Raw genomic sequence first — 46,247 nt, forward strand, 5'->3', positions numbered from 1 at the left:
CGGCCGTCACCGCCAGCGCCGGCGCCGGCGGCTGACCCCGCCCCGGGGTGCCCGCGGGGCCGGTTCCCGCGGGCACCCCACGAGGCCCCACGGCCCCAACCACACCCCACAAAGACCTCCACGTCGATCTCTGTGAGCGCCCCTGCCAAAGGCCAATGGCAGGGGCGCTCACCTGTTTTGCCTCTGAATGGAGATCCCGATGAGCGCATCGTCCCAACCCGTTCGGGCACCCGGCCCGGCCCGCCCACGGCCCACCACGCCGACCGGCGCGCTCGCGCAGGCCCATCGGATCGCCGAGGCCGTCGACCAGGCATGGCACACCGCCGCGGCCAGCGACCGGACCGAGATCCCGCTGTCGGTCGTCGCGGCCCTCGCACTGCGCACCCCCGACAATGCCGACGAACGAGCCTGGGTCGCAGCCCAGCTGACCAACACGGACGACAACGGGCTGCTCGGGTTTCTACGCGCGACCTGGCAGCTATTTGCCCGCGTCCGCCCCGATCTGTTCCCCCGGATCGCGCTGCTGGCCGCGCCGTGGTTCACCGAACCCGCTCCCGACCGCGACCTACTGCGCGCCGTACGCCGCGTCGTGCACGCCGCGCTGCGGGCTGGGCTGCACGAGCTGCTGGACGCGGCCCGCTACGACGTCGACCTGTTCGGCCCGCTGCTGATGGTTCTGCGGACCCGCGGCGCCCGCGCGGCACGCGGCCAGTACTACACCCCGCCCGACCTGGCGGACCTGCTGGCCCGGCTCGGCGGCACGGTGCCGCAGGCCGGCGAGCTGGTGGTCGAGCCCACCGCCGGAACCGGCGGGCTGCTGCGCGCCGCCGCGCGGGCGATCCGCGACGCCGGCGGCGATCCGCGCACCATCCGCTGGGTTGCGGTCGACCGCGACGAGCTCGCGCTCGCCGCCCTCGCCACCAATGTGATCATCTGGGATCTCGGGTCGCAGGTTCTGATCGCGCACGGCGACGTCCTGGCCGACGACTGGCAGGCCCGCTCCCTCGGTGAACGCGCCGAAGTCCTCGCGCTCGCCCGTGACGTCCACCAGACCTCACGCGCGCTTGCCCTCCTCCGCCATCTTGACCGAGGAGACAGCGACCCGCTCTGACCACACCCCAGAGCCGTCGCGCCAACCCGCCCGGCGGGGCCCTTGATCCGTACCGCCCTGGCCCTGGCCCGCTCTCCACCGCCGGTACGTAATGCGCTCAAGGCCGCGCGGCCATGACGTACAAGGAAACCGGCCTGCGGCCGGTGCTCATCCCGCACTCGACGGCCACGCTAACGCGGGCCGTCGAGCCAGCGGCCACGGTCCCGCACTCGCGCCGGCAGCGGGGAGGCCGCTGTATTCCGGGCTTCGCAGCCTCGCACGCGCGGAGGCCGGCCGCAACCGTGCGGCTATTCCGGGTGGCCAACATCTTTTGGCTCGCGAAAAAGAGCCGCGATCCAAAACATGTTCGCCACCCGGGCCGCCCAGTTGCACCCGACCCCCACGCGCGCGTGTCTCCCAGCACCGAAACACACCAACCACCCCGCCTCAGGGCCGACCGCTGGGAGACACCATGACCGCCAACCTCACCGCCCTCGTCCGGCTCGGGGCCACCGAGCTGCCCGCGGAGATTCTCTCCCTCACCGAGTGCGGAAACTGTGATGCCCCCTGCACGGGGCCCTTCTGCTCCGGCTTCTGCCGGGCCGCCGTGCTCGGCGAGCTCGACGCTGCCTTCGACGCGGCGCTGTTGGACAGCGCAGCCGGTCGTTACGAACTCCACGAACTTGAGATCGACGCCTAGCGGCGCCGATCTGCGGTGGGGCCACAACGGCCCCACCGCAGATCCGCGGTAACCGCCTCCGCTGACCGGTTCGTAATAACAAAGGACGAAAACATGACCTTCGCTGAGAGTTCCAGACCTCTCACTGAGACCGCCCGAGCCATAGCGGCGGCATTGGGAATCACGTGGACTTCGGCACGTCCCGCGAGCGGGCTGACATCAGAGGTATCTCTCTACAGTGAAACCGGCGAGGCGATCCTCATAAAGCGTCGACGAGGGGGTCGACGGATCGAGATATCCGCACTTACGGGTCACCCTGACGAAGGTCTATCAAACTACTGGACCCACCATCGAAACTTCCCAAACGTGATCACTGTAGATGCTCGGCGGGCGCCGATCGACATTGCCCGCGACATCGAGCGGCGTCTGCTACCTTCCTATCGGATTGCTTTGGCCCGAGCTCGTGACGCCAAGCGTGCGGCCAGTGCTACAGAGAGAGAAAGGCGGCGGATTATTCAAAGCCTCGCTCTAATTCTTCCCAGTGCGCGCATCGCCGTGGAAGCCAGCGAACACGACCTAGAAATAGGTGGCGTCGAAGGTAGTCTCCTGCTCGGCAGAATCAAGGTTCCACCGAGTGACTGGCCGGTGGAAATGAGCATCGATATTCCTAAGGCTCTTGTTCTCGAATTTGCGCGCCGTCTTGCTGTACTCGAGTCTGAGATCTCCCACACGCCGCGGGAGACGCGATGAGCCAGTCCGCATGGCCCATCGCCCGGCTCGCCGCCGGCACGGTCAGAGACCAGGGACCGCGTCGTGTTCAGGCCGACGCTGCCGCCACATGGCGTGACACCAACGGCGTCGCCGCCTGGGCAATCGCAGACGGCATCGGAGACGACTACAGCGTCGCGCAGATGGCCGCTGACGCCGCCCGAACCGCAGCGAGGACCGCGACCCGTGCCGGAGCGTGGGCCGGGATCAATGCGGCCCGCCACGAAGCCGCCATGTTCTTTGCCGGCGCACCCGCAGGCCAGGTCGACGACGCGGTTCTCGTGGTGGCCGTGCCGATTCCAAGCCGCATCGGAGGCGGCGTCGACATCGCGTGGGTGGGAGATTCGCGCGCCTACGTCCTGCGTGAGGGCATGGCCGTGCAGGTGACCACCGATCGAACCCGCGGACAGGAGTACCGCGACGTCAACCAGCCGGAATGGGCACGTCGCATCGCCTCACGCTATGACAACGTCGTCACTACCTCTGTGCACCACGGCGACATCGACACGATCCGCGTCGTCGGACCGATCACGCGAATCATGCTGTGCTCGGACGGTGTCCACGGGGTCGTGGACACAGAGGCCATTGCCGCCGCCCTGGCGACCGACGCCGCCCCCCGCGCCGCTGCCCACCGCGTGATGGCAGCTGCCCGAGCGGCGGGCCTCCGCGACAACGCCACCGTCACCGTCATCGGACCGCCGCCAGGCGGACGCTGGCCATGATCTGACGCCTTCTGGCCGGTCGGCTTCGCGCTCGGATCCGACCGGCCAGCGAATCGCCCAGCAGAGCGACCCCGATGCAGGAGACGATGACGGCGAACCCTGAGGATCAGAAGCAACAGCATACCGTTCACACTCAGCTTCCCCTACCCCACATGCCGGCCGGGCCAGCCCCGGCGGTGTCAGCCCCACCCAGCCCGGCCGAAAGAGCGCGGGCCCGCGTTGCCGCCCGCATCCGACGCCGCCTACGAGCCGCCGGCGCGGACCCGTACACGGGCACCCTCCTCTACCGCAGCGACGACCTCCGCTGGTGGTTGCATCGCGCACAGCCCACCCGCTGGCGCGCCGGATACGTCGATGTCCATGATCGGAAAAATGGCTCGTCCGACGCCTATCCCCCACCTCGGTTGCCAACCCTGACCGCTGCCTGCTGCCACATCGCCGATGTACTCGCCAGCGAACCGCGTCCACGCTTCGGTCCACAGCGAGGCCGCTTCGTTCTTGTCGAGCGGCAGGCCGGCCAAGTGGAGCTGGCCCGGATCACCAGCGTCCGCGCTGGCGCAGTTCGCGAAGTCGCTCTCGTGAGCGATCCGGCCCAACGGTTCGCCGTTGGCGGCCTCACTCTGTGGCGGCACCTGCCGATACCCGGCCGCTTCACCCTCCGCGAGGCGCGCACTGCGCTGGCGCACCACCCTGACCCCTTCGCGTCCTTCGCCGACGCCCGCCAGTTCCTCACCGGCTACACGCGCCACGACCGGCCGGCGAAGGCGAGATGACACCCGATCATGCCGGCAACACGAAGGAGCCGCCCCAATGGATCACACCATGAACTGCGGATCGATCGACATGCAGACCATCCTGCCCCCGCATCCGGCTGCAAGCTGGGAGCCGGGAAACCTGGGGGCCTATCCCCTGCGCATCACCGCACTACTCGGTGAAAGAGGCGAAATCATCCTCCACATCGACACCGCGCTCACTCTCGGAGGCGGAGAGGAACCGCCGATGTCCATCTACGCAGACGATCAAGAAATCTACACCAGTCCCACCGCGGCAGGCGGGGACTGCGCCGATCCCGACCACGGTCACCCCGTCCCCTGGCGCACACCCAGCCGCTGACTGTCGGGCGAGCCGACCGGGAACGACGGGCACACCGCGATGTGAGCCCAGATCACCACAGCAGATACTGCCCCGGCCGCGGATTCCCGTCCGCGTTCACGCGCTCGAGTGTCGCGGCGAGCGTAGCCTCCCAGACATCGAGGTCGATCTCGGGAGTGCGGGAAAGAAGCTCCAACAGCGCCCCTCGCAGCGCCCGCGATCGGGCTGCCGCTCCCCGGATGTCGGCGCGCCCGAGCCGATGCGCGTTCCGGGCCCGATCTCGGGCGACAGTCACGGCCACGTTGTCCGCCTGCGTGGACTCTCGTAGATGCTCACGGCGCACGCACAGCGGTTCGTCACACTCGTGCTCCACCACTCGGCCTGCGCCGATCGGTCTCCCCGTCGTCCACTCGAATGCCCACCGGTGCGCTCGCAACGTGACCCATTCCTGCCCGCGCCACGCGGTGAACCGGCCATACCCGTCGTCGGCAAGAGCACCCAGCCAGTACGCGCAACCTGAGGTCACCAGTACCTTCCGGGCGAAGCGGAGATGCTCCGCCACGAGCAGCCGACCGACCATGGTCACCCTTCCTGACAGGTCGCTAGCCCCACTCTCCCAGCTTCACCGGCCCCGCCGGACCGACCGCTGTCTCCTGCAGCGTCGCCCCCGGCGGCACCTCGCCCCCGCGAGGGACCACCGTCTGATCCTCCGTCTGAACCCCGGGCGGATCCTCCTCCGACACATTCTCGTCGACGCTGCCAGGCGTCACCGCAGAACCATCATCATCCTCGGCCGCCTGCTGCGGCGGGTGGGCGCTGCGCGCCTTGCGAACCTCCGCAGGCTGCAGTCCCGTAACTGTCGCGGTGGTCGAGACCCCGAGCTCGCGCGCCATCTCGGCGAGACGACGATCTCGCTCCGTCGCGGCGGCGGCGACTGCGGCCTCGGCGTCGAAGTACGCCCTGGTCACTTCCTGCTCGACCCGGTGACGGTCTCGCAACCTAGCCAGTGCCTCCGCGCCCCGCTGACTCCGTGTCCGTGCCATGACGGCAGGCTAACCCTCCGTCCTGACAAATGCGCAGATTCCTCATTATCTGACGGTCCCCAACCCACCTCGAACGAACCCCCCGACGAACCCGCCTCTCAGTCCCCCGTCCTGCTCATGATCTTTTCTTTCGATCTTCGCAAGCGAAGATCGAAAGAAAAGATCATGGTATGACACACCTCTTGCACTAATAGTGATCTAGGTGTGTAGTTATCCCGTGATGACCGTCCATCGCGTCGGCGCGGGCGATGGATACACCTACCTGACACGTCAGGTCGCCACTGGCGACAACCTCCACGGCTGGGAGACGCTGGCCAGCTACTACGCGGCCAGTGGCAACCCGCCCGGCGTCTGGTATGGCCGAGGAGCGCAACACGCCGGCATCACTGGCCAAGTCGATGAAGCCCAGATGGCCAACCTCTATGGCCAAGGGCTGCACCCAGACACCGACGAGCCCTTGGGCCGCAGGTTCCCCGCCTTCCAGCCCCTTGAGGAACGGCTAGCCGCTCGCCTCGCCCGCCGCCAGACCGAGCTCGGCGCACCGGTCCCCCCGGACGAGGCCGAGCGGATCCGGATCGAGGAGCTCGGTCGAGAACGCCAGGCAGTCAGCGCCTGGGACCTGGTCTTCACACCGGTCAAAAGCATCAACGTCCTGCTGGCACTGGCCGACGAAGAGATCCAGGCAGAGATCAAGGCCGCGCACCAGGTGGCGTGGCAGTCAGTTCTGGACTACGCCGACATCGAGATCGCGCTCACCCGCCGCGGCGCAGGCGGCATCGCACAGGTCGAGACCCACGGCCTGATCGCCGCCGCGTTCGACCACTTCGACTCCCGTGCCGGTGACCCAAACCTGCACACCCACGTGGTCATCAGCGCGAAAGTCCAAGGCCTCGACGGAAAGTGGAGGGCGTTGGATGCCACAGCCCTCCACAGAGCCGCAGTTGCGCTGTCCGAGCGCTACACCAGCCGCATCGAGCAGGAGCTCACTGCTCGGCTCGGTGTCGTGTTCGCGAACCGGACCGAACCCGGGGTCCGCGGTGGTAAGCGACCCGTGCGGGAGATAGTCGGAGTGCCCGACGTTCTCCTACTGGAGTTCTCCTCGCGGCGCCAGGCGATCGAGACCCACCTTGCTCGCCTCGTCGCCGACTACCGCACCACCCACGGCCAGGCCCCCGATGCATCCACCATGTACCGGTTGGCCGAGCAGGCGACGCTGGCCACCCGCGCACGTAAGCAGCACACGTCCCTGCTTGACCAGCAGGCTGAATGGCGGGCCCGTGCGGAGGCACTCATCGGCCGCGACGGCGTCGACCAGCTCATGGATGCGGTCCGCCAGACTGGGCAGGACACCTCGCGAGCACCGGCGGTACCCATCACCGCCGTTGCCGTCGCCCAGCTGGCTGCTGCCACCGTTGAGGCCGTGCAGGAGCAACGCTCCACCTGGGGACGCTGGCATGTCGAAGCCGAAGCACACCGGCAGGTCCGCGAGCAGCCACACGTCCTCGACCGGGCTGCACTCGTCGCGCAGGTCACCGCCGCCGTTCTCTCCCCCGTCCACAGCGTTCAGCTGACCGTGCCGCGTGCTGAACCTCCCGCGCCTGACGTGCTACGTCGAAGCGTCGACGGCGGCGTCGTCTTCGATCGCAAGGACGCCACCCTCTACACCTCGATGGCGATCCTCGCGGCCGAGGACCGACTCCTCGCTGCCACAGCGCGCCCGGCCGGTGTCGCCGTCGACCCGCTGTTGGCTGCCGCGTTTGCCGAACGCGGCGGGCTGTCTGACGAACAGTCCCACGCGGTTCGTCAGCTGGTCAGCCGTGACACCCTGCTCGGCGTCCTGATCGGCCCCGCTGGCGCGGGCAAGACCACCACTATGCGAGCGGTCGTGCAGGCCTGGCAGGCCGCCGGCCGTGAGGTGCTCGCGCTCGCGCCCTCCCAGGTCGCCGCGGCCGTCCTGGCCGAGTCGATCGGCGGCGGTGTGCGGGCGGAGAACACCGCCAAGTGGCTCTACGAGACCACCACTCCCGGCCGGGGTGGACCTGCCTGGGAGCTACGTCCGGGAACGCTCGTGCTCGTCGACGAAGCGTCCCTCGCCGGGACGCTCGCCCTCGATCGCATCGTCGCCCAGGCCGCGGCCGTGGGAGCCGCCGTCCGCTTCATCGGCGACCATCGTCAACTTGATGCCGTCCAAGCCGGCGGCGCGTTGCGGCTGCTTGCTACCGACACGTCTGTCGCCGAACTCGCCGAGGTACGGCGCTTCACCGCCGAGTGGGAAGGGCCGGCATCACTGCGTCTACGTGCCGGGGACACCGCGGTGATCGGAACCTATATCGACCACGGGCGGGTAGTGGATGGCGACAGAGAGACTCTGCTGACCACCATGCTCACCCGATGGGCGACCGATACCGCCGCAGGCAAGCGCAGCCTCCTCATCGCTGCCGACCGCGACACCGTCACCGAGCTCAACGCTCGAGCTCGGGCCTATCGACTCAGCCGCGGGGAGGTCTCCGCCAGCGGCGTCACCCTTCCCGACGGGACAACCGCCGGTCTCGGGGACGTCATCGTGACACGGCGCAACGACCGCACACTCGTCGCCCGTGGCGGGCGGGACTTCGTGAAGAACCGCGACGTCTGGATCGTCACCCAGGTGCACGCCGACGGTGCTCTCACCGTCACCCACACCGACCACGAGGGCACTCTCACCCTGCCTGCCAGCTATGTCGCCACTGCGGTCGAGTTGGGCTACGCATCGACCGCCCACGGCGCCCAGGGCATAACCGTCGACACCTCCCGTGTCCTCGTCACCGAAGCCGATTCCGCCAGCTACCTCTATGTCAGTCTCACCCGCGGACGCGCGACGAACGAGGCCTATGTGGTTGTCCATCCCCTGGTCGATATCGACGCCGATCACGCTGCACCGCTCCCCCGCGACGTGCGGGCCGTACTCGGCACGGTGCTGAGCCGCGACTCCGGCCAACGCAGCGCGACCGAAACGCTGCGCGAGGCCTTCGCTGTCGCCGACGGAGACCTCGCTGGCTTCACCGCCCGCTACCACTATGCGGCCGATCTCAGCCGCATTCCCGCTCTCGTCGCGTTGCTCGAGCAAGTGCTGCCCGCGGAGGTGGCCGCGGCCGCGGCGTCTGATCCCGCTCTCGGCGCCCTCGCCCACACCCTCGACGTGGCCACTCCGATCGGCGGCGACCAAGCGGAGACTCTCGCCGCAGCCATCGCCTTCCAGGACCGGCCCATCGACGACGCCCGTTCGGTTCCACAGCTGCTCACCTGGCGACTTCAACGACTCATCGATGCGCATCCGGACCGCTTCGGGCCCGAAGCCTCCCCATCCCTCCCCGATGCAGTGCCGGACGCGGCCACTGTGCTGCTCGGGCCCTCCCCCGCGGAGGAAGGCCTCCTGCGGGACTATCTGGACCACCTGCGTAGCCAGGTGACCGAGCGCGCCGAGGCCTTGGGTGAGGCGGCAGTCAACGTGCCGCCTACCTGGGCGCTCGACGCCCTGAACGCTGTCCCGGAAGACCCGACGATCCGTGCCCTGTGGCAACACACTGTCGGCGTGGTGGCCGCCTACCGCGAGGCATCCGCCATCAGCGGCGACGCCCAACCGCTTGGCGCTCCCCCTGACCAGTCGATGCCCGCTCACCAGCGTGCCGCCTATCTCCAGGCGAGCCGCCTCCTGGAACACAGCCGCGCCCGGATAGCCACCACCGCCCGCATGGCTCGCCTCGCTGACCTCCGCACTCGGTTGGCTCAAACCAGCCCGACATCGACCGGCGGCCAGCCCCGCCAGCCACAGGATCGGGCACAGAACCCCTCACAGTTCTACAACCGCTCGAATCCGGGGTACGAGCAGGAGCAGCCTCCGCTGCAGAACCCGACTGATCCCTACGACCCGCCCGAATACACCGGCCCAGACCGCGACCGATAATCTCATATCCCCGAAACGGGCCGGTTCTGAATCACGATGGGGAAAGGCTCGTGTCAGACTCGTTCCGGACCTTCGTCCCCGTACTCAGGGCCGTCGATCTCGGGGTGCTCGGCACGTTCGTGCTCCTGCCTCCGGACCGGATCAGGTGGCGTGGCATTCAGGCGAGCGCGCAGATCCTGCGCAGTGACCCGAGCCTCCCTCCTCCTGACAATTTCCTCCATCATCTTGTCGATCTTGCGTACGTCCTCCGGAGATAGCTCGGGATCATTGGCGCCCTGCGCCGAGAGCCGCTCCGCCGCTTTTCCTGCGGCCCCTCGCAACATTTGTTGCATTTCGGGATGTGCCTCTGGGGGAAGGCCCGGCCGGTCGAGGCGCAATGCGGCCGTCCGGGTCACTCCTCGCACGGTATCGCCTAGAGTCCGAGCCGGATCGTCGTCATCCCTCAGCTGCTCCTGAATGTCCTCCGGAACTACGAATCCAGCAGCGGCGACACGAGCAACGAGTTCCGAGCTCTCCAGAACGTCGAAAGGTTCTCCGCCAACAATCTCTTCTGGATGATCTTCCGGGTCATAGGTCTGCGGCGTGTAGCCCTGGTCAGCCAGATGTGCTGGCATTGTGGGATGGTAGATCTGAGCCCAGAACGTCCCGGTCGGTCCGTCCCAACCAAGAAAGACCTCCTCACCGCCAGGTCCATAGAAGCTGTATCGACGGCCCATTACACCTCGGTAGCTATGGTCGTGGCCGCCTGCAGGTCAACAAACGCGGTGAAGTCACCCTCGCCATGGACCAGCGGGGAACCATGCTCCTTGTGCGCGTTTATCTGGCAGCGAGGAGAACGGCGGGCGAAGCGAGCTCGGGCGCGGGCGAGCCAGTCCAGCCAGCGGACCGGATCCTCCGAGCGGGCACCCGCATGGTAGGCACCTAGCCAGGCCAGCCACAAGCCCGTGAGTTCCTCGACGAGGTCGCCGTGCAGGTACCAACACGGCGGAATGTCGTCGATCCGGAAACGTTCGCACAACCAGCGCACCCACGCACCGAGCTCGTGCCAGGTCTCACGCAGCTCCTCGGCCTCGAGTTCCTCCCAGCAGAATGGCGGTCGGGCGTCCGCGGTGTCCTGCTCGGGTCGCTGGTCGCGCTGTTCGATGGCCAGTACCCGGTCAACGAGTTCGGAGACGACCCCGAGCAGCTCATCGAGCTCACCTCGTGCTGAGGGCGGCACGGGCCTGGTCATGGCGCTGAGACTCCGTGGGGGTAGTAGGCATCGTGATCGGCACGCAGCCGCGCACCGTCTCGACGCCGGTCGACCTGCTGCAGACGGATCCAGGTCGGGGGCGCGGAACGAGGCAGCAGCAGGGCGTTGCCGAGAGGGGCGTTGCGGATCTCATCAGGTTCCAGCACCCGGCGACGACGAGGGCTGACGCTGATCTGATCCGGCCCCGCGGAGGCCCCACCGAGCAGGCCTCCGCGGGTATAGACCGAGGCGGTCGGTTCGTCGAACTCGCCGGCGGTCTTGGACAGGTCTTCCAGGTCGGCGACGTCGGACACACCAGGCAGGATCAGCTTGTAGGTGGCCGCATCCCACATCGCCTTCGCGGCGTGTTCGCCCCAGGCACGCCTCGCCTGGTTCAACGACTGCAGGACCGCCATGAGGAAGACTCCAGAGCCGCCGCCGTAGCTAAACAGGTCGGGCAACCGTGGCAGGGCGGCGATGTTCGAGGCCTCGTCGAGCATGAGACCCAGCGGCGGCGCGAGCCGCCCGCCCGGGGACGTCGCCGCCCGTTGCAGCCCGGCCTCGACAATCTCATCTACGAGCAACGCCGTCAGCGGTCCGATCGTCTGCTGTGAAGCGGGGGTGCCCTGGATGTGGACCGTGCCGCCGGCGAGCAGGTCGACGATCTCGAAGCCGGTACCAGGCGGCGGGCAGGCAGCATCGAGGACGACCGGATCCCACAACGACGCGAGCGCGAGGCGGACCCCGAAGAAGATGTTGGCCTGCATCCGCGGGTCCTCGGTGGAGTAGCGGGCCAGAGACTCAGCCCAGGCCTGGGTGGCCAGGCCGGCACGGCGGATGGCGGTGACAGGGGTGGGATCCGCCGGATCGGAGGACCATGCCAGAACGTCGCGCATGCTCGCCCCGGACAGCGCCGCCGCGTGTAGGTAAGCGGCGAGGACGATGGCGGAGACCTGCTGCCAGTCGGAGCCGTTCTCCGTGCCGGCGCCGATCTGGGCCGCGGAGGCGAGAACTTGACCCCGGCGCAGGGCGGTCGAGGGGTCGTCAGCCCCGCCGGTGGGGTCCCAGCGCAGCGGCTGACCGACCGGGGGCATAGGTTGCCAGGGATTCCACACCCAGACGGGGCCATGCTCACGTGCGCGGGCCGCGGCGGTCCACGCGGCCAGGTCCGGGCGGATGGACGTGGCCACGACCGGTCCGGGCCAGTCGACCACTGCACCGGCCAGCAGCCCGCGGGTCTTTCCGGAACGGGCGGGGCCGACGATGAGGCAGCCGTCCTCGACAGTTGCGTGGACGGCGCTGGCGCCGGCGAAACCTAGGCGGATCGCGGCATCGATGGCCGTTGCGGCTTCCCCGAGATCAGGACGTAGGTGGGCGGCGCGTGCGGTGACCGCCCGGGCGGAGGCATCGCGGCGAACCCGAGCGGACCCGTCGCCCCGCAGGCGCCGCAGAGCAAGAACCGCCAAGGCGAACAGCCCGGTCGCGCCGAGTAGCAGAATCGCGAACAGCACATAGCCGCCCGGTCCGCCGAGCCTGGCGCAGACTCGCCAGAGGTAGTAGACAGCGCCGGCTCCGATGATGGACAGCGGCAACAGCAGCCCCTGCTTGGTCCCGCCGGGCGACGATCCGGGGCCCTGCATCAGGCAGCCATGCGTTCGTCGGTGTGGTAGAGGCGGGCTTCGGTGTCGGTGAGGACGAGCTGCACCGGGTAGCCCCCCAGCCCCGCGATCTTCCACAATGCCCGCCCGCGGTCGCCGCCGCCCCACGAAGCGACGAGAAGCCGCTCGGCATCAGTGAGCCCAACCGTGTCGGCCAGATCGGCCAGCGGGCGGGTGTCCTGGGCGAGCAGGATCCGCACGTCGCAGGACGACACCAGCTCACGAGCGATCGCGACGGCTTCGGAGCCGGCAGCGCCGACCGCCTCGAAGTCGGCCAGACGGTGGGTGGCGAGCACCTGAATGGTGCCTTCGGCACGGCTCAGCCGCAGGTCAGAGTCGATCTTGCGGACGAAGTCGACGCCGGCCCGCAGTTGGCGCCACACCTCATCGCGGATCACCATGCGCAGCCGGCCGGGTTCATCGATCGCGGCCTGCCCCCAGCTCGACAAGCAGGTCAGCCCGACCACCACAGCGTCCTCACCCCGCTGGGAAAGGCGGGAGATGTCGACCGACTGCATGGGCCCATCGAAGTCCAGCTGCACGGTGGTCGGCGCGTCGAAGATCCCAGCGAGGTTCCGGACCATGCTGCCCAGCGCGTCAGTGACCCGGCGGAACAGGCTGACGAACTCGACCCGGGACGTGCAGCGGACCGCGGCGACCAGGCTGTCCGGGGCATCGAGCAGCACCCGATGCACGTCGGGGATCGTCGGATCCGCCAGCGTCGTATAGGCCAGCTGCTCACCCGTAGTGATCCGCAACGCTTCGGCGAGAACCGTCTCATCCTCGGGGCCGACGGGAGTACGGGCACCGACCAGGGTCACCAACAACCGCAGCCGCCGTCGTCCGATCTCAGCGAGCCGCTCGGTCAGCAGGATCGGATCGGCCGGCAGCCGGGCCCCCAGCGGTCCTGCGTCGAGAGGATTCAACCGGCCAGGCAACCCCGGGCCAAGCTCGCTCACAGTGCCACCGACCGCCTGAACCAGCGCACCGTACTCACCTTTGAGATCACCAAGGACCAGCGTGGATACCCCGAACTGGGACAGCCGCAATGCCAGGGCCTTCAGCGTCGCGGACTTGCCGGCGCCGGGACTGCCGGAAACAAGCATGTTGGGGTTGCGGACCAGGCCACGGCGCAGCCATTCCACCGGATGGCACGCAAACGCAGCGCCAGTGATCACGTCATAGCCGATGTAAGCGCCTACTGGGGGAACCCCGGCCCGTGTCAGAAGCGGATAGAGGCCCTGCACCGAAGCCGTGGACCCTCGCCACACCGCAGCCTGCGCGCTGTTCGCGGCGCGGCCACCGAAAGCACCGCGCCGTCCGCGGCGTGGAATCCACGTCCGCGGCGGGCCCACCTTCTCGGTCGGGCCGGAGGGTCGCGGTGCCGCTGGGCGGGTTGCGGGAAGCAGATCCCCCAGCGCCCAGGCCGGCAAGGAGGTCAGATCATCCCGGCTATGCCGGGGGTGTGACCGAGCTGCGTGTCGGCTCATCCCCACAGCCCCGCGCTGGGCAGGCCGAGCCCCAGGGGCAGGGTGGCGGCGAAGGCCGCATCCTGGGCCATCCACAGCCGACGCAGGACCAGCCGGCAACCCTGCCCAGCCGCGTCCGCCTCCAACTCCGCGCAGGCTTCCTCCAACCGCTCGGGATCAGTGACCGTCACCGTGAGGTAGCCGGCGAACCGCACCAGGCCGTGACCGAGGGCGTTCTCAGCTTCCTGACGTTGGGCGTCAGCCAGGGCCTGGCGTTCGGTCGTGCGCACAATGCCACCGGTGCGCTGACGCATGGATACTGAGAACGACGAGCGAGTGATGTCGCCCAGCACGGCCCGTTCCGCCTGCGACGGTGGAAGCGGCTCGTAGAGCATCGCCACCGCGCGGCGCGCGGTCGCGGTCGACCGCAGCACCGGAACCAGCCCACCGGCCGCCACCGGCGAGCGCGGCCATTCGTACACCTGATAGGTCACCGACCATCCGCCGTCGTGATGGTAGGAGCCCAGCAGCGCCTCCGCTGCAGCCGGGCCCGCGAGCGCCAAGTCCACCCCCGCCGGAAGGCCCGCCCAGGTCGGGTCCGCGGCCGCGGCCCGGTGCGCCGTATGCGGTGCCGCCGAATGCGGGTCGAACGCCGTGCGGATCACCTCCGCCAGATCGCGTACTGCAAGCCAACGCCGAACCTCGATGCCCGCCGAACGCATGCGGTCCAGCGCCGCTCCGACCTCCCGGATCAGGACCGCCGCCGCTCCGGTGTCCCCCCCTCCCGCAGCCTTGATCGCTGAGCGGGCCCGCTGCTGGGACAACGAAATCGTCAGGTAGGCCTCGTGCCGAGACTGCCAGACTTGCTGCCCCCCCAGCAGCGCCGCCGAGGTCCGGGCCGCCAGGTATGGGGCGTCGGCGCTGGTGTGTGCGGCGGTCCACTGCACCAGCTCGGCACCGTCCTCAGGCAGATACCGCTGGTACAGCCCCACCCGGGACACTGGTTTCCCCTCCTCACACCAGCCGGCGAGCAACCCACCCCAGGTGCCCACCCGGCGGGCAGCGGCCGCGGCGTCAGCCAGCGCCAGCCCGGGAAACTCGATGTGCAGAACCAGCGTGTAGAGCTGCTCATACGGGTGATGCACGACCGCCACCGGCATGCCGGCACCCCATTCCTCCTCGAGGAACCGGAGCGGGGCCAACACCCCCGGTAGATCCATCCTCGGAAGTCCGGTCGGATCCGACGGATCCGCCGCCGGCTGCCACGCCGCCCCCGCGTACCACGTCTCGCGCCGAGTCCTTGCACGTCGAAACCGCACCATTCGCAGCACCCACTCCCCTACCGCGAGCCCCTGCACCCGCAGCCATGCAGTGACCAGCAGGACACCAGAAAGCGGAAGCACCACGGGTACCGCCGACCAAGCCCCGTAAGCGACTGTGGACCCCGTCATCACCACCGCAGCAACCACCAACAGCGCCCGCGGCACGCTCAGCCCCAACGCCCAGCTACCGGCCCGGTCCCGTTTCCAACCGTGGTAGGTCTCCACCGAGCTCACTGACGCCTACTTCCCATGTCTGCCTGCTGGGCCCGATCCGGACCTCTGACCGATGGGGAGAGGGACAACCGGCCTCACTGGCGGCCGGCCGTCGGGTACCTGCTCGGGCTCGACAGGCGGGACCACCGGTCCCGAGGGCTCAGGCCGGGTGGACGGCGGCCTCGCGATCGGCAGACCGTCGCCAGGCCGAGAGATCATCGGCCCGTCCGGCACCAGCGGTCCCTCGATCACGCCGGGATCCGCCGCAGCGGCCAACCCACCGCCGCCGGCCCCATCGGGTGCCGACGGCGGTGGCACCGGCGCGGGCGAAAGCGCGGGCGAAGGCGCGGGCGAAGGCATGTCGCCCCCGCCACCAGGACGTGACGGCGCTGCGGGCCGCGAACGCCCTCCCCCACGTCCGCCCCGAAGCCACGGAGTGTCCGGCGACTCGCCAATACCCCCCAGACCCGCGTGCGCCGCCGTACGGCCCATGCCACGCTGGAACCCACCCACCGCAGCCATCGCCGCAGTCGCCGCGATCGGCAGAAACCCCGCGCCGGCCGCTGAGAGCCCGCCACCGCTGGAGGCCTGACCGGCCCCACCTGCTCGCTGCAGGGCGACCGGGTCCAGCGGGTTACCCGCACTCTGATTTCCCATTCCGGAGAACCGCGAGCCCAGATTCGAGGCGGCGCCGAGGAGTAGCCCGAGACCTCCAGATACCTGCCCATCCACATCGATGGCAAAGAACCGGGCCAGCGCCGGCCAGCACAGCACAGCGGCAGCCAACGTCATCAACGCCACAATATTCGAGGTCAGACCCTCCGCAGTCTCGGCTTCCTTAAAACCGAGCGCGAAACATAGAGTGATAGATGGTGGCACGAGAAGTAGCCGGAACGTCGCCATCGCCTGCCGCTGCCACCACACCGACGTGGCCTCAGACAGCAATCCCGAGGCTCCGATCGGCGACGTCGCGACCAGCGCCGCGATCGCCAACTTCACCAGAAGAATCTCCGCCCACAGCACCAGGAGAGTCACGATCGAAACAAGCGCAAATACCAGTGTCAGTGCAGTATTGGGCTGCTGTACCGTCACCTGCCTTGCACGATCAAGGAAATTTTGCGCATCACCGTGGGTTTCCGTTACGATCCAGTCGCAGATGCCCCCGGACAAGCTTGCCCCCGTCTGTGTGACCGTCACGGTGACAGCGATCGCCAATGCCGCTTTCGCTAGGCCAACAAGAGCGGCTGTCACATACCGTCCGTCAGCGGCCAGCTGCGTCCGCACCACCGCGATCAGGAGCACCAGCACCGCCACCAGCGCACCCAGCACCGTACACAGATCGTAGATGCCCTCAATACCCTCACCGTCGAAACCGACACGCGAGATATCCGGCCATGCCGATATGAAACTTTCTATAAGGCCAAAGGCGGCATCTGAGAACTGTCTTACAATCGCACCCCAAGCGCTGCTTGCAACGGCGTCGCTAACACCTCCGAAGACGTCTCCAGCTAGATCTCCGGCGGCGTTTAGGTTCCTACCTGCAAAATCCTTCAGGCCATCAGTGAACGTGCCCGCCAAGCAGTCCGGGCCTAGCTTTTTGTAACCGCTACAGTCAGCCAAGCCGGAACTCCTCCCAGCCGGCCGCCCGGATCTGGGCGGGATCGTTTGAAGTAGGAGTGCGAAGCTCTATTGGAGCATCCTCGATCGTATCCAGACGCCAGTCGTCCTCGAACCATACAAGAAGATGGGAAGCCGTCCGGAAAACTGTCTTGACCGGGCCTCGGGCATCGCCAACCTCCATGGAATCCAGCAGCGCTACCACGACCTGGTCGTCACTAGCCGATACGATCTTTACGCCAAGGGTGATAATGGTCGCCCACAGGTCGGGGGACATTGTCTGCCCCCTGAATTCCTCCTGAATCTCTGGAATCGCTGATGCGATGAGGTGCTGCGAACCGATGGTCCGCAGAACATCGACCTCTCTGGATTCATTGACGGGAACGATTAGAGAGTTCCAGCGGACGATGGCAGAGGCGGCGCCATCGGTCGTGTGGGGAAAGCCGACCGGTACACCGTTGGCCGCAGTCCTGGCGGGACGCGGCAGGATTAGCGGCTCGGAAGACATGCCCGTCGTGGGTGACACGACCGGTTGCGGTGAGGGGATTCCGAACCGGGTGGGCGCTGGGGGGGTTGGGGCCTCGTCGTCATCGCCTCCCGTGACGACAAGGGTCAGGATGACCGTGATGGCGACCAGGGCCACGGCTGCGAAGGAGACAAGAAGGCCGGAGGGGCGTCGGGACGGTCTACCGTTCGGTGACATCTGCTGGGTCAGACTCATTTATCGGGCTCTCCTGTTTCCCGTCCCGTCGACAACTCAGATCGCCAGGTTGTAGAAGCTGTTCACGAGCGGGATCGCGATGCCGACCAGGAACCCGCAGCCGACCGCCCAGACGAAGGCAGTCAACCCGCGGTCGAAGTGCTGCGGGCGAGCCGTCATGCGCGCCCACCCAGTGAAGCCTGCAGAAACCAACGCCGCGATCCCACAGGCGGTCACCGCTCCGTACATCGCCCAGCCGAGAATCCTCTGCAGCGCCTCCGCGCCCTGCGGGGGAAGATCGGTCAGACTCGGGTTCACGGGGCCGAGCGGGTCGCGCTGCGTCGGAGCGCCACCTCCCCCGGTGCCGGGGCTCTGAGTGGCAGGAACCTGGGTATCCGCCAGCAGAAGGGTGCCTCGGGCCATGAGCTCCTGGATCATGCGGCTTCCTCCAGCGCGAGTCGTCGTACCAGAGCATCGGCAGCGTGTTGGGCTGCTCGGCCGCCGTGACCAGCCTCCAGCCGCCCCGCGGCGCGCACGGAGGGCATATGGGGTACGCGCACGAGCGCGCCGACTTCGCCTTCCAACATCACCATCCGGGCAAGTGTCGGCCTGGGGATTCGGCCGTCGCTGATGTCGACGACCGCAGCCACCAAGTCCTCAGGTGCTACTCCGGCCTCACGCAAGGCCCGGGCGGCACCGATCGCCTGTTGCAGGGGGCCGGTAGCGGATGCCGACACGAGCACGACACGCACTCCTGGCTCGGTCATCAGCCGGTACCAGGAGTCGGCGTACAACAGCTGCAGGACGGAGTCGTAGGAGTCGACGACCAGGGTTGTCCAGGCAGGGTCAGCAGTCTCCACGATGTCGATCGTCTCGATTCGCGTCATGGGGGCCTCCGGCGCGAGGACCTGGTAGTTGCCGCGGTAGCCCGGCATCGCGACCAGACCGTTGCGACCCCGCGGCAAGTTCCTCCTGGAGCTGAACAGCCCCGGAGCATCGTCGATGAGCACGAGTGGTCCGGCGGCACACAGCCTGCGTGCGAGAAGATCCGCGGTCGTTGATCGGCCCATCCCTCCACTAGCCGCCACCACCAGCACAAGATCGCTCATCGCTGGCGCATCAGGAGCCGCAGGCAGGGCCGCGGACGTGCCAGGTCCGTCCATCTCCTCCTCCTCGCTCTGCGGAACCCAGCCCCGTGACGTTGCGGACATCCCGGCGCACCCCCGGTAGCGGCTGTAGCTGGATATGACATAGAGCGAGATGACTTGCGCGTATTGCGGTGGATGGACTCGTCACGGTAGCGTCATCCTCACAGCAAATCAAATCTAATGATCGTAAACGAGATCATGTACACGTGAAGGCAACATAACGATCACAAACGCATCGTTCCGAGGGTTGTGATGGCCGCGGAGTCCACGTCCGGGTCCACCTCACCCACGTCGCCGATCGTGATCGCCGTGCTCGCTGTACTCGTCTTCGGCGTCGCTGGCACCGGAATCCTCGGCGGTCTCGCCGGCGCTGGGGTGTTCTCGTCAGGCGCCGACGACACCAGCGCATCGGCGGTGACCGGCCCGGTCGCCGGCATCCCCGCGGAGTACGTCGGGCCAATCATCAACGCCGGTCGGTCCTGTCCTGCCCTCAGCCCGGGGCTACTGGCCGCACAGCTCCAGCAGGAGTCCGGTTTCAACCCGCTCGCGCGATCGTCTGTTGGAGCAGAGGGCATCGCCCAGTTCATGCCCGGCACGTGGGCAACCCGCGGCCTCGACGGTGACAACGACCACCGTGCGGACCCCTTCAACCCAGCCGACGCAATCCCGGCCGCAGCCCGCTACGACTGCGCATTGGCCGCATCCGTCGCGCACCTCGGCGACCCTGTCCGTCTTATGCTCGCCGCTTACAACGCTGGCCCTGGGGCTGTTCTCTCCGCCGGTGGTGTGCCGCCCTATCCCGAGACACAGACCTATGTCGCGAAGATCATCGCCGCCGAGCCTGCGATGACCGCCGCGCTCGCCGCAGCCTCCACGCCGAGCGGCACAGTTGCCCCAGCCGCCCGAACTGCCATCGCCTACGCCCGCCAGCAGCTCGGCGAGCACTACCTATGGGGCGGCACGGGCCCCGATCTCTGGGACTGCTCGGGACTTGTCCAAGCTGCCTACAAGGCAGCCGGCGTCTCTCTACCCCGTCGAACCTTCGAACAGGCCGGCGAGTCTGGGCCGAGCATCCCCGTCAACGATGTCTCAAGGTGGCAGCCCGGTGACCTCTTGTTCGCGGCCGGATCCGATGGAACCCCAGACAACCCCGGCCACGTAGGCATCTATCTCGGAGATCGTCAGGTACTGCACGCCCCGAAGAAGGGAGACGTTGTCAGGATCGTCGACTTGGACCACTACCTGACGGTGACCGGTGTCACCAGACCAGCATCACTTGCGGGGTACTGAGCCGAGAGTCTCCGAAGTCCGCCGTCCTGGCGTCCTCGTCTCCTCGCCGCACCACACCCCCGACGGAGTGGCTGACGATCCGGGATGCGATCCCCACAGGACCCTCGAGGTGAGGCATGCCCCCTGGCCATGGCCGGCCAGGACGCCGCCCACGAAGCTAGCTCATCCTTCGTGAGTTGACCATGGTCGTACCCGACGCTGCCGCCATCTGCTCGCGTCATCGCCGGCGTCGGCGCAGGCTTCTCGGCCTGCTCGATGAACGGGCACCGTCCTCACCAAGGACGTCAACACCGCCTCCGCCTGGAATGATGCGTACTCGCCGAGGGCTCGCTGCCAGATGTTTGATCCAGCAGCCGCCATCAAACCCTGCGTGCCAGCCTCGATGCTGACCTCTCACCCCTCCATGCCCACAGTGAAACTCTCTCCTCTGCCTCCGGACTAGCCCGGTCGCCTCGCACATTCGGCAGCTCCATCTGCAGCGAGGTCCGCTCCCAGCGCGTCAACCACGCCCGAACCCGGCCCTGTGCTTGTCAGCCTTCGTCAGCCTCAGCGATGCTGCCAGCCCAACACCTAGCTCGACCGTGACAGCGCTGGAGGAGCTCGCGGGCGACGCGGTCCTCATCTGCCTCTGCCCCCGGCCTCGGCCTCCTCTACGTCGTCACGCGCGTCCGGAAATCACCTACGCCGCTTGGCGTCCACGGCCAGGAAACCCTGGAGATAGGCCCTCTGACCTCTGGAATCTTGCGCTTCTGCGTAGCGATGCAAGACGACGACCCCTCGTGCGAGAGTCGGAGTACACGCATGGCATCCCAGCCGATCAACACCAGGTTGATCAACCTTGCTTGATCATCTATACACTCAGGCTGGTGCGTGGAGGCATGCCTCTATGTCGCCAATAGTGCTCGCACGTTTGTTCCCAATAGTTCCCGCACGAATGAGGCCAATAATGAGTGATAGGTGTGCGGCATGATATGGAGCAACAATGCATCTCCACTATTAGGCGAGGTGACTCGCCACCGTTTGACGAACCTGTCGGGCCAACCTAGTGGGCAGGGTTGGAGGTATATAACGGGCGCTGGTGCGATCCCCTTCGCGAGCCCCAAGCGAGGGTCACGCACTTCCCGGCATCCGACCACGTGGTCATCCGGGGACTTCGCCACGTAGGTGTACGGCTGTCGATGCCACCACAGGCCCATCAGGACGGGTAGCTGAAGTTGAGGGGCAACACGCTGACGTCCACCCACGTGCGCCCGTCACCACTTGCGGCACGGCGGTGGTTACGGTCCAGCAGTGTTGATGTCTCCTCCGGCCTGCGCAGCCGGATGCACCTCACGATGCCCTGCCTTGCGAAGGCGCGTGGACCAGTGCGCGACGCACTACGTGAGGACACGGGGCTGTGGGGTGCCTGGAGAGGTTGGGTGACACGTACGTGGGCTATTACGTCGCCATGTTCTCTGCCCCTACACTCAAGCCCTGCGGCCTCTATCCCTCTTGAGCGGGGGAGTAGGGGGGTGGTCCTCGACCAAAGAGGTGGGCAGCGTGACGACAGACCCGTGGACACGACCCGACGAGCCCAGGTTTCCTCACGAGAACCTGGAACACGTCATCGCCGTTGGGAACGGCAAGGGGGGCGTCGGGAAGACCACCCTGACCACCAACATCGCTGCCCTCGTCGCCGCAGGCGGCGCGAAGGTCCTCATCATCGACGTGAACGCCCAGGGCAACTGTGGCGAGGACCTCGGCTACACCGGACAGCCGGAGATCGACGACGACGGCAAGGGCCTCGTCGACGCCATCCGCTACGGCACCCCTCTCGTCCCGGTCCGTGCCGTGGGGGGGCGACCCGGGCTCGACGTGGTGCCCGGGGGAGCGGAGGTCCGTCAGCTTCCGACGTACATGTATGAGCGGTTCGCCGACTCCGGGGAGTTCGCCACCCTCGCCTTGGCGCGCTCCCTGCTGCCGATCGCCAGCCAGTACGACTTGATCTTGATCGACTCCCCGCCGGAGAACCGTCCGCTACAGCAGCTCGTCCTCGGTGCCGCACACTGGTTGATCATCCCCATCAAGTCCGACGACTCGTCGCGCAAGGGCATGCAGCAGATCGCCTACGAGTTCGCGCGAATGCGTCGGGTCAACCCCAACCTCGAGCTTCTCGGCGTAGCCCTGTTCGCGGCCGGCACCAGTGCTCGCCGCATTCGGGAAGAGGTGCGTCGCGACGTCGCCTCTGACTTGGGTGGGCGCGATCTCATGTTCGAAGCAGTCATCCGCCACGCCGAAGCCCCGGCCCGGGATGCCCGCCGCCGTGGACAGCCGTTCCACGAGCTGGAGGTTGCCGCAGCGAACGGACCGACGGGCCTCGACGTCTTGCGCGGCCTGGCGGATCGGTCACAGTTGATCGCTGGATCGTCCGGCGCAGTCGCCGCTGACCTGGCGACACTGACCCGCGAAGTCCTCACCCGGCGCGCAGCACTGCTCGAGGAGACGGAAAGCGTGGTCACGGCATGATCGACACCTCAGGCGGCGAGCTCGGTGCGCCGCGTCGCATGCCCCAGCAGGACCTTGGTCAGCTGTTCGCACGTCCGGACCGGACGGCAGACTTGGGGGACCTTGTCCGGCGGCGGCCAGCCGAGCCCCCGGCGGAGCCTCCGGCTGACTCTCCGGCACCGCGGCCCGCACTCGTTCCGGTCTCCCCGCCGAGTAGCGCGCCCTCCGACGGCGCTGAGGCGGTGGCCGCGTCGGCAATGGACACGGCCGCGTTCGCTCCCCGGCACATGCACCCCGGCCAGCACGACGAGATCTCTCCGACCTCGACCGTGCGCGTCACCGCGATCCTGGTGAGTCCAACCGTCTTCAAGCGTCTGGAGGAATTCCGTCGGGCCGTACGGGGGCGCACCAACACCTCAATCCTGCTGCAGGCCTTGGACGAGTGCCACGGCCGGATTCCCGACCTCATCAACGCTGCCCGCGCGGCGGCACAGCCACGCGGATCACTGTTCCCCGCCCGCGACGATCGCCTGCGCCTACCTGGTCACGGAGGAATGCAGGTACAGGTCCGACCGACCCTGGCTCAGCTAGAGATCATCGACAAGCTCGCCCATGGCCACGGGCTCGACAGCCGCTCGCAGCTTGCCGCCGCTGCTCTCAACGAGTTTCTTCCCGGACGCAAGGACCGCTGACACTACGGGGCGGCGGCGAGGCGAGTCTCGCCGCCGCGTTGGATGCCAAGGGTCGACGCCTACATCGTTATGCCGACCCGCGGCCGCCCCCAACGGTCCGCGCCGGCGGCAACGCCTGGCCGCCGTGCGCCGAACCACCGAGGCGCCGCTCTCCAGCCCCCGCGGCCATGGGGGAGAAAACATCGCCTGGCCGCCCCTTCGTCGCGCCCTGCGGCCTCTCGCGATCTCGCCATCCATGGACCCGGCGGCGCGTGCATGGGACTGCCGCAGAGTAGGGACATGGCCATGACGGCTGGCAACGCACACACCCCACCCGCAGAGGCTCGTGTGCTGCTCAACCGAGCCGCCGAGTGCTCCCGCCAGGCAGCAGAGATCGATCTGTAGCTGCCCAACGCCGCCCGTGCCGTCGAGATCCTGACCGCGACCGCCGAGCAATGCCGCCAGGTGGCCACCGCCTTCGACATCGACCCGACACTCGCCGATGAACGCCGGACCTCCACCGGCCGGCTGCGCCTCGTCGACCTTGTCGCGGAACTCAGTCGCCAGATCCCGCCGCTCGTACGCCATGCGCTGTCCACCCGCAATCTCGACCGCTGGCCTACCGGCGACCGCTGGGCCGAACTCGAAATACTCGCCACCCGCGGCGCCGAGCTCGCAGCCCGGGCCTTCGCCGAAGTGCCACGACGCGACCACGCCACCGTCACCGGCTCCCAAGCGATCTCTCTCCTCCGCCTCGCTGCCAACCGTGACCGGCTGCAGGCCGCTGCGGCTGCGATCCGGGATGCCGTGGCCCCAGCGGTACTCCGTCTACCTCACCCCGCCGACGAGGTCGGCGAACTCCTCCGTATCGCCACGCTGGACTCCGCAATCAGCCGGGAGACCTAACCACCCGGCCTCCTTTCGCACGGCCGAGCGGACTCAGCATTTACTTGGCAAACGCCGTTGTCAACAGTGATGACTATCCTGGACGGGTAAGTTTGATCATGACGGATGGCGCTCGACGACTCTCACACCGCTCCCACCTCGTCGAAGATCCAGAGTCGACCTTGGCGTCAAGTAATCGCAATCGATGCAGGTAGTGAGACACATGCATGCACAACGTTGGGCGACACGCCAGGCGATGTCCTAGTCATGCATGAGCAAGCCGGACATCATCTGTCCTATGTCGCAGCTGAAGGGACGTCGCCGCCGTCTGCACGTCGGTCCGACCAAGACGCTCCAGACGAGGGTCGCACTTGAGGATCACAGCGGCTTTCACGAGGTCGCGGCCAGCACCGGGCTTGGCATCAGCGAACTCTTGGAGGAGCTCGTCAAGACGCACCCAGTCCTGCTCGCTGCAGCTAGCAACGCGGCCGCACTCGGTATGTCGCTCGGGGAGTTCCTTACTGCGCTGATCGTGCAGTGCGAGGTCGACGACAGCGGCCAGCCCGTGTGGGCTGGGGGAGCGGCGCGCACGGGCGGTACACCAGAGCTGCCAGGCATTCGGGAGGGGCTGCACGCCTCAGCAGCATGACCGCGCTCGGATAGGCGAGCCCATCCCCTACCTGATCAAAGACGAAGGAGAGAACTAGGCACAACGAAAAAACGACGGTCCGGGAGATCTTGCTTGGCGGCTGACTCCCGTGACCGTCGTCTCTAACGACCGGAGGTAACGATAGCACCCGCGCCTTCGGCGGGTGAAGTGCTGCCTGAAACCGGTGTGTCCGGCTCATCGTGCGCTGGGCGTACGCATTCGGCATCGCAACCCGTCGACGCATCCATCCAACTGAAGATAGTTGATCTTGAAGGGGTGTCGGCGACCGTCAGAAATGGCGGTAGTCAGCCCGACGAGCTTTGGCGTGCCTTCGCACCGGCGATCGCAGGACAGCCGCGAGTGAGGATCAGCCGTGGCGGCCGCTACTTCGCCCGCTACGAACAGGCACTGACGCCACGGAGACCCTCCGCCGCAGCCGCCGTCCGTACCTATGACGACGACGGCTACGCGAAGACGCTCGTCCTCGACCTCGACATGGCCAGCGGCGGCCGCCGCCAGGTCCTCGCTGACAGCGCGGCCGCCGCAGCACTCGCCGCGGCGATCGGCGCACGCGCCTTCGCGGACGAGTCACCAAGCGGTGGACGCCACATCTACATTCCGCTGGCCACCCCACGCCACCTGCAGGAGATTCGCCCAGTCGTCCGAGCTCTGCGCCTCTTGCTGCCCAGCCTGGACATCAGCCCGATGTGCAACCTGGCCGCCGGATGCATCCGCCCTCCCGGCGCCGCGCATCCTCGCCTAGGTGGCTACCAGGTTCTGTGCTCACCCCTGGCCGCAGCTCTCGATGCAGTCCAGCGGCCGAACCCCGACGCGGTCTGGGACCGGCTACGCGCCCGTCTCGCACCTCAGATCGCACACGACGAACTCCCCGCCGTCGTCCCCGACTCCGCCGCGCCCCAGACCCAAGCAACTACCCGTCGGCCGCTGTCCGACCGCTACGAACAGATAGCCCGAACGGCGGAGTACGACACCACCCGCTACGCAACGCCCAGCGAGGCACGCCAAGCGGTCATCACATCCGCCGTGGCACGAGGCTGGACATCGCCCGACATCCAGGCCCAGCTGTCCGACGGAGGGTGGCCCGGGCTGGCCACCCTCTACGCCCGCTACCGCAGCCACTGGAGCACCGCGCTGCAGCGAGACGTGGAGAACGCTCGCGTCTGGATCACCCAGCGAAACGCAGCATCGCGAGAGCTTGTCTCTCATCACCCCACAAGTGAGCACACCCCACAGGGGGGGCACCCTCGAGCGTTACAGAAAGTTACAGGTGGAGCCGGCTCTCTCACACGCGGATCGGCCGAGGAGTACCGGTACCTCCGGCAGTGGTGGTCCGCTGTCCAGCTCTCCGCAGCCCAGCGATACCCAGGGGAACGAGGCCTCACCCTCCGAGCCGTCCTGGCAGCGATGGGAGCGGCGGCCCAGCAGCTCGGCAGCCGATACGTCGCACATGGGACACGCTCACTGTCGCTCGGAGCGGGGGTTGACCCGACGACCGTCGCCGGAGCCCTGCGGATCCTGCGCGCCGAACCCGACCCCTTCATCGAGCTTCTCGAAGACGACCGTGGCCCGGGAGGAGACCTCTACCAGCTGAGAATCCCCACAGCACTCGTCGAGGCGGTCACAGTCAGACCATGGCCGAGAGGTCGTATCCCTGCCGTCGACCCGGTCTTCTCGGCCGACGGTCTCGGTCTCCCCGCCCACTTCGTCTACCAGGCTCTACCTGCTGAAGGCTCGGTCATGGCTCGTGGCCTCCAAACGGCCGCAGGAGTGTCGCGTGCGGCCTTGTACCGCGCGCTCAACCATCTCGCTGACCACGGTCTCGCGCGCCGAGTAGTCGGCGGATGGCGCCGAGGCCGTCGAGCACTCCTGGCCGTCCGTGACGATCTTGATCTCGGCTCGCGACTCGCGGCACGGCATGAACGATTCGCGGCCGAACGACGGAAATGGTGGGCCTACCTCGGCTACGTGCCAGCAACGACCAGCTCTGGTCAGCTCCCCGCACCAGACCTACCTGGCGAAGCCAGCGACGACCACAGTTCCGTCGAGCCCATCACGGCGATTGACCTGCTGATGGACCGGCTCGGCGCTGTGCTTGTCCCACCTGATGATCTCGACTCGTTACCGCACCCGGTCGAGCTCCCCCACACCTACCTCCCACCGTGACCGCCCTATTTCTGACGGTCGCCCAGGACGCCGGATCGAGGTTCGTGGCGGTCTACGTTGATCGTTCAGGCCGGCGGCTTTCCGCCTCAATTTCGCCACGATCGGGGGAACCGCTCCATGACTGAGACCGCTCCGGGTAACCGCCGGACGACCGCGCACGATCACGCGCAGCTCGCCGAGGCTCTCGGCTGGACCGTCATTCAGGTCGGGAAGGCAGTCGCGCTCGGTCTGCTGCCCCCGTATGACCTGAAGTCGCCACGCTGGAGAGCCGCCACCGTGGACGCCTTGGTCGAGAGCCGGGATGCGCTGGCGAGCACGTTGGACGAGGAGGCACTGCTCACTGGGGACGAGCTGATCGCGCTGCTCCGGCTGGAGTACGCCGACTGGCGACGCGGCCGCGAGCATGCGGTGATCCCCGACCCCGACTGCGGCGAGTACTGGAGCAGGGCACTCGCCGACGACCTGGCCTCCCGCGGTGAATGGCTGCGCGAACAGATCCCCCCGCAGCCACTGGGAGCGCGACGATGCGCCGAGCTGCTGGCTGAACTCACCGGGCTGGAGGTGACCGACGACGACCTACGTCTGCTAATCGAGCAGGGGCAAGTCGCTGAGGTCGCCTTCTACAAGAAGTGGCCGCTCTACGACACCGCCGCCGTCCGCCGGCTTGGGACCACCGCCGAAGGGATCGCCCTCGTCACGAGCACCGTCGCCGATCGGCAGGCATGGCTGGCTGGCTCGATGACCAGTGAGGACACCGCCGCATGGCTGGGCTGCCACCCGCGGGATCTACCTCGCGTTGCGGCTGACCATGGCATCAGCCCGGGGCGATTCGGCCGGTGGGCCCGCATCGACATCGCGCGCCTCACCGACGACGAGGACGCCCTCGAGCAGGTTCGCCGCGGGCAGGTGCTCGGTCCCGAGCAGGCCGCACTGCACATGGAGATCCGCCGCCGGGACTTCGACTATGTGGTCGCAGCCGGCTGGGTGGCACCGGTTCGACATGTCACCCGAGAGGTTGGAGTCCGCAAGACGGTCGATATCCCGCTGTACGCAATCGGTGGCCTAGAAGACGCCCTGCGCACTCAAGGGGTGGACTGGGAGGCCGTGCGTGCGGTGCGCGCCGGGGAGGCCTCACCGCTGAGGGAGTACACCCGGCTGCCCGCGGCCCGCGCCGACACCGTCCGAGCGTTCTGTGCCCAGCTCGCCGTGGCCTGGAGCGTCGAGGTGTGGCCCCACTTCGACAACCCCACCGACAGGTGGGAGATCGACTGGGAGCAGCGTCACGATGGCCACCCCACCAGGGCCGAGGTCGTCGACGCGCTCGCCGCCCACCGCGGTGCTTCGAAACACGCCGAGCACATCGTCTTGTCGACAGCGGTTGGCGACGTCATCCGCCGCGCCCGCGCTGACCTGTCCCCCGGGGCCGCTGTCGTGATCGATACCGAGACGACCGATCTCGACGGAATCGTCGTCGAGATCGCGGTTCTTGACGCAGCGACCGGAGCGGTCCTCGTGGACACTCTGGTCCATCCAGATGGCGTTCCGGTGGCAGCCGGCGCCCGCGCCGTCCACGGCATCACTGACGAAGCGCTGGCGGACGCGCCTCGGTGGGCTGACATCGCTGACGAGGTCCTCAGCACGCTCGCGGGCCGACGCATTCTCGCTTACAACGCTTCCTTCGACCGCGCACGGATCGCCGCGACCCACGCCCACGCTGGTCTCGACGCCGGTCGGCTGCCCTCGGCCGAGCAATGGGACTGCCTGATGGAAGCGCAGTCGACCTGGCTACGGATCGGCCGCTGGCTTCCCCTCGGCGCCAACCACCGCGCCCGCGGAGACGCCGCGGCCGCTCGCCGAATCCTGCAACAGCTCGCTGCTCCCCCCGACGCCTACCGGCCATAAAATCGGATTTCTGTTTCCGGAAATCCAGTTTTAGGGTATGGTGATCGTGTGACCGAACTTCCTCTCACTGCTGCCGAGCCCGGTGACTCCTCCGCTCCTTCATCGCCCGAAGAAGCTGCTGTTCCGACGTTGCCTTGCCAGTGGTGCAACCGCGACGTGCCCCAGAGGCTGTCCGGCGCCGGTCGCAGACGCCGGTACTGCGATCCGGTCTCGACGGGTCGGACCTGCCAAGAGGAGGCAAAACGCGCTCGTGCCGCCCGCCGGGCCGGCGGCGGAATCGGCGCAGACGTCGTCGCGGCCGAGGAGATCGCCGAGAAGCTTCAGGTGTACGTCGATCGCATCGCCGACGGGTTGGCCGCCGAACTCACCCCCACCGGCGTACAGACCGCGATATCCCGGGCCGAAGCTGCGGCGGCAGCCCGGGTAGCAGCCGCAGCGGCCGAGGTGGAGGAGGTGCGTCGCACCGCGGCTGAGCAGGTCGCGCAAGCGTTCGCCGACCGGGACCGCTCCGTGTCTGCCGCACACGCCGAGCGGGACACCGCCCTAGCTGACTCTCAAGCCGCACGGGCATCCGCCGAGGCGGCGGACCAGGCGGCCTCGGCCGCGCGGGCCGCGGCCGCCGACGCCGATCAGCGAGCCCAGACCGCAGAGACCGCTGCCTCCCGAGCGGAGGACAACGCCCAGACTGCTCAGGACGCGCGAGATGCTGCCCTCGCGGACGCCCGCAACGCCATGACTGCCCGCGACGCCGCGCTGGCCGAACGGGATCGCGCATTCGTGGAACGAGATGGTGCCCTCTCGGAAGCGTCGACAGCACAGACTCTCGCCGAACAGGCAGCAGAGGACCGGGCCACAGCGCGAGCTGAGGCAGCCCGGGCCGCGGCCGTCGCAGAGGCTGCCCAAGCGGCGCAGACTGCTGCCGAGGAACGGGCCTCGGCAGCGGAGAAGTCCTGGCGAGCCGAGACAGCAACCGCTGCCCGTGCCGTCGCCGAGCGCGACGCGGCCCGCACCCAAGCCAGCCAAGCGCAACAGCAGGCCGAAGCCGACCGGGCCCTCGCCGCGACAGCGATGGAACGTGCGGACACAGAAGTCGAGGCCCGCCGGCAGGCCGAGGACACCCTCCGCGGCCTACGTTCCGAGTTGACTGCCACTACCACTGACCGTGACCGGCTCACCGCCGACCTGGACCGTCTGCGCGCTCAAATCGACGATGAGCGAGCGGCAGCGACCACCCGCCTGGAAACAGCGCAGGAAGCCGCCACCCGTGCCACTGCGGCTGCCGAAAGCCATCAGGCCCAACAGATCGCCGCGCAGGCAGAACTCACGGAGCTCCGCAGGCAGCTTCAGGATGCGCGCGACCGGGCAGTCCGGGCGGAGACCGAACGGGACGCGGCCCGCGCGCAGACCGAACAGGCAACCGCCAGTCGACGTACACCTAAGAAGACCCCCCAGCCACCAGCCGACAGCTGACGTGCGGCCGTTCCGGTCCGGGTATAGCAACGATAATGGCGGACGAAGCCTACACGTCCTGATCCCGCGATCATTAACCGCTCGCGAAGGATGAGGTCGAAGAATGCGGCCTTGCTGCCCTCGAAGGTTCGATTGGGACCCCTGAGTCCGACTGCCGGAAGAGCCGAAAAAAATACTCTGCCGCGCCTGCAACGCTCTACGTGAAGCCTCGCTCCGGACCGCTGAGGCTTCACGCCACCTCAGGCGAGGCTTCATACGAAGCCCTCCGGCTCGCAGAGCAAGCGAGCGACCCTCTCCAGTGTCGGAAACCTGCAGGCAGGAGCCGCCCGGGCGACCGCAAGCCGGCCGCCTGTAATTGATCATCAGGTGGACATGACGTCTACAGGTGTGTAGAAGTTGATAGTCTGGAGCGGGCTTGCCGGCCTTAGTAGATGATAAGTTTTTGTTTCTGTGTTCTACGTCTCATCGACCTCGATAGAGCTCGTGTGCATGCGTTACCGTCCCTTTGCTGATCAACAAATTGGCAGGGGTGGGCGATGTGAGAATCTCCGAGCTCGGATTCGAGGAGCTAGACGAGTTCTCTGATGAGCTGTGGCGAACGGTAGCGCGTCACCCCTACTGTGACACGGACATGCTGGCGGAGTGGCTTGGTCGTCCTGAACCGATTGTCGAGGTGGAAATCCAACGGCTTGTGAGTCGAGGCCTCCTTCGGCAGATCGGCCGCCGATGGGAGCCGCAGGATCCGGTAAAGATTCTACAAGCGCACCATGCGGAAAAAGAGGCAGCGCTCAGCGCCGAGCGAGCGAAGATGGACGAGGAGAGAGCACGCCTCTACCGCTCTGGGCTGTTCGGGGATTATATCGCTGGGCGGCGGCGCGCTGATACCAGCTCCGGTGTTCAGGTTCTCGCGCGAGATGAAATCTTCCATCGGATGTCAGAACTCACCGAACAGGCGACGGAGTCCGTTCGATTCCTTCAGAGCGGTCCTCCTCCGCCCGGCCTCGGCGGCAACGTTCCCGATCTTCTGAAGGTCGCCGTAGCGCGAGGGGTGCGCATCAGCAGCGTGTGGACGTCGATCGCACTGGCGTCAGCGCATCGGCGGCAGGCCCAGCGGCGCCTGCCGCCCATCGGAAGCATCGGAATCGCGCCGGCGGTGCCCATGCGCACCATCGTGTGGGATGCGACCGCCGCCCTGGTTCCCGTCCGTGACGACGATCTCGACGAAGGCGGCCTCGTCGTAGTAGCACCTACCCTGGTGCGCGCTGTCACGGACATGGTCACACGGACCGAACAGGCTGTCACCACCCGACAGCCACGGCCGGCTCCCGACGAACCCGCGACAGCCCGGCGACAACGAGCACTGCTGCTCCTGCTCGACCGCGGATTCGACGACGTCCGCGCCGCGCGGGAGCTGCGGGTCTCCGACCGCACGGTGAAGCGTGACGTTGCTGAGCTGTGCAACCGGTTCGGCGTGGTCACCCGCTTTCAGCTCGGTGCCGCGGCGGCGAGAGCCGGCTACCTCCCCACCAGTCAGATCTCGGTGGATCTTTCCGATCAGTCCCGCGACCTGGCCGCACGGGGGCGATCTCTCACCCGGCCTATCCTTGCGCAGGCCAGCCCGGCCCATCGGCCGGGCGTGCACACCCCCGACGGCACGGAACGGATGGGGCCCGCCGACCGCGCCCATCCCAATTGATCTTTCCGGGCTTCAGGAGCACAGCTACCGGATGACCAGATCAAGCGGAAACTGACGTCACCCGACCCGACACCCAGATGCTGGCATAAACATGCCAGGGCGTCCTTATCGGGACAAGGTGGTTCATTACTCTTCGTCCACGGCTGTTTGCTCGCTAGCGTCATGGCTGCTGACGGGATCGAGGCAGTGACCCCTGTGCCATGGCGGCGGCACGGTGGCGAGGCGAGCGGCCGCTCCGTGCATGGAGTGGCTGGCAGGAAGATGACGCCGATCTTCGTAGCTTCAGCTCTTCGATCCTGTCAGCACCACCAGGGTTCTCCGGGGAGATCCGGATCGCAGGTCGGGCCCACTGGCCATCGGCCGGTGCGCGTCCGCGACACCCTGTTCTGACCACCTGAGACTGTCGTGCAGCGGGCTGACTTTCAGGGCCCCGAGCGCCCCCGACATCACTGGCCTGTTCCCCCGGTCGGCTTCGCCGGATGGCCCGCGTCAGGCGAGCTGGGTGAGGAAAGCGATGATCGCCTCCAGCCCGGGGCGGTAGCCATCGCGGGTGTCGACCGTGAGGCAGGGGAGGTCCAGGCGGATGTCGGCGAAGGCGTCCAGGGCGTAGACGGCCCGCGGCGATGTCGTCGAGGAGGACCTGGTCGCCGTGGGCGGCGCGATGGGGGTCGAGCCCGGCGCGGGTGGCGATCTGCTGGTACGCCACGGCCGGATCGACGGTAGCGCGGATGATCCGCACGTCGGCGTGGGCGGTGAGCGGTTCCAGGCGGGGCTCGAGAGCCGGTCCTGGAACGCAGCCTCGGCCACGACCATCACACCCGCCTTCGCCAGGGTCTCCAGGACACCGAAGAAGACGTGGAGCGCGGGGACGTTGAGCGGGTCATCGCCGCCAGCCTGGTAGCCGGGGCTGGCCAGGACCATCCCCTACTTGATCTCGTCGCGGATCACCACCGGGCAACCGACGGCCGTGGCGAGCGCGCGGGCGAGGGTGGTCTTGCCCGTTCCTGGAGGGCCGCTGACGACGGCCAGCACCGGCCTCCCCGTGGTCATACGTCACTCCTCGCCGCCGAACCGGCGCTGCTCACCCACATCCGGATCGGCTACGCCTTGGGTGTCGACCGGCTGAATGGCGAGCTGCCGGTGCCGGCACTGGCGGATGACGTGCTGGAAGCCTCCGGCGCGAGAGCCGGCTCTAGCGGTAGGAGGGCAATGTCTCCGGCCATGCTCTGAACGAGCTGCCGAGGGCCCCAGACCCTCTGGGTCGACTCCTCCAGCACGAACACTGCCTCCACACAAGATCGTGATCATCGGGGAAGCTACAGCTCCCTACGGCCGCTCGAACTCGCCGTCCTTTGCGCCGCCGATAAACGCGTCCCATTCACTCGGAGTGAATATCAAAACGGGTCCGTTCTGATTCTTGGAGTCGCGCACAGCGACATTTCCAGCGTCCAGGAAGGCGACCTCAACGCACTGGCCGTTGCCGCCACTGTGGCTGCTCTTGCGCCACGCTGCCAGGGAGACATCTACCTGCTGCACGGTCTGCACCCTCTCACTCCTTGCCCTTCGTTGCCAGGCTGGCGATCAGGCTCGTCGAGTCGTCGGGGCTGAGTGCCACGGCAGCGAGATTGTCAAAGGAGAAATTCTATACCGCCGCATGTCGGCCTGGGCATGGAAACCTACACTTCTCTAGGGAGATCGAACTCGCCATCGACGGCGCCGCGCAGGAACGCGTCCCATCCCTGGGAGGTGAACGTGAGGATCGGCCCGGAAGGATCTTTCGAGTCACGAACCGAGACCGTCACGCCGAGGCGGACCTCGACGCAGTTGCCTCCGGAGGAGTTCGAGTGGCTGCTCTTGATCCAGACTGGCCCTGGTTCAGCCGAGGTCATCAGCTACCTTCCTGATCATTTCGAGGGACTGCTGCGGTCGTAGGGCAATGGCTCGGATGAGGTCCATGCGGGCGACATATCGGCGGACGTCTGCGGGTCGTTCGACGTAGATCGCGCTGTCGAGTGCCTCGATGTACACCACGTCTTCGTCGCCGGCACCGGCGTCGAACCGCAGGATCGTGAATCCGGTTCCCAGCGCCGGGTGCGCGCCGGCGTCGAACGGCAGGACCTGCAGGGTGAGGGCCGGCAGCTGGGCCTGATCGGCGAGGTGCAGGAGCTGCGCGCGCAGCACATCGGTGCCGCCGATGGGCCGACGGAGCACGGCTTCGTCGAGGACGGCCCACACGTTGGGGGGCGTGTCCCGGGTGAGTAGCCGCTGTCGCTGCGTGCGCAGCTGCACCTGGCGGGCGACGTCGCTCTCCGAACGCCGGGGAATCCCTGCGGCGAGGACCGCCGCGGCGTAGCCCGGGGTCTGTAGCAGGCCGGGGACGAGCTGGGTCTCGTAGGCGCTGATGGCACTGGCCTCGGTCTCCAGACCGATGTATCCACCGAACCAGTCGGGGAGGAGATCTCCCCAGGACTGCCACCAGCCGCGTTCGTTGGACTGCCGCGCCAGGGCGGTGAGCGCGGTGACCGTGCCCGGGTCGGTGACCTGGTAGAGCTCGAGCAGGTCGGTGACGTCCCGGGGCGTGGTGGGGCTACGCCCCAACTCGATCCGGGAGATCTTCGATGGGGAGCACCCAAGGCGGGTGCGTGCCTCATCGGGAGTGATGCCCGCGGCCTCTCGGAGCCGGCGTAGCTCGGCGCCGAGTCGGCGCCGGCGCACGGTGGGGCTGGCGTCCTCTGACTGTGTCCGATCCACGTTGGGCAGTCTGCCATCGCCGTCACCGCGGGTCTGCCGGGTCGCGCATGTGCAGCAGGTAGGCGAGGGTGTTCCTCCTGCCAGGCCATCCCATCAGAAGATCTTCATAGAATTTCATCATGGTATTGCATGATCTTGTGGTGACGGGGATCCTGTGAACATCGATGCGGATCCGAGCGCAGGATCTGCCCCGCGACCCCGGGAGTGCAGACGCAATGGACTGGCGACACCGAAGCCTTTGCCGTGACGAGGACCCAGAGCTCTTCTTTCCGATCGGAACGACCGGTCCGGCCGAGCGGCAAGTCGAGGAAGCGAAGGCCGTCTGCAGGCGGTGCTCCGTCACCAGTGACTGTCTGAACTGGGCCCTGGATACAGGTCAGGACTCCGGTGTGTGGGGAGGGCTGAGCGAAGACGAACGCCGAGCCTTGAAGCGGCAGGTCCGCCTACGGGTACGCACCGCGTGACCAGCCGTGCCGGAAACGGATCCCCTGGAACAGCAGCTGGAGGCGGGCACGGGGGATCCGTTCTGCCGCGCAGGCAGCCCGATCTCGCCGGACCTTTCCGAGCGGGGGACCGCCGGCGTCAGCCGCCCCTTATCTGGCCGAGCGATCTTCCCGTCGACTGGTCCACCGATCCTGACGTAGTCACACGGCTCCGATCAGGGCTGGCCCGGCTCTGACCGACCTTGTCCTGTCCGTCTCCCATCCGTGAAGTGGTCCGAGCCGTCGGCGTGCCGCAGCCACCAACCGGGCACGCACCTGTGCCTGCAGATCAAGAGGATCAGCGTTGGAATGGCGCTGAAGAGCAGGAGTCCCGCCCCGAGCGTGAGCTCCAGCTCGACGCGGCTGCGTAGGTCCGGCGCGCCGACAATCGTCATGCGGCTGGCGGCGATGAGGAGCACGACCGTGACGACGGCAAGCGGCCAAAGCGGGAGCATGGCCGAGGTCGGGTTGACCAGCCTCCGCTGGACGCGGAGACGTTGTGCCTCCAGCTCGTCGCTGTCCCGCTGGATGCGGGCCATCAGGGTGGCGTGCAACTGCCCGGCCTGAATCAGTTCGCGTTCCCGCTGGCATCGCCTGGTGACGGGATCCGTGTTGTCGACCGGGAGAAGTCGCAGCGCGGCGTCGATGGTCGACAGTGCGGCCTCGAAATCGCCGCACATACGTTGCCCGGTCGCCAGACGACGGCGGATATCGGGATCGTCGGGGAAGGTGGCCGAGGCCTCGGCCGCATGGGCCCGCAGCAGCTCACGCTGACCGGGAAACGGCGGGGCGACTGACAGTGCGTCCAGACAGACGTCCGTGACTAGCCGGGACGGGGCGATCCACGCCTGGCGGAGAAGACCGGTGGCGTATTCGGTCGTCAGTCGTCGGCTACCGAACGCGCCGTACGCGCGAAGGGCTAGGACCAGGGGGCCGCTGTCGTGGTCGTGAGTCGCGAAAGGCGACTGGAGGAACTGGTGCAGCTCGTCGAACCAGAGGTTCGCTCGTAGCTTGCTCGCGTGGAAGAGCGTCGCGAAGAGATGCGCGTGCGGGTCGTCGACGTCCTTCATGATCTGTTGGGTGGCGACGGCCAGGTCTTGGGGCGAGTCGACCGTGTCCCGGGTACGGGTGCCGAATTCGAGCGCCCACGCCTGGGTGATCTCGTGACGATGGTCGGGCTGCTCGATGTGGCTGCCCAGCCAGGCCCCGCAAGCAGCTGCGATGGTGATGCTGGGGTTGGCACGCAGGCGCAGCGCCCAGTACTGCCGGGCGAAGATTAGCCACCGGTCGGTGCTGTCCACCGAGGTCACCGTGAACGGGGGCTGCGCCCCCGCCGCGACGAGGGCCGCTGCCGCATCCTCACCCACGCGGGCGATCTCCCGCGGGTCGTCCACCTTGATCTGGCCGATCCGAGCCACGATTCCGGCGACGTCGTTCTCACTCGTCACCCCCGCACCTTAAACCGGATAGATCCTCCTTGATCCGTGAACAAGGGGGGTCGTTGTGATTCGCCGATCACGAAGACCTGGGGGGAGCGCAACTCCCTCGCTTCTCGGGTGGCGCCGTGGCCCTGGGGGCCGCCGTTACTGCTGGAGCTGCCGTGGAGCGCCGGCCCGAGGGAGGGGTCGGGTGGTCGATGGGGACCACGGTGTAGCCGGACAATTGCAGAGAGCGTGCGTGTCGGTCGGCCTCCTGCTGGCACCCGAACTCGGCGATGATCTGCGTGGGCCGGTCGGCCGAGTCCAGTGCGACGACCGCCCAGTCGCTCTCGCCGGTCCACTCTGTGGGCAGCACCCTGGCGTCGATTCCGGGTTGGGTGCGCGCCCATTCGTCGGCGAGCTGGGGGGCCGCGAAGCCGACGACCGCACGGACCGCACGGTCACGGCTGTCAAGTGTCACGACTCCCCACCCCGCCATGGTGGTGAGGCCGGAGGTGGAGGTGCTCATGCCGCGCCTTCCTGGTTGTCGGCATCGAGGGGGACGGGGGATCAATCCCAGGCGATCATGAACTGGTTGTACGGTGCGGTGATCTGCCGTCCCGGCAGCGGACTGCCGCAGGCGGTGGAGGGCGGGTAGACCCTGATCGTCGGGTCGGGGCCCTCGCGGCGGTGCGCGTCCCACATCTGGATGTCGTAGCCGAGCAGGTCCGCGACCTCGTGTCGATCCGGGCCGTAGGCGGCAACCCGGACCTCTACGGCGCTGTCTTCGATGGGCTCGATGTCGAGGAAGGCGAGGGTGCCGCGCTTCCACACCGCTGACACGCCGTCAGGGCAGGGCCGGGTCATCGGAGTCTGCTGGTCGCTGACCGGCTCGACGTACAACCGGCCATAGAGTGGCCGGACGACGGCCAGCGTCAGATCCAGATGGGGGAGCAAGCTGGCGGGCAGTGTCACACCGGTGCGTACCAGGTGTCGCTGCCCGATGATGGCGTCCCGCAGCGCGCCGGCGTCTACGTCCTGGCCCGCGGCGTCCAGCCGCACCCCGGCGGACAGAAACGTCGCAGTGCGCCGAGGGCTCTGAGACCGTCCAGGGAACGGACGTATCGAGTCCGAGACGAGCAGACCGCCGTCGCGCACGAAGGCCACCGCCCTGTCCAAGCCACGCAGCCGCAGAGGGAGGACGAGTCGTCCTCCCTCTGCGACTTCGCTAACCAGCTCCGGGTGGATGTCCGTCGGAGCGTGGAGAAGCACTCGGTCGTAGGGCATGCGTAGCCGCCCCGCGATGTCCCCACCTACCAGCTCGACGTTGAGGAAGCGGGGATCGTTGAGTCCTGCGGCATTCCTGCTGATTTTCAGGGCGTCGACATCTGTCGTCACGACCTTGCCGGTCCTACCGGCCAGCACGGACAGCAACGCCGTGCTGTATCCGTCAGGAGAGCCGATCTCCAGAACGCGGGAACCGGGCTCGACCGCGAGCTGGTCGAGCATCACCGCGACCGCGGCTGGTACGGATGCCCACCGCCCGACGCCGTAGCCGCCGAAGGCGCCGTCGCCATACACCTCCTCGAAGGCGACGCCGGACACGAACCGCTCGCGCGGAACCGCGCGCATCGCCGCCTCGACCGTCGTGGACACCGCCGCAACAGCGAGAACGCGGTCGACCATCACCGCGCGCAGTGCTGCAGCCGAGACGACCGACCCGTTGGAGGTCATGACGCCGAGGGGAGCATGTCGTCGTACTCCCCGCGCTTCGCCGCGCTCACGAAGTCGCTGAATGCACCAGGTGAGTTCCGTACCGCCTGGCCCAGACTCGACCGGATCAGAACGCGGGGCCCATCAAGGGCGACCTCGATGATGTCGGGCACTGCGGGGTTGACCTGGGACGGTCGTCGCCATTCCAGCGCGGGAAGGACGGGCGCGGCGGTGGGGGGTAGGGACACGGTTTCCTTCGCAGGTTGTGGATGGAACCGCCGAACCCGAGCCGTTCTTTGACGGCGCGGGCCCGGCGGGCTCGTGGGAAGGTTCTGTCGTAACTACGGAGAAAGCACCCGGCGTACGGCGGTCAAGTGCATCACCCGCTCGGTGATGCGCACACCGCTCTGTTCCGCGCCGAGGAACAGCGCATGCTCGTATCTGCTGATCAGACTTTGATCTCTGATCACTTTTCTCATCATCGCCTCTGTGGACAGGCCACCAGGCGTGACCGGTCTCAGTAAGTAGGCCTTTACGGAATCGGCGTCTCTGAGATCCGTTGTCACCGAGTCGAATCGGGGAAGACCCGCATCCAGGCCTACGAGCTGACCGGAGAGAACGATCCCGCGTTCGCTGAAGAGGTGCGCAGCGCGCAGCGCGGGGATCGAGTTCGCGACAGCAGCGTGGACGAAGTGAACCTCGGAACGGCTGATGCCCTGCCAGCCAATGTCCATATGTCGTTCCGCGTGGAGCGGCTCGCAGATGGAAAGGCGCCCGCCCACCTGGAGGACCCGCGCGGCCTCGGTCATGAGGCCACGCAACGGCGACCAGTATGCGAACACCCCACTGCCTACAACCACCTGCGCCGACGCAGAGGGAATGTCCAAGATGGACGGATCCGTACCGATCCATCGGGCCGTACCTCCGTCAGGTATCGGCCGCGCCTGCCGGATCGGGGGCACCACCGGCGTGACCGTCGACACGCTGCCGGACGAGCCGACCCGACGTAGCGCCTCAAGCGTGAGCAGCGCGGTCTCGTCGCCGAGATTGACGACATGGTCACCGGGCCTGATACCGGCGTCGTCGAGAATCCGGGCGCATTCAACCTGCGCGCGCCTCTGATCTACCGGTGACGTTCCGGCGGCCCAACCGGGCGCGGGTCGCGACTCCACCGCTTCAGACCTGAGCATCGCGGCCCGCCACATGAGATTGTCCGAGTCCATCACTGCCAGCGGCGGACCACGGCGCGGTGAACTGCGCGTGCCCGTCGAGCATGCCCGCGATATGCGCGGCATGCGGACCCGCCTTTCTCGGGTCCGGCCGGTTGGCGGCGGCGTCGATGATCACATCTACTCCATGAATAGCGGAAAGATCCTTGGCGAATGTTTGGCGTCGCCGACGCCGGAATTTCCGGTTCCCTGGCAACCAGATTCCTGGGGCTGCGGGTGGGAAGGCGCTACTCGGCGGAGAGACAGCTTCCTTCCCACCCGGCCATCCCGTCCCGTTCACCACCGGACCGCAGCAGGGCGGCAACCGCCGGTCGCGGTGGGGCGGGTGGCCCCAGCGGGAACCTCCAGCGAGCCGGACCCGGCCGGCGCATCTGTGGGGCACGCGCGCTCCTCTGCAGGTCCGGGCGGGTGGCCAGTGGTGTCCCGCTGTGCACGACTCATGACACAGGGCGTGACGTGACTGTGGAAGGGTGGGAACTTCCTTTTCGTGGGTGGGAAATTTTTTCCCACCCACGGCGCGCCGAGGACGAGAGGGAGACTGGTGGACGCTGACGGGGTCGAAGTGCTGAAGGAGGCCCTGGCCACACGCTTCATCGAGCTTCAGGAGGCACACGGCCTGTCGGGCATCCAGCTGGAGCTCCGCACCATGCACGACAAGAACAACGTCTATGCCATCCGCAACCGGGGGCGGTTGCCCACCCGCGAGGTTCTACAGTCCTACGACCGCGAGTTCGGGACTGGCACGGAGCTCACCGATCTTGGTGAACGGGTCCGCGCGGCGCAGAAGGCCCGAAGAGCCGCCAACGCGGCCAACGCGGCCAACGCGGCCATCTCCCGGACGCGGCCCGCACCGGTGGACGAGGAGGTGAGCGGAACGAACAGGAGGACGTTTTTCGAGTTCGGCGCGACGAGTGTCCTGGCAGTTGAGGCCTACCGGCGGCATGCGGGGAACAGCCTTGACCCGCTGACGCTCGAGGAGCTCGACGACGAGCTCGCCGACTACGCTGAGCGGTTCACCACGACCCCGCATGACCAGCTCGCGCCCGAGATCGCGAAGACCTGGCGACACGCCGAGACGCTCCTGGAAGCCGGCCCCCGACCACGAGCGCAGGCCCAGCTCACCAGAGTCGCCGCGTTCTCCGCCTACTACCTGGGCCGGCTAGCGTTCAACACCGGGAACCGCACCGCGTCACGAAGGTTCATCCACCTCGCGGCGGAGCACGCCCAAGAGATCGACGACCCGGTGCTCACCGGCTCGGTCTTCGAGATGCTCTCCACGCTCGCCTTCTACGGCCACCAGTACAAGAAGGCGGCGAACTTCGCCCGCCGCGGCTTCACGGCGTCCGGCGCGGACCCCTACGTCGCCGGACGTCTCGCCTCTTACGAGGTACGGGCCCACGTCGCGCTCGGTGACGAGTCTGCAGCGCGAGCCGCGCTCACGCTGATGACCAAGCACGTCAGCGTCAGCCCGCCAATCCCTGGAGCGTCCCCGTTCGGACCCACGCACGCAGACCAGACCACCGCACGGACACTCGCTCTCCTCGGAGATGGTCACGCGGCCGAGCCCCTGGCCCGCGCCTCTGTCGAGGCCTACGAACGGACGGGCGGCGGGTTCGAGGATCGGGGAAACGCTGCGCTCAACCTCTCCTGGGCGCTGCTGCTTCGGCCCCACCCCGAGCCCGAGGCCGCTGCCGTCCTCGCGCAGCAGGTCCTGAGCGCGGTCGACATGACCCCAACCTTCTCCGTCCTGAACAAGATCGTCGATGTCGACCGGCGCCTGGACCGGTACGCGCAGCTGCCCGCCGTCCGCAGCCTCCGGGCGCAGCTCGCCGAACGTCCGCGGCCGGCGATCACACAGTGACCACCCCGCAGATCCCGACGGTCGTCACCGATCGGCTCATCCTCCGCGGATGGCGCGACCAGGACATCGAACCGTACGCGGCGATGAACGCCGACCCAGAGACGATGCTCTACCTCGACGGCATCTGCGGACTCGATGACACGATCCGGCTGGTCCAACGCGCGCGGGCACTGTGGGCCCGCCGCGGTCATGGCATGTGGGCGGTCGAGGACCGGGCAACAGGCGAGTTCCTCGGCAGAGCCGGAACCTTCTACGGCGAAGGTTGGCCTGGCGTCGAGGTCGCCGTCTCGCTGCGCCGGGACCGGTGGCGGCAAGGCCTCGGTACGGAGGCCATCACCGCGTCGCTCGACTTCGGATTCGACACCCTCGACGTCGACAGACTGATCACCGTCACCCATCCGCAGAACGCCGGGATGAACGCGATCGCCCGCAAGCTCGGGATGACCTTCCAGGAGGTCGCCGACGTAGGACCATGGCGCGCGAACAACGTCTACACGATCACTCGTGGCGAGTGGGCTGCCCGCCGCAGAGAGGCCGAGTAGGCCGCCGAACTGAGCGTGGACAGGAAGGGGCTACGTGAGTTACCTGTGGGTTGATCTCCACGACATCAAGGTCAGCGAGGGCGCTGCGACCACGACCGCCTTCGCCAACAGCGACTTCGGATGGTCCGGACCGCCGCCCACCGTTGGGACTGATCTCACCGTCGGCGACGACGAAGGCCACCGCTGCCCCGGCGCAGTCGTCGCTGTGGACGGAGATCTCGTGACGGTCCGACTCGCCCTCAATGATCTCTGTCGACAGCAAGGTCGGCGGCGCTGACCGCGCAGCTTAGGCTTCGTCTTGACCGCCGTCCCTCGTCCCCTACATGAAGATAGTCAACGTCGTTGACGAACCCGCGCCATTCTCGATCTTGAAATTGATGATCAGTGGCTCTCGGCGATCCTGACCGCCGCGCGACAGTGATTTCATCGTGGCGGTGAACTGAACGTCACTGTGGCCGGGGCCCCACGGCGCCGCCTGGCCATTCTCAGGATTTCTCCGCTGGTTCGACGCGTATCGCGGTGCACTGCGGACGCCATGCCTGCGCTCGGCGGTACGCCCACGCCACCCGCGAGGCCTCCGACCGAGACGTCCAAATCCGGGCCTGGTGCGCAGCCGTGAGCGCCCAGTCCTCCCCGTCGGGACCACCCGTGGCGATGTAGATGGTCGTTCCGTCCCACGTCACCGCCACCCGCCAGCCGGCGGCGGGTTCCGGGCTAGGGGCGTCAGGCACGGTGTACAGCTCACCTTGAGCTTGCCAGAAAATCGAACACATGTTCTCTATTGGGTGGCGGGCGGATCCGCTGGGTCCACCTCGAACAGACGTACGGCGGCCACCTCACGCCCATAAGTAGAGCTACCGGTTCGCCGGGCCTACCGTGATCCGGTCCGGCCCGACCGGCGCGCGGCTGCGGACTGCGCACGTGGGGCGAAGCCGGTGCGGGCTGACCGGCTTGCTGGCATGCGTGCTGCTGTCGACTGCACCCGCGCCGCCGCCTTCGCCGTCATCGGCGCTGGCCGAGCGGCTGAGGTGCTTCGTGCGGAGCCTTTTCCACTGCTCATCATGGTCACCTTCCTTGCGTGGCCGCCCGCCGCCGGCGGCGACCCGACCGGGTCGGGTGTCGCCATGGTGCTGACCGGCCGGTGGTCGTCTGGTTGATGCGGCTGCCGTGGCCCCCGCGGGATCCGCCCACGGTGCCTAGGCTCGCCGGCAGCGGGCCGTCGGAGGGTAGTCCCAGCGCGGCGCGGTACGCGGCATCCCGCGCGGCGCGTCGGCGCCTTGCCCGCTCGTTCGTCACCGTCACCACCCCCGCTCGCGTCCCCCTGTCGTCCTTCCCCGCAACCCGTTTCAGCGACCAGATCGCTCATGGCACGTCTCCCGCCATACCGGAGACCACGAAGTCCGGTCGGACACACGCGCGTGGTGGCGTGGCGCTGACCCCGCCGGGCGGGTGATGGGAAAAGTGCCACGGAAGCCGTGGGCCGGCAAGCCTCGGCCTTCGGCCGACCCCTTCGGGGCTGACGGGCTGGCCGGCCCGCAACTCCCGTGGCCTCCGATCGGTCAACCCGCCCGGCAGGGTCAGCAGATTCCACGGCCATCTGCGCTGCCGCGGCGGGCCTCCCCCTCCGCCACGTTCGAGCAGGTGATCGGTCATGCCTCGCAAGATCTGCCTTATCTGTTCCCGGCCGCTGGTCATGTTCCAGCTGCTCGGCGCGGAGATCTGGATACACGCGCCCGGCCAGGTCGAGGACCGCGACCACATGCCCTTGCCGGTCGACGACATCGACTGGTCGGTGCGGCAGCGGTGCGACTTCTGCAACGCGGATCCGGCCGTGGGCCTGCTGCCGGTCGCTGGGGAGATCCGGATGCCCCTTTCCGTCATCTGCGTGAACGAGCCGTGGGCGGTGTGCGCGACCTGCCGGGACCTGATCTCCGCCAACCAGTGGGACGACCTCATCCGCCACATAGCGGACACGGTCATCGCCACCAGGATTGTCTCGGAGACGACGAAGCACAGCCTGCTCGACGAGCTAAGCCAGCTGATCCGCGAGGTCCGCACCCACGCCACTGGCCCAGTCCAGCCCCTTAACGAATGCACACCCGAATCACCCATCGGCGGGAAAGACGAGGAAGTGTCGTAGAGGTCGCCTACGATAAGGGACGGCCGTCACGCTGGCCTGCTCCGAGCCTCACCGCTCCTGCGCGTCCACGCCGCGCTGCACGAGGCGACGAGGACAAGGGTCCACGACTCGCGTGATCTCCCCCTCGTCATCGACCCCGAGCGGGATGAGCGTGGGACATCCCGCCGCGGAGAACGACGATGACCAGCGACAAGGCCCGCAAAGCCGCTGTCCGCGCCCGAGCGGGTGCCACCGGCGAGCCATACTCGGTAGCTGCCCGCGCCCTGGCTGACCAGACGACCACCACCCCAGGCGTGACCGGTCTCGACCCGCAGCTACTGGCCCCGTACCCCGACGAGTCCGACGTAATGGTCGACGAGCTGGGCTGGCGAGTGCTCCCCATCGACGCGGCGCCGGAACTTCGCGCCCGCGTTGAGGCGACATGGCGGCCGGTCGCTGCGGCGCGGCCATGCCGCTGCTCGGGCCCGTGTAGCCACGGCGCGCCCTGCACGTCCCAGGCAGAAGCGGCCGGAGGCTGTCCTGGCCGGCTGATCCACGTCGACCGGTACCCAGGCTCACCGTTCTCCGAGACCACCTGGGAAGACACTTACCAATGCGACGACGCCTGCGGCGAGCAGTTCACCAGCGTGCTGGAGCTGCCCGGCCTGCCGTGGGGCGACCGTCCCGAGACCAGCGGCGCCCTGCGGATCTACGAGGGGACCCGGCACCCCGCGTTCGAGGATGCCGGCGGCTGTCCAGAATGCGGCGCCGGGCCCGACTACTACTCCTGCTTCTGTAGTACCGACGACGGCTGTCCGGAATGCGGCGCTGGCGGCTCCGACGATCCGTACGGGGAGTGCGTGTGCGAATCGGAAGCGGCGTAGACGCTGCGCTGGCTGCGGCTGCCCGGGGCCTGGCTCTCTTCCCACTGGCCCCGGGCAGTCGCCAACCGGCTCCCGGCTGGCAGCGCCACTGCACCACCGACCCAGGCCAGGTCGCCCAGCTGGCATCAGCCGGCACCGCGTTGGGGGTCGGGTGCCGTGCCTCCGACATCGTCGTTCTCGACCTCGACCGTCATCCCGGCGAGCCGGACGGGATCGCCGGATTCGCCGCGGCCTGCGCCGCGCACGGCGCCCGCTGGCCGGACACGTTCACCGTTCGCACCCCGCGCGGCGGATTACATGTGTACTTCGCGGCCGCCGGCCGGCCGATCGCGTCGACGTCCGGTGGGCGCACACTCTTGGGCCCCGGCATCGACACCCGCGGTCCCGGCCGACGCAGCGGCGGATACCTGCTCGCCCCCGGCTCCCGTACAACGACCGGTCGCTACCTCATCGAGCACGACCGGCCGATCACGCCACTGCCCGCCTGGCTCGTTCGACTGCTCGCCGTCCGACCTCTCCCCCGCTCTATCGGATCCGTGACAGCGGCGCCGCCTAAGACAAGCGCGAGCGATGCTGGTACCTGACCCTCGATGGGAAGCGCATCGCGCCCAGCTCGCTCAACATTCCGTTCCGCGCCACCGCAGAATTTCGCGCCCGCGTCGCTACAGAATGAGTCTCCATACCCCGCACTGCGAGCGCGATATCGACGATCCGTCGTGCCGGAGTATCAGATTGTGGCGTAGTCCCTCTGCCTACCTGGTTGTGGACATGGAGGCAAAATGACTCCTTGTGGTTGATCTGGATGCGCGTGATCGGTGTCGCTGGTTGTTGACCCATCGCTACTGGATCGGTTGGAGTGGCAGCAGTCCAGTCCCCTCCGCGGAAGCGATCGCGATGGTGGCCACGGTCGCCTCGACGACCGTCGATACCGCTCCGCTCGCCGACGACATTCACGCGGCCCTGGCCCTGCTCTCCGACGCCCGCGAGACCCTGGACTACTGCGAGCTGGTCCTGCTGGATGCCGGCCGCCGCGCTGAAATGACCTGGGAGACCCTCGGGACCGCCCTTGGTCACACCACATCCACCGCCCGCAGCACCACCTCCACCCGGGCCCGACGGCTGCTGGCGCGTTGGCCCGGCTATCGTTCCCAACTCCCCCGCGGCCTTCGCCAATGACCGTTGTCAGCCTTTGTCATGCGTGGTCCTGTCCCTGTCCGGTGTAGCCGGGCAGGTGGCGCCGTGGCGGGCGGGCTGATCTGTGGTCTCCCTTTCCCGGCTGGTCAGCCTGCACCACGTCCGTGGCCGTCGTCCACCGTCGGCCT

General features: G+C 67.8%; 46 protein-coding genes. 23 read left to right on the forward strand and 23 right to left on the reverse strand.

Going from position 1 to position 46,247, the window contains the following annotated elements; all coding sequences use genetic code 11:
* Window positions 1-199 precede the first annotated feature (199 nt).
* The 4 genes from AWX74_RS36130 (at window position 200) to AWX74_RS36140 (ending at window position 3,259) form a co-directional block, all read left to right on the forward strand.
* Complete coding sequence (locus AWX74_RS36130; protein WP_114476454.1) at window positions 200-1,111, forward strand: N-6 DNA methylase; 912 nt, start codon at window positions 200-202, stop codon at window positions 1,109-1,111.
* 451 nt (window positions 1,112-1,562) lie between these two features.
* The gene (locus AWX74_RS36135) at window positions 1,563-1,790 is read left to right on the forward strand and encodes a hypothetical protein (protein WP_091286150.1); all 228 of its coding nucleotides are present in this window, start codon (window positions 1,563-1,565) and stop codon (window positions 1,788-1,790) included.
* Window positions 1,791-1,883: 93 nt separating this feature from the next.
* Window positions 1,884-2,519: a hypothetical protein gene (locus AWX74_RS40450; protein ID WP_165615932.1), complete on the forward strand. Its 636-nt coding sequence runs from the start codon at window positions 1,884-1,886 to the stop codon at window positions 2,517-2,519.
* Complete coding sequence (locus AWX74_RS36140; RefSeq protein WP_091286153.1) at window positions 2,516-3,259, forward strand: PP2C family protein-serine/threonine phosphatase; 744 nt, start codon at window positions 2,516-2,518, stop codon at window positions 3,257-3,259. Before AWX74_RS40450 ends, AWX74_RS36140 begins: the two co-directional genes overlap by 4 nt.
* A 242-nt stretch (window positions 3,260-3,501) precedes the next feature.
* Here AWX74_RS36140 and AWX74_RS39715 read toward each other — a convergent pair whose 3' ends face one another.
* A complete protein-coding gene (locus AWX74_RS39715) occupies window positions 3,502-3,948 on the reverse strand; it encodes a hypothetical protein (RefSeq protein WP_165615933.1) in 447 nt (148 codons plus the stop codon).
* 121 nt (window positions 3,949-4,069) lie between these two features.
* Here AWX74_RS39715 and AWX74_RS36150 point away from each other — a divergent pair, with 121 nt between their 5' ends.
* Entirely contained in the window at window positions 4,070-4,372 is a 303-nt protein-coding gene (locus AWX74_RS36150) for a hypothetical protein (RefSeq protein ID WP_091286163.1), read from the forward strand.
* 52 nt (window positions 4,373-4,424) lie between these two features.
* On the opposite strand, the gene AWX74_RS36155 is transcribed toward AWX74_RS36150, so the two are convergent.
* The gene (locus tag AWX74_RS36155) at window positions 4,425-4,931 is read right to left on the reverse strand and encodes an HNH endonuclease (RefSeq protein WP_091286168.1); all 507 of its coding nucleotides are present in this window, start codon (window positions 4,929-4,931) and stop codon (window positions 4,425-4,427) included.
* Between the two features lie 22 nt (window positions 4,932-4,953).
* Window positions 4,954-5,349 carry a hypothetical protein gene (locus AWX74_RS36160; protein ID WP_165615935.1) on the reverse strand — a complete coding sequence of 132 codons (396 nt, stop codon included), beginning with the start codon at window positions 5,347-5,349 and terminating at the stop codon, window positions 4,954-4,956.
* Between the two features lie 265 nt (window positions 5,350-5,614).
* Between AWX74_RS36160 and mobF the strand changes: the two genes are divergently transcribed.
* Window positions 5,615-9,337 (forward strand): MobF family relaxase, encoded by a 3,723-nt coding sequence (gene mobF, locus AWX74_RS36165; protein ID WP_091286177.1) that lies wholly within the window; start codon window positions 5,615-5,617, stop codon window positions 9,335-9,337.
* A 53-nt stretch (window positions 9,338-9,390) separates the two neighbouring features.
* Here mobF and AWX74_RS39720 read toward each other — a convergent pair whose 3' ends face one another.
* From AWX74_RS39720 to AWX74_RS36205, 9 genes are all read right to left on the reverse strand, one after another.
* The gene (locus AWX74_RS39720; protein ID WP_131799628.1) at window positions 9,391-9,951 is read right to left on the reverse strand and encodes a hypothetical protein; all 561 of its coding nucleotides are present in this window, start codon (window positions 9,949-9,951) and stop codon (window positions 9,391-9,393) included.
* Window positions 9,952-10,052: 101 nt separating this feature from the next.
* The gene (locus AWX74_RS36175; protein ID WP_091286182.1) at window positions 10,053-10,568 is read right to left on the reverse strand and encodes a hypothetical protein; all 516 of its coding nucleotides are present in this window, start codon (window positions 10,566-10,568) and stop codon (window positions 10,053-10,055) included.
* On the reverse strand, window positions 10,565-12,208 hold the full coding sequence (locus AWX74_RS36180) for a type IV secretory system conjugative DNA transfer family protein (RefSeq protein ID WP_091286185.1): 1,644 nt from the start codon (window positions 12,206-12,208) through the stop codon (window positions 10,565-10,567). The genes AWX74_RS36175 and AWX74_RS36180 overlap by 4 nt, the downstream gene beginning before the upstream one ends.
* On the reverse strand, window positions 12,208-13,404 hold the full coding sequence (locus AWX74_RS36185; protein WP_207550487.1) for a hypothetical protein: 1,197 nt from the start codon (window positions 13,402-13,404) through the stop codon (window positions 12,208-12,210). Before AWX74_RS36185 ends, AWX74_RS36180 begins: the two co-directional genes overlap by 1 nt.
* A gap of 308 nt (window positions 13,405-13,712) precedes the next feature.
* Complete coding sequence (locus AWX74_RS36190; protein ID WP_341271991.1) at window positions 13,713-15,251, reverse strand: SCO6880 family protein; 1,539 nt, start codon at window positions 15,249-15,251, stop codon at window positions 13,713-13,715.
* 6 nt (window positions 15,252-15,257) lie between these two features.
* A complete protein-coding gene (locus AWX74_RS39725; RefSeq protein WP_165615937.1) occupies window positions 15,258-16,808 on the reverse strand; it encodes a hypothetical protein in 1,551 nt (516 codons plus the stop codon).
* A 34-nt stretch (window positions 16,809-16,842) separates the two neighbouring features.
* Window positions 16,843-17,568 carry a DUF8175 domain-containg protein gene (locus AWX74_RS36195; protein ID WP_131799630.1) on the reverse strand — a complete coding sequence of 242 codons (726 nt, stop codon included), beginning with the start codon at window positions 17,566-17,568 and terminating at the stop codon, window positions 16,843-16,845.
* Window positions 17,569-17,604: 36 nt separating this feature from the next.
* Entirely contained in the window at window positions 17,605-17,985 is a 381-nt protein-coding gene (locus AWX74_RS36200) for a hypothetical protein (RefSeq protein WP_091286194.1), read from the reverse strand.
* A complete protein-coding gene (locus AWX74_RS36205) occupies window positions 17,982-18,557 on the reverse strand; it encodes a hypothetical protein (RefSeq protein WP_091286197.1) in 576 nt (191 codons plus the stop codon). The genes AWX74_RS36200 and AWX74_RS36205 overlap by 4 nt, the downstream gene beginning before the upstream one ends.
* 438 nt (window positions 18,558-18,995) lie before the next feature.
* Here AWX74_RS36205 and AWX74_RS36210 point away from each other — a divergent pair, with 438 nt between their 5' ends.
* The 9 genes from AWX74_RS36210 (at window position 18,996) to AWX74_RS36250 (ending at window position 31,926) form a co-directional block, all read left to right on the forward strand.
* Window positions 18,996-19,985 (forward strand): C40 family peptidase, encoded by a 990-nt coding sequence (locus tag AWX74_RS36210; RefSeq protein WP_165615938.1) that lies wholly within the window; start codon window positions 18,996-18,998, stop codon window positions 19,983-19,985.
* A gap of 1,530 nt (window positions 19,986-21,515) precedes the next feature.
* Window positions 21,516-22,490: a ParA family protein gene (locus AWX74_RS36215; RefSeq protein ID WP_165615939.1), complete on the forward strand. Its 975-nt coding sequence runs from the start codon at window positions 21,516-21,518 to the stop codon at window positions 22,488-22,490.
* Window positions 22,491-22,726: 236 nt separating this feature from the next.
* On the forward strand, window positions 22,727-23,161 hold the full coding sequence (locus AWX74_RS36220; RefSeq protein ID WP_091286207.1) for a hypothetical protein: 435 nt from the start codon (window positions 22,727-22,729) through the stop codon (window positions 23,159-23,161).
* Window positions 23,162-23,605: 444 nt separating this feature from the next.
* Entirely contained in the window at window positions 23,606-24,046 is a 441-nt protein-coding gene (locus tag AWX74_RS36225; RefSeq protein WP_091286211.1) for a hypothetical protein, read from the forward strand.
* 250 nt (window positions 24,047-24,296) lie between these two features.
* Window positions 24,297-24,674: a hypothetical protein gene (locus tag AWX74_RS36230; RefSeq protein ID WP_091286214.1), complete on the forward strand. Its 378-nt coding sequence runs from the start codon at window positions 24,297-24,299 to the stop codon at window positions 24,672-24,674.
* 360 nt (window positions 24,675-25,034) lie between these two features.
* Complete coding sequence (locus AWX74_RS36235; RefSeq protein WP_091286217.1) at window positions 25,035-26,858, forward strand: helix-turn-helix domain-containing protein; 1,824 nt, start codon at window positions 25,035-25,037, stop codon at window positions 26,856-26,858.
* A 117-nt stretch (window positions 26,859-26,975) separates the two neighbouring features.
* A complete protein-coding gene (locus AWX74_RS36240) occupies window positions 26,976-28,760 on the forward strand; it encodes a 3'-5' exonuclease (RefSeq protein WP_091286220.1) in 1,785 nt (594 codons plus the stop codon).
* 48 nt (window positions 28,761-28,808) lie between these two features.
* On the forward strand, window positions 28,809-30,230 hold the full coding sequence (locus tag AWX74_RS36245) for a hypothetical protein (protein ID WP_131799633.1): 1,422 nt from the start codon (window positions 28,809-28,811) through the stop codon (window positions 30,228-30,230).
* Window positions 30,231-30,735: 505 nt separating this feature from the next.
* Window positions 30,736-31,926, forward strand: a complete 1,191-nt coding sequence (locus AWX74_RS36250) for a hypothetical protein (RefSeq protein WP_226933237.1) — start codon at window positions 30,736-30,738, stop codon at window positions 31,924-31,926.
* A 489-nt stretch (window positions 31,927-32,415) separates the two neighbouring features.
* On the opposite strand, the gene AWX74_RS36255 is transcribed toward AWX74_RS36250, so the two are convergent.
* The 5 genes from AWX74_RS36255 to AWX74_RS36275 form a co-directional block, all read right to left on the reverse strand.
* Window positions 32,416-32,847 carry a hypothetical protein gene (locus AWX74_RS36255; RefSeq protein WP_207550488.1) on the reverse strand — a complete coding sequence of 144 codons (432 nt, stop codon included), beginning with the start codon at window positions 32,845-32,847 and terminating at the stop codon, window positions 32,416-32,418.
* 3 nt (window positions 32,848-32,850) lie between these two features.
* Complete coding sequence (locus tag AWX74_RS41010; protein WP_207550489.1) at window positions 32,851-32,976, reverse strand: AAA family ATPase; 126 nt, start codon at window positions 32,974-32,976, stop codon at window positions 32,851-32,853.
* A gap of 276 nt (window positions 32,977-33,252) precedes the next feature.
* Window positions 33,253-33,462: a DUF397 domain-containing protein gene (locus tag AWX74_RS36265; protein ID WP_091286284.1), complete on the reverse strand. Its 210-nt coding sequence runs from the start codon at window positions 33,460-33,462 to the stop codon at window positions 33,253-33,255.
* Window positions 33,463-33,602: 140 nt separating this feature from the next.
* Entirely contained in the window at window positions 33,603-33,815 is a 213-nt protein-coding gene (locus tag AWX74_RS36270) for a DUF397 domain-containing protein (protein WP_091286230.1), read from the reverse strand.
* A complete protein-coding gene (locus AWX74_RS36275) occupies window positions 33,802-34,641 on the reverse strand; it encodes a helix-turn-helix domain-containing protein (protein WP_091286233.1) in 840 nt (279 codons plus the stop codon). The genes AWX74_RS36270 and AWX74_RS36275 overlap by 14 nt, the downstream gene beginning before the upstream one ends.
* A 251-nt stretch (window positions 34,642-34,892) precedes the next feature.
* Here AWX74_RS36275 and AWX74_RS36280 point away from each other — a divergent pair, with 251 nt between their 5' ends.
* The gene (locus tag AWX74_RS36280; protein ID WP_091286237.1) at window positions 34,893-35,141 is read left to right on the forward strand and encodes a WhiB family transcriptional regulator; all 249 of its coding nucleotides are present in this window, start codon (window positions 34,893-34,895) and stop codon (window positions 35,139-35,141) included.
* 194 nt (window positions 35,142-35,335) lie between these two features.
* On the opposite strand, the gene AWX74_RS36285 is transcribed toward AWX74_RS36280, so the two are convergent.
* The 6 genes from AWX74_RS36285 to AWX74_RS41015 form a co-directional block, all read right to left on the reverse strand.
* On the reverse strand, window positions 35,336-36,607 hold the full coding sequence (locus AWX74_RS36285) for a hypothetical protein (protein ID WP_091286240.1): 1,272 nt from the start codon (window positions 36,605-36,607) through the stop codon (window positions 35,336-35,338).
* A gap of 67 nt (window positions 36,608-36,674) precedes the next feature.
* Window positions 36,675-37,106: a hypothetical protein gene (locus AWX74_RS36290; protein WP_091286244.1), complete on the reverse strand. Its 432-nt coding sequence runs from the start codon at window positions 37,104-37,106 to the stop codon at window positions 36,675-36,677.
* Window positions 37,107-37,147: 41 nt separating this feature from the next.
* Window positions 37,148-38,311, reverse strand: a complete 1,164-nt coding sequence (locus tag AWX74_RS36295) for a class I SAM-dependent methyltransferase (protein WP_091286248.1) — start codon at window positions 38,309-38,311, stop codon at window positions 37,148-37,150.
* Window positions 38,308-38,538: a DUF397 domain-containing protein gene (locus tag AWX74_RS36300; RefSeq protein WP_242666581.1), complete on the reverse strand. Its 231-nt coding sequence runs from the start codon at window positions 38,536-38,538 to the stop codon at window positions 38,308-38,310. Before AWX74_RS36300 ends, AWX74_RS36295 begins: the two co-directional genes overlap by 4 nt.
* Before the next feature lie 93 nt (window positions 38,539-38,631).
* Window positions 38,632-39,462 (reverse strand): methyltransferase domain-containing protein, encoded by an 831-nt coding sequence (locus tag AWX74_RS36305; protein ID WP_207550490.1) that lies wholly within the window; start codon window positions 39,460-39,462, stop codon window positions 38,632-38,634.
* Window positions 39,463-39,466: 4 nt separating this feature from the next.
* Window positions 39,467-39,637 (reverse strand): hypothetical protein, encoded by a 171-nt coding sequence (locus AWX74_RS41015; RefSeq protein WP_193209969.1) that lies wholly within the window; start codon window positions 39,635-39,637, stop codon window positions 39,467-39,469.
* A 423-nt stretch (window positions 39,638-40,060) separates the two neighbouring features.
* Between AWX74_RS41015 and AWX74_RS36310 the strand changes: the two genes are divergently transcribed.
* From AWX74_RS36310 to AWX74_RS36345, 7 genes are all read left to right on the forward strand, one after another.
* Window positions 40,061-41,380 carry an NsdA family TPR-like regulatory protein gene (locus tag AWX74_RS36310; RefSeq protein WP_091286256.1) on the forward strand — a complete coding sequence of 440 codons (1,320 nt, stop codon included), beginning with the start codon at window positions 40,061-40,063 and terminating at the stop codon, window positions 41,378-41,380.
* Window positions 41,377-41,922 (forward strand): GNAT family N-acetyltransferase, encoded by a 546-nt coding sequence (locus tag AWX74_RS36315; protein WP_091286260.1) that lies wholly within the window; start codon window positions 41,377-41,379, stop codon window positions 41,920-41,922. Before AWX74_RS36310 ends, AWX74_RS36315 begins: the two co-directional genes overlap by 4 nt.
* A gap of 959 nt (window positions 41,923-42,881) precedes the next feature.
* Entirely contained in the window at window positions 42,882-43,079 is a 198-nt protein-coding gene (locus AWX74_RS40455; RefSeq protein WP_193209968.1) for a hypothetical protein, read from the forward strand.
* Window positions 43,080-43,573: 494 nt separating this feature from the next.
* Window positions 43,574-44,062 (forward strand): hypothetical protein, encoded by a 489-nt coding sequence (locus tag AWX74_RS36330; protein ID WP_091286269.1) that lies wholly within the window; start codon window positions 43,574-43,576, stop codon window positions 44,060-44,062.
* A 179-nt stretch (window positions 44,063-44,241) separates the two neighbouring features.
* A complete protein-coding gene (locus AWX74_RS36335) occupies window positions 44,242-44,925 on the forward strand; it encodes a hypothetical protein (protein ID WP_091286272.1) in 684 nt (227 codons plus the stop codon).
* Window positions 44,904-45,509, forward strand: coding sequence for a bifunctional DNA primase/polymerase (locus tag AWX74_RS36340; RefSeq protein ID WP_165615942.1), 606 nt, complete (start codon window positions 44,904-44,906; stop codon window positions 45,507-45,509). The genes AWX74_RS36335 and AWX74_RS36340 overlap by 22 nt, the downstream gene beginning before the upstream one ends.
* A gap of 310 nt (window positions 45,510-45,819) precedes the next feature.
* Window positions 45,820-46,101, forward strand: a complete 282-nt coding sequence (locus AWX74_RS36345) for a hypothetical protein (RefSeq protein ID WP_091286279.1) — start codon at window positions 45,820-45,822, stop codon at window positions 46,099-46,101.
* The last annotated feature ends 146 nt before the right edge of the window (window positions 46,102-46,247 follow it).

Source organism: Parafrankia irregularis (genome assembly GCF_001536285.1).
Lineage (GTDB): Bacteria > Actinomycetota > Actinomycetes > Frankiales > Frankiaceae > Parafrankia > Parafrankia irregularis.

Coding starts and splice junctions, on each gene's coding strand:
- AWX74_RS41010 (WP_207550489.1), bottom strand. CDS start 32,976: ATGACCACGGGGAGGCCGGTGCTGGCCGTCGTCAGCGGCCCTCCAGGA.
- AWX74_RS36330 (WP_091286269.1), top strand. CDS start 43,574: ATGCCTCGCAAGATCTGCCTTATCTGTTCCCGGCCGCTGGTCATGTTC.
- AWX74_RS36295 (WP_091286248.1), bottom strand. CDS start 38,311: ATGACCTCCAACGGGTCGGTCGTCTCGGCTGCAGCACTGCGCGCGGTG.
- AWX74_RS36200 (WP_091286194.1), bottom strand. CDS start 17,985: ATGATCCAGGAGCTCATGGCCCGAGGCACCCTTCTGCTGGCGGATACC.
- AWX74_RS36240 (WP_091286220.1), top strand. CDS start 26,976: ATGACTGAGACCGCTCCGGGTAACCGCCGGACGACCGCGCACGATCAC.
- AWX74_RS36255 (WP_207550488.1), bottom strand. CDS start 32,847: ATGGTCCTGGCCAGCCCCGGCTACCAGGCTGGCGGCGATGACCCGCTC.
- AWX74_RS36335 (WP_091286272.1), top strand. CDS start 44,242: ATGACCAGCGACAAGGCCCGCAAAGCCGCTGTCCGCGCCCGAGCGGGT.
- AWX74_RS36280 (WP_091286237.1), top strand. CDS start 34,893: ATGGACTGGCGACACCGAAGCCTTTGCCGTGACGAGGACCCAGAGCTC.
- AWX74_RS39720 (WP_131799628.1), bottom strand. CDS start 9,951: ATGCCAGCACATCTGGCTGACCAGGGCTACACGCCGCAGACCTATGAC.
- mobF (WP_091286177.1), top strand. CDS start 5,615: ATGACCGTCCATCGCGTCGGCGCGGGCGATGGATACACCTACCTGACA.
- AWX74_RS36140 (WP_091286153.1), top strand. CDS start 2,516: ATGAGCCAGTCCGCATGGCCCATCGCCCGGCTCGCCGCCGGCACGGTC.
- AWX74_RS36345 (WP_091286279.1), top strand. CDS start 45,820: ATGGTGGCCACGGTCGCCTCGACGACCGTCGATACCGCTCCGCTCGCC.
- AWX74_RS36180 (WP_091286185.1), bottom strand. CDS start 12,208: ATGCAGGGCCCCGGATCGTCGCCCGGCGGGACCAAGCAGGGGCTGCTG.
- AWX74_RS40455 (WP_193209968.1), top strand. CDS start 42,882: ATGCGTGCTGCTGTCGACTGCACCCGCGCCGCCGCCTTCGCCGTCATC.
- AWX74_RS40450 (WP_165615932.1), top strand. CDS start 1,884: ATGACCTTCGCTGAGAGTTCCAGACCTCTCACTGAGACCGCCCGAGCC.
- AWX74_RS36150 (WP_091286163.1), top strand. CDS start 4,070: ATGGATCACACCATGAACTGCGGATCGATCGACATGCAGACCATCCTG.
- AWX74_RS36195 (WP_131799630.1), bottom strand. CDS start 17,568: ATGAGTCTGACCCAGCAGATGTCACCGAACGGTAGACCGTCCCGACGC.
- AWX74_RS36270 (WP_091286230.1), bottom strand. CDS start 33,815: ATGACCTCGGCTGAACCAGGGCCAGTCTGGATCAAGAGCAGCCACTCG.
- AWX74_RS36130 (WP_114476454.1), top strand. CDS start 200: ATGAGCGCATCGTCCCAACCCGTTCGGGCACCCGGCCCGGCCCGCCCA.
- AWX74_RS36290 (WP_091286244.1), bottom strand. CDS start 37,106: ATGAGCACCTCCACCTCCGGCCTCACCACCATGGCGGGGTGGGGAGTC.
- AWX74_RS36155 (WP_091286168.1), bottom strand. CDS start 4,931: ATGGTCGGTCGGCTGCTCGTGGCGGAGCATCTCCGCTTCGCCCGGAAG.
- AWX74_RS36230 (WP_091286214.1), top strand. CDS start 24,297: ATGAGCAAGCCGGACATCATCTGTCCTATGTCGCAGCTGAAGGGACGT.
- AWX74_RS36175 (WP_091286182.1), bottom strand. CDS start 10,568: ATGACCAGGCCCGTGCCGCCCTCAGCACGAGGTGAGCTCGATGAGCTG.
- AWX74_RS36135 (WP_091286150.1), top strand. CDS start 1,563: ATGACCGCCAACCTCACCGCCCTCGTCCGGCTCGGGGCCACCGAGCTG.
- AWX74_RS36220 (WP_091286207.1), top strand. CDS start 22,727: ATGGACACGGCCGCGTTCGCTCCCCGGCACATGCACCCCGGCCAGCAC.